This window comes from Naasia lichenicola, from assembly GCF_004801885.1.
GTDB classification, from domain to species: Bacteria; Actinomycetota; Actinomycetes; order Actinomycetales; family Microbacteriaceae; genus Naasia; species Naasia lichenicola.
Genome location: NZ_SSSM01000004.1, coordinates 514,089 through 568,385 on the forward strand (window position 1 = coordinate 514,089; position 54,297 = coordinate 568,385).

The 54,297-nt window shown below is 68.3% G+C and carries 60 protein-coding genes and 3 tRNA genes (2 of these 63 running past the window's edge); 25 read left to right on the forward strand and 38 right to left on the reverse strand.

All coding sequences use genetic code 11. The features are described 5' to 3' along the window. From E6C64_RS10565 to E6C64_RS19095, 5 genes are all read right to left on the reverse strand, one after another. Positions 1-95, reverse strand: the start of a protein-coding gene (locus tag E6C64_RS10565) for a TlpA family protein disulfide reductase (protein WP_136427439.1). The gene continues 538 nt to the left of window position 1, outside the view; 95 of the gene's 633 nt are visible here — the first part of the coding sequence; the start codon lies at positions 93-95; its stop codon lies beyond the left edge, outside the window. Continuing rightward, on the reverse strand, positions 92-2,155 hold the full coding sequence (locus E6C64_RS10570) for a bifunctional copper resistance protein CopD/cytochrome c oxidase assembly protein (RefSeq protein ID WP_136427440.1): 2,064 nt from the start codon (positions 2,153-2,155) through the stop codon (positions 92-94). The genes E6C64_RS10565 and E6C64_RS10570 overlap by 4 nt, the downstream gene beginning before the upstream one ends. Continuing rightward, positions 2,152-2,850 carry a DsbA family protein gene (locus E6C64_RS10575; protein ID WP_136427441.1) on the reverse strand — a complete coding sequence of 233 codons (699 nt, stop codon included), beginning with the start codon at positions 2,848-2,850 and terminating at the stop codon, positions 2,152-2,154. Before E6C64_RS10575 ends, E6C64_RS10570 begins: the two co-directional genes overlap by 4 nt. After that, the gene (locus E6C64_RS19090) at positions 2,847-3,434 is read right to left on the reverse strand and encodes a M23 family metallopeptidase (protein ID WP_158437830.1); all 588 of its coding nucleotides are present in this window, start codon (positions 3,432-3,434) and stop codon (positions 2,847-2,849) included. Before E6C64_RS19090 ends, E6C64_RS10575 begins: the two co-directional genes overlap by 4 nt. 301 nt (positions 3,435-3,735) lie before the next feature. Then, a complete protein-coding gene (locus E6C64_RS19095; protein WP_158437831.1) occupies positions 3,736-4,161 on the reverse strand; it encodes a hypothetical protein in 426 nt (141 codons plus the stop codon). Positions 4,162-4,316: 155 nt separating this feature from the next. Here E6C64_RS19095 and E6C64_RS10585 point away from each other — a divergent pair, with 155 nt between their 5' ends. The 3 genes from E6C64_RS10585 (at position 4,317) to E6C64_RS10595 (ending at position 6,034) form a co-directional block, all read left to right on the forward strand. Then, positions 4,317-4,679, forward strand: a complete 363-nt coding sequence (locus E6C64_RS10585) for a DUF6804 family protein (RefSeq protein ID WP_332908226.1) — start codon at positions 4,317-4,319, stop codon at positions 4,677-4,679. A gap of 108 nt (positions 4,680-4,787) precedes the next feature. Beyond that, on the forward strand, positions 4,788-5,663 hold the full coding sequence (locus tag E6C64_RS10590) for a cation diffusion facilitator family transporter (RefSeq protein WP_269846379.1): 876 nt from the start codon (positions 4,788-4,790) through the stop codon (positions 5,661-5,663). A 65-nt stretch (positions 5,664-5,728) separates the two neighbouring features. Beyond that, positions 5,729-6,034, forward strand: coding sequence for an ArsR/SmtB family transcription factor (locus tag E6C64_RS10595; RefSeq protein ID WP_233255564.1), 306 nt, complete (start codon positions 5,729-5,731; stop codon positions 6,032-6,034). Positions 6,035-6,103: 69 nt separating this feature from the next. Here E6C64_RS10595 and E6C64_RS10600 read toward each other — a convergent pair whose 3' ends face one another. Beyond that, positions 6,104-6,562: a signal peptidase II gene (locus tag E6C64_RS10600; protein WP_233255565.1), complete on the reverse strand. Its 459-nt coding sequence runs from the start codon at positions 6,560-6,562 to the stop codon at positions 6,104-6,106. 151 nt (positions 6,563-6,713) lie between these two features. Continuing rightward, positions 6,714-7,007, reverse strand: a complete 294-nt coding sequence (locus E6C64_RS10605) for a TFIIB-type zinc ribbon-containing protein (protein ID WP_136427563.1) — start codon at positions 7,005-7,007, stop codon at positions 6,714-6,716. A gap of 169 nt (positions 7,008-7,176) precedes the next feature. Between E6C64_RS10605 and E6C64_RS10610 the strand changes: the two genes are divergently transcribed. The 3 genes from E6C64_RS10610 (at position 7,177) to E6C64_RS10620 (ending at position 9,261) form a co-directional block, all read left to right on the forward strand. Then, positions 7,177-7,542, forward strand: coding sequence for an ArsR/SmtB family transcription factor (locus E6C64_RS10610; protein WP_136427447.1), 366 nt, complete (start codon positions 7,177-7,179; stop codon positions 7,540-7,542). Continuing rightward, positions 7,542-8,321 (forward strand): cation diffusion facilitator family transporter, encoded by a 780-nt coding sequence (locus tag E6C64_RS10615; protein WP_136427448.1) that lies wholly within the window; start codon positions 7,542-7,544, stop codon positions 8,319-8,321. The genes E6C64_RS10610 and E6C64_RS10615 overlap by 1 nt, the downstream gene beginning before the upstream one ends. A 121-nt stretch (positions 8,322-8,442) precedes the next feature. Beyond that, a complete protein-coding gene (locus E6C64_RS10620; RefSeq protein WP_199241013.1) occupies positions 8,443-9,261 on the forward strand; it encodes an ankyrin repeat domain-containing protein in 819 nt (272 codons plus the stop codon). Positions 9,262-9,413: 152 nt separating this feature from the next. Here the strand turns inward: E6C64_RS10620 and E6C64_RS10625 are convergent, their stop codons facing one another. Further along, the gene (locus E6C64_RS10625; protein ID WP_136427449.1) at positions 9,414-10,346 is read right to left on the reverse strand and encodes a hypothetical protein; all 933 of its coding nucleotides are present in this window, start codon (positions 10,344-10,346) and stop codon (positions 9,414-9,416) included. 115 nt (positions 10,347-10,461) lie between these two features. On the opposite strand from E6C64_RS10625, the gene E6C64_RS10630 reads away from it, so the two are divergent. Continuing rightward, the gene (locus E6C64_RS10630) at positions 10,462-11,664 is read left to right on the forward strand and encodes a site-specific integrase (RefSeq protein ID WP_332908227.1); all 1,203 of its coding nucleotides are present in this window, start codon (positions 10,462-10,464) and stop codon (positions 11,662-11,664) included. A 39-nt stretch (positions 11,665-11,703) separates the two neighbouring features. On the opposite strand, the gene E6C64_RS10635 is transcribed toward E6C64_RS10630, so the two are convergent. Together E6C64_RS10635 and E6C64_RS10640 are read right to left on the reverse strand one after the other, a co-directional pair. Then, positions 11,704-11,777 (reverse strand) — tRNA-Met (locus E6C64_RS10635). A gap of 44 nt (positions 11,778-11,821) precedes the next feature. Further along, positions 11,822-11,893 (reverse strand) — tRNA-Thr (locus E6C64_RS10640). A gap of 188 nt (positions 11,894-12,081) precedes the next feature. Here E6C64_RS10640 and E6C64_RS10645 point away from each other — a divergent pair. Continuing rightward, positions 12,082-13,815 (forward strand): glycoside hydrolase family 13 protein, encoded by a 1,734-nt coding sequence (locus E6C64_RS10645; protein WP_136427565.1) that lies wholly within the window; start codon positions 12,082-12,084, stop codon positions 13,813-13,815. Positions 13,816-14,005: 190 nt separating this feature from the next. Here E6C64_RS10645 and E6C64_RS19530 read toward each other — a convergent pair whose 3' ends face one another. The 5 genes from E6C64_RS19530 to E6C64_RS10670 all read right to left on the reverse strand — a co-directional run bounded on the left by E6C64_RS19530 (position 14,006) and on the right by E6C64_RS10670 (position 18,430). Then, positions 14,006-15,010: a M23 family metallopeptidase gene (locus tag E6C64_RS19530; RefSeq protein ID WP_136427451.1), complete on the reverse strand. Its 1,005-nt coding sequence runs from the start codon at positions 15,008-15,010 to the stop codon at positions 14,006-14,008. Between the two features lie 308 nt (positions 15,011-15,318). Beyond that, a complete protein-coding gene (locus tag E6C64_RS10655) occupies positions 15,319-15,903 on the reverse strand; it encodes a M23 family metallopeptidase (RefSeq protein ID WP_233255585.1) in 585 nt (194 codons plus the stop codon). A 497-nt stretch (positions 15,904-16,400) separates the two neighbouring features. Then, positions 16,401-17,231 carry an inositol monophosphatase family protein gene (locus E6C64_RS10660; RefSeq protein WP_136427453.1) on the reverse strand — a complete coding sequence of 277 codons (831 nt, stop codon included), beginning with the start codon at positions 17,229-17,231 and terminating at the stop codon, positions 16,401-16,403. Between the two features lie 67 nt (positions 17,232-17,298). Further along, a complete protein-coding gene (locus E6C64_RS10665) occupies positions 17,299-17,814 on the reverse strand; it encodes a hypothetical protein (protein ID WP_136427454.1) in 516 nt (171 codons plus the stop codon). Positions 17,815-17,878: 64 nt separating this feature from the next. After that, a complete protein-coding gene (locus E6C64_RS10670; protein WP_136427455.1) occupies positions 17,879-18,430 on the reverse strand; it encodes a CGNR zinc finger domain-containing protein in 552 nt (183 codons plus the stop codon). A gap of 128 nt (positions 18,431-18,558) precedes the next feature. Between E6C64_RS10670 and E6C64_RS10675 the strand changes: the two genes are divergently transcribed. After that, positions 18,559-19,530 carry an EamA family transporter gene (locus tag E6C64_RS10675; RefSeq protein ID WP_136427456.1) on the forward strand — a complete coding sequence of 324 codons (972 nt, stop codon included), beginning with the start codon at positions 18,559-18,561 and terminating at the stop codon, positions 19,528-19,530. Positions 19,531-19,620: 90 nt separating this feature from the next. Here E6C64_RS10675 and E6C64_RS10680 read toward each other — a convergent pair. Further along, positions 19,621-19,702: transfer RNA gene (locus E6C64_RS10680), tRNA-Tyr, on the reverse strand. Positions 19,703-19,819: 117 nt separating this feature from the next. Between E6C64_RS10680 and E6C64_RS10685 the strand changes: the two genes are divergently transcribed. Together E6C64_RS10685 and E6C64_RS10690 are read left to right on the forward strand one after the other, a co-directional pair. Continuing rightward, positions 19,820-20,308, forward strand: a complete 489-nt coding sequence (locus tag E6C64_RS10685) for a YajQ family cyclic di-GMP-binding protein (protein ID WP_136427457.1) — start codon at positions 19,820-19,822, stop codon at positions 20,306-20,308. A gap of 83 nt (positions 20,309-20,391) precedes the next feature. Continuing rightward, entirely contained in the window at positions 20,392-20,832 is a 441-nt protein-coding gene (locus E6C64_RS10690; RefSeq protein ID WP_438941853.1) for a GNAT family N-acetyltransferase, read from the forward strand. Positions 20,833-20,897: 65 nt separating this feature from the next. Here E6C64_RS10690 and E6C64_RS10695 read toward each other — a convergent pair whose 3' ends face one another. From E6C64_RS10695 to ubiE, 3 genes are all read right to left on the reverse strand, one after another. Beyond that, entirely contained in the window at positions 20,898-22,244 is a 1,347-nt protein-coding gene (locus tag E6C64_RS10695) for a ferredoxin--NADP reductase domain-containing protein (RefSeq protein WP_136427458.1), read from the reverse strand. Positions 22,245-22,326: 82 nt separating this feature from the next. After that, positions 22,327-23,385, reverse strand: coding sequence for a polyprenyl synthetase family protein (locus E6C64_RS10700; RefSeq protein WP_136427460.1), 1,059 nt, complete (start codon positions 23,383-23,385; stop codon positions 22,327-22,329). Next, positions 23,382-24,134, reverse strand: a complete 753-nt coding sequence (ubiE, locus tag E6C64_RS10705; RefSeq protein ID WP_136427462.1) for a bifunctional demethylmenaquinone methyltransferase/2-methoxy-6-polyprenyl-1,4-benzoquinol methylase UbiE — start codon at positions 24,132-24,134, stop codon at positions 23,382-23,384. Before ubiE ends, E6C64_RS10700 begins: the two co-directional genes overlap by 4 nt. A 103-nt stretch (positions 24,135-24,237) precedes the next feature. Between ubiE and E6C64_RS10710 the strand changes: the two genes are divergently transcribed. Next, positions 24,238-25,491, forward strand: a complete 1,254-nt coding sequence (locus E6C64_RS10710; RefSeq protein ID WP_233255566.1) for an isochorismate synthase — start codon at positions 24,238-24,240, stop codon at positions 25,489-25,491. Positions 25,492-25,818: 327 nt separating this feature from the next. Here E6C64_RS10710 and E6C64_RS19535 read toward each other — a convergent pair whose 3' ends face one another. From E6C64_RS19535 to E6C64_RS10720, 3 genes are all read right to left on the reverse strand, one after another. Beyond that, positions 25,819-25,953 carry a hypothetical protein gene (locus E6C64_RS19535; protein WP_269846380.1) on the reverse strand — a complete coding sequence of 45 codons (135 nt, stop codon included), beginning with the start codon at positions 25,951-25,953 and terminating at the stop codon, positions 25,819-25,821. Between the two features lie 207 nt (positions 25,954-26,160). After that, the gene (gene menD / locus E6C64_RS10715; RefSeq protein WP_332908228.1) at positions 26,161-27,849 is read right to left on the reverse strand and encodes a 2-succinyl-5-enolpyruvyl-6-hydroxy-3-cyclohexene-1-carboxylic-acid synthase; all 1,689 of its coding nucleotides are present in this window, start codon (positions 27,847-27,849) and stop codon (positions 26,161-26,163) included. Between the two features lie 43 nt (positions 27,850-27,892). Then, complete coding sequence (locus E6C64_RS10720) at positions 27,893-28,258, reverse strand: PLDc N-terminal domain-containing protein (RefSeq protein ID WP_136427466.1); 366 nt, start codon at positions 28,256-28,258, stop codon at positions 27,893-27,895. Positions 28,259-28,326: 68 nt separating this feature from the next. Here E6C64_RS10720 and E6C64_RS10725 point away from each other — a divergent pair, with 68 nt between their 5' ends. Beyond that, complete coding sequence (locus E6C64_RS10725; protein ID WP_136427468.1) at positions 28,327-28,644, forward strand: DUF4229 domain-containing protein; 318 nt, start codon at positions 28,327-28,329, stop codon at positions 28,642-28,644. Between the two features lie 138 nt (positions 28,645-28,782). Here the strand turns inward: E6C64_RS10725 and E6C64_RS10730 are convergent, their stop codons facing one another. The 4 genes from E6C64_RS10730 to E6C64_RS10745 form a co-directional block, all read right to left on the reverse strand. Then, complete coding sequence (locus E6C64_RS10730) at positions 28,783-29,778, reverse strand: 1,4-dihydroxy-2-naphthoate polyprenyltransferase (RefSeq protein ID WP_438941854.1); 996 nt, start codon at positions 29,776-29,778, stop codon at positions 28,783-28,785. A 94-nt stretch (positions 29,779-29,872) separates the two neighbouring features. After that, positions 29,873-31,045, reverse strand: coding sequence for an AMP-binding protein (locus tag E6C64_RS10735; protein ID WP_136427469.1), 1,173 nt, complete (start codon positions 31,043-31,045; stop codon positions 29,873-29,875). Between the two features lie 5 nt (positions 31,046-31,050). Then, positions 31,051-31,950, reverse strand: coding sequence for a 1,4-dihydroxy-2-naphthoyl-CoA synthase (locus E6C64_RS10740; RefSeq protein ID WP_136427470.1), 900 nt, complete (start codon positions 31,948-31,950; stop codon positions 31,051-31,053). Between the two features lie 9 nt (positions 31,951-31,959). Beyond that, complete coding sequence (locus tag E6C64_RS10745; RefSeq protein WP_158437833.1) at positions 31,960-32,391, reverse strand: nuclear transport factor 2 family protein; 432 nt, start codon at positions 32,389-32,391, stop codon at positions 31,960-31,962. A 132-nt stretch (positions 32,392-32,523) separates the two neighbouring features. Between E6C64_RS10745 and E6C64_RS10750 the strand changes: the two genes are divergently transcribed. After that, positions 32,524-33,504 carry an o-succinylbenzoate synthase gene (locus E6C64_RS10750; RefSeq protein WP_136427473.1) on the forward strand — a complete coding sequence of 327 codons (981 nt, stop codon included), beginning with the start codon at positions 32,524-32,526 and terminating at the stop codon, positions 33,502-33,504. Positions 33,505-33,596: 92 nt separating this feature from the next. Here the strand turns inward: E6C64_RS10750 and ccsB are convergent, their stop codons facing one another. From ccsB to E6C64_RS10775, 5 genes are all read right to left on the reverse strand, one after another. Further along, positions 33,597-34,655, reverse strand: coding sequence for a c-type cytochrome biogenesis protein CcsB (gene ccsB / locus E6C64_RS10755; RefSeq protein WP_136427569.1), 1,059 nt, complete (start codon positions 34,653-34,655; stop codon positions 33,597-33,599). Between the two features lie 121 nt (positions 34,656-34,776). After that, positions 34,777-36,441 (reverse strand): cytochrome c biogenesis protein ResB, encoded by a 1,665-nt coding sequence (gene resB / locus E6C64_RS10760; RefSeq protein WP_438941855.1) that lies wholly within the window; start codon positions 36,439-36,441, stop codon positions 34,777-34,779. A 127-nt stretch (positions 36,442-36,568) separates the two neighbouring features. Further along, complete coding sequence (locus tag E6C64_RS10765) at positions 36,569-37,318, reverse strand: cytochrome c biogenesis CcdA family protein (RefSeq protein ID WP_233255567.1); 750 nt, start codon at positions 37,316-37,318, stop codon at positions 36,569-36,571. Between the two features lie 37 nt (positions 37,319-37,355). After that, on the reverse strand, positions 37,356-38,024 hold the full coding sequence (locus E6C64_RS10770) for a TlpA family protein disulfide reductase (protein WP_233255568.1): 669 nt from the start codon (positions 38,022-38,024) through the stop codon (positions 37,356-37,358). Then, positions 38,021-38,659 (reverse strand): histidine phosphatase family protein, encoded by a 639-nt coding sequence (locus E6C64_RS10775; protein ID WP_136427478.1) that lies wholly within the window; start codon positions 38,657-38,659, stop codon positions 38,021-38,023. Before E6C64_RS10775 ends, E6C64_RS10770 begins: the two co-directional genes overlap by 4 nt. A 133-nt stretch (positions 38,660-38,792) precedes the next feature. On the opposite strand from E6C64_RS10775, the gene aspS reads away from it, so the two are divergent. Beyond that, entirely contained in the window at positions 38,793-40,121 is a 1,329-nt protein-coding gene (aspS, locus tag E6C64_RS10780; protein ID WP_136427480.1) for an aspartate--tRNA(Asn) ligase, read from the forward strand. Positions 40,122-40,132: 11 nt separating this feature from the next. Here the strand turns inward: aspS and E6C64_RS10785 are convergent, their stop codons facing one another. Next, on the reverse strand, positions 40,133-40,381 hold the full coding sequence (locus E6C64_RS10785) for a glutaredoxin family protein (protein ID WP_199241015.1): 249 nt from the start codon (positions 40,379-40,381) through the stop codon (positions 40,133-40,135). A 49-nt stretch (positions 40,382-40,430) separates the two neighbouring features. On the opposite strand from E6C64_RS10785, the gene E6C64_RS10790 reads away from it, so the two are divergent. After that, positions 40,431-41,174, forward strand: a complete 744-nt coding sequence (locus E6C64_RS10790; protein WP_136427484.1) for an HAD family hydrolase — start codon at positions 40,431-40,433, stop codon at positions 41,172-41,174. 81 nt (positions 41,175-41,255) lie between these two features. Here the strand turns inward: E6C64_RS10790 and E6C64_RS10795 are convergent, their stop codons facing one another. The 3 genes from E6C64_RS10795 to E6C64_RS10805 all read right to left on the reverse strand — a co-directional run bounded on the left by E6C64_RS10795 (position 41,256) and on the right by E6C64_RS10805 (position 42,411). Further along, positions 41,256-41,354, reverse strand: coding sequence for a 30S ribosomal protein bS22 (locus tag E6C64_RS10795; protein ID WP_003792170.1), 99 nt, complete (start codon positions 41,352-41,354; stop codon positions 41,256-41,258). Positions 41,355-41,505: 151 nt separating this feature from the next. Further along, positions 41,506-41,703, reverse strand: coding sequence for a helix-turn-helix domain-containing protein (locus E6C64_RS10800; RefSeq protein ID WP_136427486.1), 198 nt, complete (start codon positions 41,701-41,703; stop codon positions 41,506-41,508). Positions 41,704-41,883: 180 nt separating this feature from the next. Next, on the reverse strand, positions 41,884-42,411 hold the full coding sequence (locus tag E6C64_RS10805) for an ArsR/SmtB family transcription factor (RefSeq protein WP_136427487.1): 528 nt from the start codon (positions 42,409-42,411) through the stop codon (positions 41,884-41,886). Between the two features lie 211 nt (positions 42,412-42,622). On the opposite strand from E6C64_RS10805, the gene E6C64_RS10810 reads away from it, so the two are divergent. Together E6C64_RS10810 and E6C64_RS10815 are read left to right on the forward strand one after the other, a co-directional pair. Beyond that, on the forward strand, positions 42,623-44,083 hold the full coding sequence (locus E6C64_RS10810) for a TrkH family potassium uptake protein (RefSeq protein WP_136427488.1): 1,461 nt from the start codon (positions 42,623-42,625) through the stop codon (positions 44,081-44,083). Beyond that, positions 44,076-44,744, forward strand: coding sequence for a potassium channel family protein (locus E6C64_RS10815; protein ID WP_136427489.1), 669 nt, complete (start codon positions 44,076-44,078; stop codon positions 44,742-44,744). Before E6C64_RS10810 ends, E6C64_RS10815 begins: the two co-directional genes overlap by 8 nt. A 124-nt stretch (positions 44,745-44,868) precedes the next feature. Here E6C64_RS10815 and proC read toward each other — a convergent pair whose 3' ends face one another. Next, positions 44,869-45,723: a pyrroline-5-carboxylate reductase gene (proC, locus tag E6C64_RS10820; protein WP_136427490.1), complete on the reverse strand. Its 855-nt coding sequence runs from the start codon at positions 45,721-45,723 to the stop codon at positions 44,869-44,871. A 72-nt stretch (positions 45,724-45,795) separates the two neighbouring features. Here proC and E6C64_RS19100 point away from each other — a divergent pair, with 72 nt between their 5' ends. Continuing rightward, the gene (locus tag E6C64_RS19100) at positions 45,796-46,092 is read left to right on the forward strand and encodes a hypothetical protein (protein WP_158437834.1); all 297 of its coding nucleotides are present in this window, start codon (positions 45,796-45,798) and stop codon (positions 46,090-46,092) included. An 83-nt stretch (positions 46,093-46,175) separates the two neighbouring features. Beyond that, positions 46,176-46,805, forward strand: a complete 630-nt coding sequence (locus tag E6C64_RS19105) for a glutamine amidotransferase-related protein (protein ID WP_158437835.1) — start codon at positions 46,176-46,178, stop codon at positions 46,803-46,805. A 42-nt stretch (positions 46,806-46,847) separates the two neighbouring features. Here E6C64_RS19105 and tadA read toward each other — a convergent pair whose 3' ends face one another. After that, complete coding sequence (tadA, locus tag E6C64_RS10830) at positions 46,848-47,324, reverse strand: tRNA adenosine(34) deaminase TadA (RefSeq protein WP_233255569.1); 477 nt, start codon at positions 47,322-47,324, stop codon at positions 46,848-46,850. A gap of 31 nt (positions 47,325-47,355) precedes the next feature. Between tadA and upp the strand changes: the two genes are divergently transcribed. From upp to E6C64_RS10850, 4 genes are all read left to right on the forward strand, one after another. Continuing rightward, complete coding sequence (gene upp, locus E6C64_RS10835) at positions 47,356-47,991, forward strand: uracil phosphoribosyltransferase (RefSeq protein ID WP_136427492.1); 636 nt, start codon at positions 47,356-47,358, stop codon at positions 47,989-47,991. Positions 47,992-48,417: 426 nt separating this feature from the next. Continuing rightward, positions 48,418-49,164 carry a winged helix-turn-helix domain-containing protein gene (locus E6C64_RS10840; RefSeq protein ID WP_136427493.1) on the forward strand — a complete coding sequence of 249 codons (747 nt, stop codon included), beginning with the start codon at positions 48,418-48,420 and terminating at the stop codon, positions 49,162-49,164. Between the two features lie 429 nt (positions 49,165-49,593). Further along, positions 49,594-50,028 carry a MarR family winged helix-turn-helix transcriptional regulator gene (locus tag E6C64_RS10845; protein WP_136427494.1) on the forward strand — a complete coding sequence of 145 codons (435 nt, stop codon included), beginning with the start codon at positions 49,594-49,596 and terminating at the stop codon, positions 50,026-50,028. A 741-nt stretch (positions 50,029-50,769) separates the two neighbouring features. Next, the gene (locus E6C64_RS10850) at positions 50,770-52,290 is read left to right on the forward strand and encodes a cryptochrome/photolyase family protein (RefSeq protein WP_136427495.1); all 1,521 of its coding nucleotides are present in this window, start codon (positions 50,770-50,772) and stop codon (positions 52,288-52,290) included. Between the two features lie 108 nt (positions 52,291-52,398). On the opposite strand, the gene E6C64_RS10855 is transcribed toward E6C64_RS10850, so the two are convergent. Continuing rightward, complete coding sequence (locus E6C64_RS10855) at positions 52,399-53,586, reverse strand: alcohol dehydrogenase catalytic domain-containing protein (RefSeq protein WP_136427496.1); 1,188 nt, start codon at positions 53,584-53,586, stop codon at positions 52,399-52,401. Positions 53,587-53,722: 136 nt separating this feature from the next. On the opposite strand from E6C64_RS10855, the gene E6C64_RS10860 reads away from it, so the two are divergent. After that, a protein-coding gene (locus E6C64_RS10860) for a hypothetical protein (RefSeq protein WP_136427497.1) crosses the window boundary here: on the forward strand, positions 53,723-54,297 show its 5' portion. Its footprint extends 88 nt past the window's final position; only the first 575 of its 663 coding nucleotides appear in the window; it begins with the start codon at positions 53,723-53,725; the stop codon falls past the right edge of the window.

A 54,297-nucleotide genomic window follows, 5' to 3' on the forward strand; every position in this document is an offset into this window, starting at 1 on the left:
GCGGCGGCGCAGCCACTGAGCGTCAGAGCAATGAACATCCCCGCCACCGCGATCGCGCCACCGCGTCGTCTGCGCGTCGTCGTCGGCCCGCTCATGGGCGTCCCTTGAGTCGGTTGAGCATCTGGTTGTAGGAGCGCAGCTCCGCGTCGTCGGTTCGATCGGCGCTTCGATCCACGCGGCGCGATTCGCGCTCGTCGCTACGGTTCCACTGAAGGGCCACGATCAGTGCCAGGGCGAGTGTGGGGACTTCACCGAGCCCCCAGGCGATTCCGCCCGCGAGGAACTGGTCCTGGAGGGCATCGATACCCCAGTCCGCGGCCACGACCCCGTACCAGTCCGGCAGCAGGACTTGTGTGGCGCCCATCAGCGAAGTGCCGAAGAAGCCATGGAATCCCATGGTCGCCATCAAGATCAGCAGACGAACCGGGTACGGGAACCGGAAGGAGATCGGGTCCCCGTCGACCATGCTGAGGGCGAAGAGGTAGCCCACGATCAGGAAGTGTGCGGTCATCCATTGGTGTCCGATGGGATCGCTGAGGGCCCAACGGAAAAGCGGCGTGTAGTAGAAGACGACAAGGGATCCCGCGAAGGCGACAGCGGTGACGAGGGGGTTGGTGGCGAACCGGGTGACGCGAGAGTGCAAGAGGTAGAGCAACCACTCGCGCGGGCCGTTGCTGTCGTCCTGGCGCTTCTGGAGGGTCCTGAGCGCGAGGGTGATCGGCGAGCCCAACACCAGTAGGACCGGAATGGCCATGCTGAGGGTCATGTGCGAGAGCATGTGGACGCTGAAGAGGAAGGCGCCGTAGGCGTTCGCGACGCCGTTGGTGACGTAGGCGAGCACCAGTAGCCCGAGCAGGAAGCTGATGGTGCGTCCGATCGGCCATCGGTCTCCTCGGCGGCGGAGTCGGCGCACACCTGCGAGGTAGAGGCCGCCGGCGAATGCCGCGATGAGGGCCCATACGGGGTCGATGCTCCAGGCGTTGAACACGCTGTCGAAGGTGAATGGCTCCGGCAGCCGTTCGCCCGTGACGCGTTCGGTGGCGGTTCGTGCCGGGCTCTCGTCTCCTTCCGGCGGTGAGGTGCCGGCCAGTGCTGCGGCGAGTCCGGAGGCGATGCCCATGAGGACGAGCTCGAAGAGGATGAGGGCTGCCAGGAGGCGAGCGGAGCGTCCTGGCGGTGCCGAGCGGATCAGTCGGGTGAGCCGTCGCCGCTGCGCCCAGCCGAGTGCGCCGAGCAGGATCAGGCAGACGGCCTTGATGATGACGATCGCCCCGTAGACGGATGCGAAGTCCTCTGGCCGAGCCAGCCGGTAGGTCGCGCTGACCAATCCGGAGAATGCGACAAACACGAAGGCCGCCCCGGCGATCGCGGAGAAGCGCTGGAGGATCTGGTCGAACTGTTCAGGGGTGGCGGCTCGGCGGACGGCGACGAGAGCGATCAGTCCCCCTACCCAAACTGAGGCGCCGGCCATGTGCAGCCACATCGAGCTCGAGGCGGCGGAGTGGCCGCTCGATCCCGCAGCGTGCCCCTCGAGAGCGAGCGGGGCGAGCGCGGCGAGGGAGATCACGGTGAGGATTGCGACGAGGCCCTGACGGCGGGTGACGAAGCAGACGACCGCGAGGATCGAGGCGACGACCACTGTGATCAGCCAGGCACGCCCGAGGGAAATGGTGAGCAGGAACTGGACGAGCGCCGGGATGAAGACGTCGGCGCGAAAATCGCCGGCTATGGAGAGGAAGGTGAGGACGGCGGCGAGAGCGCCGGTGCCTGCCCAGGAGGCTGCGGAGAGGGCGGCGACGTCGAGCAGGCGCTGGAACGCCGGGGATCGGCGCGGCACGGCGATCGCGGCCATCAGGAGCGCGCCGATGGTGCTGGCACTGGCCAGATTGGTGAGTGCCTTGATGATCGGCAGTCCGAGCTGCACGTAGAGCGGCGGGAGGAAGGGCAGTCCACTGTTCTCTGCGCTTGAGGCTGCGGCCGCGAGCAGGGCCGCAATGATCGCGATCACGAGGGCGAGCAGGATCGTTCCGAAGACGAACAGGCGGTCCCGCCTTTTCAGCCGCGAAAGCGACCAGCCGCGGGGCGGATCCGTAAGCGGTGATCCCAGGGTTGGCGACCGTTCACTCGACGAGGTCGGCGCCCGTCTGATGCTCATTGCCGCACCGCTACATCAATGGCTGCGATGAACTCATCGGTCGTGGAGACCTCGAGCTTTTTCCCATCGAGGAAGAAGGTGGGCGTTCCGGTCACGTCGAGGGCGAGACCGTCCTGCTGGTCGACCGCCACCCGTTCTTGCAGCTCGGAGTCGACGATGTCGGCGTCATACTGCGCCATATCCAGTTCGAGCTCCACGGCGAGGTTACGGAACACCTCGGGGGTGGACTCCTGCTTCTCGCCCCAGCCGCTCTGCGTCTCGAAGAGTCGGGCGTACATCTCCTCGAATTTGCCCTGGCGCGCGGCTGCTTCCGCCGCGTAGGCGGCGTTGTAGGAGTTGCGGTGGCTCTGGATCGGGAAGTACCGGACGATGAAGGTCACCTGATCGGCGTACTCCTCGCGGAGCTGCTCCACGAACGGGTACGCGGCCCCGCAGGATTCGCACTCGAAGTCGAGGAACTCCACCAGGGTCGCCGAACTCAACTCAGGATCCGAGAGCCGGTGGCTGGTGTCTCGGATGAGCGCCGGACCACCGTCCAGCTCAGCCGGCACGTTCTGAGCGTTGTTGACCGTGACGACGACGCCGGTCAGCACGATCAGCGCCGCGGCAATGGCGATGCTAATAAGAACCTGCGCACGTCGCGACAGAGGCCTGCCTCGCTTCGCTGCCCGCTTGACTGCCGGCTTCGTGCTCATCGGGGAGCCTTTTCGTTGAGCCACCGATACGGGTCGATCGGGGTCACGCCCTCGTCCCACAGTTCGAAGTGCAGGTGCGGTCCTGTGGAGAGGCCGGTGTCGCCGACCCGGCCGAGCATCTGTCCGGCGGTGACGGTGTCGCCTTCAGAGACCTGGAGGGAGCCGAATTGCATGTGGGCGTAGAGGCTGCTGATCCGCTGGCCGTCGACGACGTGATCGATCACGGCGTAGACCCCGAACCCGGAGTCCGACGATCCCGTCTCGCGTACCGTGCCGAGCGCGACGGCCTGGATCGGGGTTCCGGCGCCGGGGACCATGTCGAGGCCTCGGTGGTAAGTCGAGCATCCGGAGCATGGAGCGGGACGTGGGCCGAAATCGTCGGACAGCGCGACATACTGCGGGAAGGGCCAGTTGACAATCGAGCCCGGCTCGGTGGCCGAGAAGGTATCGCGTTGGAATGCGGCGACCGCTCCGTCCGTCACGACGAGGCCCTGACTGTCGCCGTTCGCGTGGGTGATCTCGTTGACGGACGGGGACGCGATCGTTCGGATGTCAACCGCCGCAGCCGGGACGGTCGTGGTCATCGTCAGGCACGCGGTGAAGGCGAGCGCGAGGAGCAGGTGCAGCCGCCTGGCGGGCGTGCGTGTTCGGCTGGAGTGGTAGCGGCGGCCGAAACGGTCGGACCGGCGATCACTAACCCGACGCGCGGACCGCCGCCCGCGCAGCTGCGAGGGCTCGGGGACGATGCGAATCGGCCGGGTGGGAATGTGGTTGGTTGACGTTCGCGAATACACCACGGAACTCTCGTGAGTCCGGAGGATCTCAAGGATCTCCGAAGGTCGGCAAAGCGGGCACATGCTCGAGCGGTGCTCGAGAGTGTGCGGCTCAGATCCGGCTGACTCCGAGGGCGGGAAGGTCGACGACTGCGGCGCGGAGATGCGCTCGCGAGACGGGTAGTACGGGGTGGCCCACCGTGGCATCAAGCGTGTCGTGCTCGGCCGCTGCGCGACGTGCGGAGCGGGCCAAGAGCAGGATCACCGCGATGCAGATACATCCGAGCAGCGCACATTCGAGCAGGCCCTGTTCACCGAGCGACTGTCCTCCGGACATCAGCTCGAAGCCGTCCGAGAACGATTGTTCGTCGCCTGCGTTGATCGCTTCGGTGTCGGCCACAAGCGCTGTCGTGACGGCCGGCAAACCGGCCGAATGAGCTGCGGCCCGTTCCGAAACCTCGTGCCCGACGAAGAGCGCGAGACAGATTGCGATGCCCGCGGTGAGTGCGACGAGGAGGCGTGCCCAGGGGGTCTGCATGGCTTGCATGAATCCTCCCTCACCGCTTGTCGGCCGTCGTTTACGCACTCAGGATAGCCTGACGCCTCCATGCGACCGCGGAGGACACCGCCGTCGATACGTCCCGAGTGCGGTCTGATCGGCCGTTTGGGCGTCGGATGTGACGAGGAGATCGAATGACGACCACCCGCCGAGCGACAGCCCAGGAGTACTTCCGTCCTGCCTTCCTCCCTGCACTCCTGCTAGCGGTGACGCTGGTCGTCGGCCTTTTGACGCAGCATCTGGGCACCGCGACCGTGATCCGCTTCATCGCGTGCGCGCTGGCTCTGATCGTGGTCGTCTTCGCCTGGCAGGCTCGCTCCCATGTGTGGATCGTCGCCATCGCGGCGGTCGCGGTCCTCTGGAATCCCGCGTTTCCGTTGCCCTTCTCCGGGGTCGGCTGGGACGCAGCGCACGTCCTGGCCGCCACCATCGCCATGGCCGCAGCATTATTTGTGCGGCAGCGGATGGAAGGCACGAGTGTTCGCGCGAGCCGCTGATCTTCCATGCATGACTTGACGAGGGCACCGGCGCAACTATCATGTGAATATGTGTTCATATAACAAAGTCGGCGGACTTTGATGGGCGAGGGTCACTCGCACGCGTCGATGGAATCGGCAGGTGGGCGCCACCGGCGGCCCCTCGCAATAGCGTTCGCGCTGACGGCCAGTTACATGGTCGTCGAGTTCATCGTCGGCTTCTCGGTCAACTCGCTGGCGCTCATCTCGGACGCAGCCCACATGGGCACCGATGTCATCGGCCTCGGCCTGGCACTCGCGGCGGTCACCCTCGCGGCGAGGAAAACCTCGACTCAGCGCACGTACGGCCTCTACCGCCTCGAGGTGCTCGCGGCGCTGGCTAACGGGGTTCTGCTCTTCGGAGTCGCAGGCTTCGTTCTGTTCGAGGCGATCCGTCGATTCGGCGACCCACCGACGGTTCCCGGCATGCCTCTGCTGATCACCGCGGTCATCGGCCTGGCGATCAACCTCGTGAGCTTCCGACTGCTGATGAGCGGATCCAAGGAGAGCCTGAATGTTCGAGGCGCCTATCTAGAGGTGCTCGGCGACCTGATCGGCTCGGTCGGCGTGATCGTTGCGGCGATCATCCTCGCAACGACGGGGTGGCCCTACGCGGACCCGATCATCGGGGTCGGCATCGGACTCTTCATCCTCCCGCGGACGTGGAAGCTGACCCGGCAGGCCTTGCGGATCCTGCTGGAGGCAGCCCCCGAGGGCGTCGATGTCGAGCGGATCACGGCCGACGTCGCCGCGATTCCCGGCGTCGAGGCCGTTCACGACCTGCATATATGGACCATCACATCAGGGATGGACAGTGCCAGCGGACACGTCGTTGTCGCAAAGGGCGCCGACTACGAGAGCGTGCTCACCGAGGTCCAAGCCGTGCTGCGCGATCGCCATAACATTGCTCATGCCACCATCCAGTGCGAGCCCGTCGCATTCGGCGAGACTCGAGGGCCGATCTGAGCAGAGGGGTGCCGATGATTGAGAGAGCTCGATCCGACGACTGGTCACAATCGTCGCCTGCGGTGATGCAGCTTGCGGACGTCTTCGATCTACTGGGAGACCCGAGCCGTCTAGCCATCCTCATCACCCTGTTAGGTGGAGCGCGCAGCGTGGGGGATCTGGCAAATTCAGCCGGCCTTAGTGATTCCGCCACCTCTCACGCGCTGCGGTTGCTACGAGCCCATCGTGTTGTCTCGGCGAGAAAAGAAGGGCGGATGGCCTTCTACGCAATCGCGGACGATCACGTGCGCGAGTTGCTGGAACTTGGGTTGGAGCATGTTCACCACACCGAGCTGCTCCATTCCACGCCGGATGGCGAGCTGCATCGCTGAGTCCCGTCGCACCTCTTCGTGAGCCACGAGTTCGTTATGTTCCGCGTACCACGGGCTGTTTCGGGTCCCTCAAGTGTCCCCCGTCTTTTCAGTGCGATGCGGTCGAGCGTTTGGCGAACTCCGTAGTAATCCGAGAAGCCCTAGCCCGACGCCGATGGCGAGGGCCACGTCAGCGATATTGCCGATGAATAGAGAACCGTATGCAATGAAATCGGTGACCTCACCGCGCCCAAACGCTGGTGCATGGAACAGTCGGTCGAGAAGGTTGCCGACCGCACCCCCTCCGATGATCCCGATGACAGTTGCCCACCCCAGAGACCTTGTCCTGAGTGCGGCGACGACCAACGCGACCGTGGCCAGAAGCCCCAAGACGGTGAGTGCCCACGTGCTCTCCGATCCGAGGGAGAGAACTGCCCCCGGATTGTATGCAAGCTGCAGCCCCAGGAGATCCCCGATGAGCGGGACGCGCTCGGTTTGACTCAACTGACTCTCTGCCAACCGCTTGGTCGCTTGGTCGATCAATGCCACGCTGAACGCCAGGGCTGACGCGACCGCAGCAATTCGACCTCGCCCCGCTGGATGCGCCGCAGGGGAGAGTCGCGGCCGAGAACCTGCACCGAACACCAGACTCCGATCATCTAGGTTCCGACGCGCAAACGCCGGGGGCGACGGGAAATGGTCAGCCGAAGATGTCCCCCAGCCAACCCTCCTTGCGGCGGCCGGAACGACCTGTCGAGTGCTCACCTTGCCTATTGCCGGAATGACCGCCGTCATGCCCGCTGCGATATCCGTCGTCATTACGAGATCGACCCAAGTTGTCGCGACCCGGACCCTGCTCGGCGGCGGCGCGCTCCACTATCTTGTCGAGCTCGCCACGGTCCAGCCATACGCCTCGACACTGAGGGCAGTAGTCGATCTCTACGCCGGAGCGTTCAGACATGACCAGCATCGATGAGTCGTTCGGGCACTGCATGAGGTCTCCTTTGTCGCGACGGGAACATTCGTTCATCTGCACATACGAACATATATTGCAGATCTGAGTTCCGACTGGGACTATCAGGTCTGCAAAGCGGACGGGTCAGCGGGCGCGCCGCCCACGATGGGTGCTCTCGTCATACAGTGTTCGCTGAATTCATGGCCTGATGTATTGTTTTTGCGTGCCCCCAACTCCCCTACTGCCGATCGCTGCATCGTTGACTCACACCGCTGCGGTCGCCCGCCTCGGCTATGCGCTCTCCGACTCGACCCGCGCCGGCGTCTTGCTCGCCCTGCGCGAGGCCCCGGCATACCCGTCCGATCTCGCTGACGCTCTCGGCGTCTCGCGCCAGGTCATGTCCAACCAGCTCGCCTGCCTGCGCGGCTGCGGACTCGTCGAGGCGGTGCCTGACGGTCGGCGGACCTGGTACCGGCTCGCAGATCCGCACATCGCGCCCGCGCTGGAGGAGATGCTGCGCGTGGTTCTCTACGTCGATCCGGACTGCTGCTCAGGATCGGAGTGCACCTGCTGATGACCACCACCGACACCGCCCGCATTCAACGCCGCAGCCAGCTGCAACGGCGTATCCGCCTCATCGTCGGCATCACCATCGCCTATAACCTGATCGAGGCGATCATCGCGATCAGCGCAGGGGCCGCCGCGTCTTCCGTCGCACTGATCGGCTTCGGCCTCGATTCCACGATCGAGGTCCTTTCCGCCGCCGCCGTTGCGTGGCAGTTCACCCGGCGCGATCCCGAGCGATGGGAGAAGCCGACCCTGCGCGTCATCGCGGTCGCCTTCTTCGCCCTGGCGGCCTACGTGAGTGTGACCTCGCTGATGGCGCTCTTCGGAGCGGTCGAGGTCGAGCACAGCACCCTGGGCATCGTCATAACTGCCCTGAGCGTGGTCATCATGCCCTTCCTCTCCCTCGCCGAACGACGTGCCGGTAGGGAGCTCGGATCCGCCACCGCGATCGCGGACTCGAAGCAGACGCTCATCTGCACTTACCTTTCGGCGGCCGTCCTCATCGGCCTGATCCTCAACAGCCTCTTCGGCCTGTGGTGGGCAGACTCGGTCGCAGCGCTCGTCATCGTTGTCTTTGCGATCCGCGAAGGCGTCGAAGCGTGGAAGGGCGATGCCTGCGCCACCTCGGTCGGCATGCTGCTTGATGACGACACGGACGAGGATCACCACCACGAGCACGAGCACGAGCACGAGCACGAGCACATTGATCGCTCACCCAGGTCCACAGTCGCGAGACGACTGAGCAGACCGCCCGCGCGACAACGGACGGAGAGGAGGCGATCATGACGGAATGCTGTGACACCAGCTGCTGCACCACGGCTTGCGCCGACGGCTGCATCTGCTGCTGACAACTCCACAGGATCCCGGCCGCCATCGGTCGGGATCCCGCTTTGCCCTCTGCGATCCTGTGCCCTTTGCGTTCAGCGACTGGCACTGGACACTGGTCCTTTACGGATACCGGTGTTTCGACGGGAGGCAGCAGGTGGTCACGATCGATACACGAGATCGACGGGCCGTCGATGCCGTCGCGGCGATTCACGCGGGCCGGACCGAGGAGCTGCGCCAGCTGCTCCGTACGCACCCCGAACTCGCAACCTCTCGCATCGGCGATGACGATCCGGACGGCATGAGCCGAACCCTGCTGCATGTCGCGACGGATTGGCCCGGCCACTTTCCCGACGTCGCCGACAGCATCACGACACTGATCGATGCTGGCGCGGAGGTCGACGCACGGTTCCGCGGCCCTCATCTAGAAACCGCGTTGCACTGGGCCGCAAGTTCTGACGACGTCGACGCGATCACCGCGCTGCTGGACGGGGGCGCTGACATCGATGCTCGCGGCGGCGTGATCGCAGGCGGCACACCTCTGGGAGATGCAACGGCGTTCGCACAATGGGCCGCGGCCAGAGCACTGATTGCACGGGGAGCGACCGCCGGACTTTTCGACCTCGCCGCGCTCGGCATGATCGCCGAGATCGTCGCGAACCTCGAGGCCGAACCAGAGACATCGATCGATGAGATCAATCACGCTTTCTGGTCTGCGTGCCATGGAGGACAGCTCGAGACGGCACGATTACTCAGCGATCGCGGCGCCGACATCGACTGGGTTCCCGGATGGGAACGAATGACCCCACTCGATACGGCAGCACGAGAAGGCGCGCATGACGTCGTTCGCTGGCTTCACGGCCTCAGCGCGCACACCTGTGCCGAGCTCGACAACTGCTGACGACCCGAACGCACTGCTCTGTGGAGCTGGCAAGACCTACTGGCGAGGACTGGTGGACACCGCGTCTCTGGCGTCCTCTTAGGCTGGCCGGCCCAGTAGCCGCGAGCGTCTGGCAGTAGACCTCATAACTCTCGAAGGAGCGCGGCACAGCTTCAGGAATTGGCGCCGCGACGTCGAAAGACGAGCACTCTGTTTCTTCCCGGCGGAAACACGAGGGTGTCGAGCGCGGTGCTGTCGTCGAGCTCGAAGTCGGTCTGCTCGCGATAGGTGGCCCAGTTGCTGGCTTCACGCTCGTCTGTGCTGGTGATGACGATGTAGGTCTCGACGGACGGGGCTACGAAGACGGACTTCTCGAAGGGATTCCCGGCGGGTGGCCAGGAGCAGATAGCGACGCGCGGCGCGAGCTTCTGCAGCGCTGCGCGGGCGTCGAACTTTTGGACGCTTTCGGGGTAGGAGACACTTCCCGACCAACTGAAATCGTCGGTGGCGATGACGGACGCGCCCTCCTCGTTGAGGAAGCCGGTTAGGGTGCCGTCCCCTGCGGCGATCTCAACGGCGTCGCGGCCGTCGATGATGCGGACGATGTTCTTGATGAGTGTGCGGGAGTAGAAGCAGTAGATGCCCTGCGGGCGCACGAGCGGCATGAGTCGATTGCGCTGCTTCGAAAGGCGCCAGACCAGCCCGAATCGCCCAAGATGGACAGGCTTGCGTTCAAGGTCCTTCTTGAACAGCGTGCGTTGAAGGAGGAAGCCGTAGATCAGTCCGAAGCGGATAGCCCCTTCCTGCACGCCGCTCTCGCGACGATCGCTGACCGAGCGGAGGCTGATGAGCACCATTCGCCGCTGGACGAGTTGACTCATGCGTGCAGCCTGCGGAAGCTGGCGGTCGCGACTCTGCCGTGCGGGTGTGGAGTATTGGCCGATGACCTCGTGCAGGCCTTGGGTCCCCTTGCCCTTCACGGCGTCGAGCTTGTCGGCGACTACGTTCCAGTCGCTGGGGAATCGTTCACACAGCTCGTCCAGGCTGGGCGAGGATTCCAGCCATCGCAGGGTCTGCTCGTAGGTTTCCTTAGTCTGCGCTGCCACGACGCCGAGCATAGGCACGAGGTGCTCGGCGAACCGGGCTGAAACTCCGATGGGGTGCACCTCGACCCCTCTTCGGCTACCGGTTCACGTAGCACGCGAGATCGCACAGGAGCGATTGTCTGCGGATCGCGCGATACTCGCGCACAGCGTCGCACGAGGCCCAACACATCTGGAGCATCCTTTGGCCACTATCGAGTCTTACGATTCATCGGCCGGCAAGCGTTATCGCGTCCGGTACAGGAAGCCCGATCACACTCAGACAACGAAACGCGGCTTCCGCACCAAACGCGAGGCCGAAGTATTCCTTGCCTCTGTCGAGTCGCGAAAGGCTGACGGCACCTACATTGACCCGTCGTCCGCGCGCGTGACGGTCAGGCAGCTCGGCTCTGCGTGGCTCTCGGGACAGACGCACCTCAAGCCGTCGTCGACCGCCGTCGTCGAGTCTGCCTGGCGTCTACACGTGGAGCCGGAGTGGGGTGCAAAGCTCATCGGCGAGATCCGCTACAGCGAGGTGCAGACCTGGGTTGCCGACCTCGCCCGTGGATCCGCGACCGACAAGCCGAAGTCGCCGGCTCTCGTTCTCCGCGCCCACGGCATCCTCGCCTCGGTCTTGGACGCGGCGGTCCGTGATCATCGCATCGCGGCGAATCCTGCGCGCGGCGTCGCGTTGCCCCGGAAGGTCGGCCGGGAGCATCGCTATCTCACGCACGAAGAGCTTCACCACCTGGCTCAAGCGAGTGGCCAGCATGCGACTCTGATCCGCGTGCTCGGCTACACGGGCCTCCGATGGGGCGAGGCGACCGGGCTGCGGCCTCGGGACATCGACCTCGTCCGCCGCCGGCTGGCCGTGGTGCAGAACGCCGTCCTCGTGAAGGGCGAGGTCATCATCGGCACCCCCAAGACCCACAAGCGGAGGTCGGTGCCGTTTCCCGCTTTCCTGCTGCCATCCCTCGAGGCGGCAATCGCCGGTCGCGAGAAGGATGACTTCGTCTTCGCTGATCTGCTCGGCAAGCCCCTCATCACCCCGACAACCCGCTTCAACTCATGGTTCGACAAGGCGCTCGAGAGCGCCGGGTTGCCGACCATGACGATCCATGACCTCCGCCACACAGCCGCGTCTCTCGCAATAGCCGCGGGCGCCAACGTGAAGGCCGTCCAGAAGATGCTCGGGCATGCCTCGGCAGCTATGACCCTCGACGTCTACGCGGACCTCTTCGATGACGATCTCGACTCAGTGGCGCACCGCCTGGATCAAGCCGCGACTTCCACAAGTGTGGTCAAAATGTGGTCAAACGAGAATCGGCCCGGGCCCAAATAGGGTCCGAGCCGAATCAAAAGCCCCGGAATTCCGGGCCTGTAGCGGGAGCGGGACTTGAACCCGCGACACCACGATTATGAGCCGTGTGCTCTAACCACCTGAGCTACCCCGCCGCATGCGACCGCGCCGTTCAGCCGAGCTGCCGACGGGAGCGCAGAGCCCCCTGTGGGAATCGGACCCACTACCTCTTCCTTACCAAGGAAGTGCTCTACCAATGAGCTAAGGGGGCGCACATTTGGGCTGCGCCGGAGCGCATGCCCTTTTGGCACCACAAGAGACTAGCATCCGAGCGACGTCCTCCTCGTAGTGTGACTGCCCCCTCTCCAGGGCCCGTCCGCACCCTCTCTATAGGGTTGACGAGTGACCCTCACTCCCCCTCCGCTCGACCGCGAGTCCACGTCGCTCGACACCCCCGAGATCGACGCCGAAGACTTCCCCACCGCCACCCGTCCCGCCGACGAGTGGTGGCGATCAGCGGTGATCTACCAGATCTACCCCCGGTCGTTCGCGGACGGGGACGGCGACGGCATCGGCGACTTGCCCGGCATCGACATCCGCCTTCCCGCGCTGCGCGAGTTGGGCGTCGACGCGGTATGGCTGTCGCCGTTCTACACCTCCCCGCAGCACGACGCCGGCTACGACGTCGCCGACTACCGCGATGTCGATCCGCGCTTCGGCACCCTCGCCGACTTCGACGAGCTGCTCGCACACGCCCACTCGCTCGACCTCAAGGTCATCGTCGACCTGGTGCCGAACCACAGCTCCTCGGATCACGTCTGGTTTCAGGAGGCCCTCGCGGCGGCCCCGGGCAGCCCCGAACGAGCCCGCTACCTCTTCCGGGATGGCACGGGACCGAACGGCGACGAGGCGCCCAACAACTGGGAGTCCGTGTTCGGCGGCCCCGCCTGGACCCGAATCACCGAGGCTGACGGAACGCCTGGCCAGTGGTACCTGCACCTGTTCGACACCACGCAGCCCGATTTCGATTGGACCAATCGATGGGTCCACGAGCAGTTCCTCGACATCCTCCGCTTCTGGCTGGACCGTGGGGCGGACGGCTTCCGCGTCGACGTGGCGCACGGGCTGGTCAAAGAGGCCGGCCTGCCCGACTGGACCGCTGCCGAAGGCGCCGCGACGACGATGAGCCTGGGCGGCAGCTTGGAGGACGAGCTGACCGGCCACGCCGAGCAGGATCCGCCGACGCCGCCGTACTGGGCGCAGGACGGCGTGCACGAGATATACCGGGAATGGCATCAGGTCCTCGCCGAGTACGAGGGCGACAGGGTGCTGGTGGCCGAGGCCTGGGTGGAGCCGCTCTCCCGCGTCGCCCGTTGGGTGCGCGACGACGAGATGCACCAGACCTTCAACTTCGGCTACCTCGAGACGCCGTGGTCGGCGACATCGCTCCGCACCGTGATCGCCGGATCGCTCAAGGCCTTCGGCGATGTCGGCGCCCCTTCCACCTGGGTGCTCTCCAACCACGACGTCATGCGGCACGCATCACGCCTGGCGCTGACCCGCCCCAGCACCACCGACTCTGCGGTGATCGACCCTTGGGAGGCCGCGAAGGCGGCAGTTCCCGATGCTGCCGTCGGACTGCGCCGCGCGCGGGCCGCCAGCACGCTGATGCTCGCCCTTCCGGGAAGTGCCTACATCTATCAGGGCGAGGAGCTCGGCCTGCCCGAGGTCTTCGACATCCCCGATGCCGACCGCGAGGACCCCGTGTTCTCCCGGACCAACGGCGAGCGGGTCGGCCGCGACGGCTGTCGAGTGCCGATCCCCTGGGAGGCAGACGCTCCCGCATACGGCTTCAATGCGACCGGGGAGAGCTGGCTGCCGCAGCCCCGCGAGTGGCGCGATCTGGCCAGGGACACCCAGCAGGGCGTTCCCGGGTCGACCCTCGAGCTCTACCGCGCGACGCTCGCCGAGCGCTCCCGCCGCGAACTCGGCACGGGATCGATCGAGTGGCTCTCCGACTACGGAGATGACGTAGTGGCCTTCGTCAACAACGGCGTCACGGTGATCGCGAACCTCGGCGAGGTGGCGGTCGAGCTGCCCGTCGGTGACGTCCTGCTCTCGAGCGAGGCGCTGCACGAGGCCGCGCTCCCGATCGACACCACGGTCTGGGTCCTGGTCACTCCCGACGAGTGACTCCTACGTTCCGGCCGGATGTGCACGTAATTTCGTGCACATCCGCCGGTTTCGTGCACATGGATGCGGACATGAGCTCGGCCGTCACGGCATCAGGTACCAGCAGCACTCAGCGTCCCGCTCGCCCATGTGCACGAAAGATGCATCACGTGTGCGAAATTCCGGGCACACCGGGCCGGAACGTACACACTCAGTTGGCGTGGGAGCGGAGCCAGGCCACCGGGTCGACGTTGTCCGTGCCGCCCAAGCGGATCTCGAAGTGCAGATGCGGGCCGAACGCGAAGCCGGTGTCGCCGACCGTTCCGACGAGTTCGCCCACCCGCACCTGATCGCCGACGCTCAGCGGGACCGAGCCGAACTCCATGTGGCAGTAGACCGATGAGACGAGCTCGCCATCGATCTGGTGGTCGATGATCACGTGCACGCCGAGTCCGTCGTCGGACTCCTCGACGTAGCGCACCCTGCCGTCGGCGATGGCCTGGATGGGCGCGCCCCGTCCGGGCAGGAAGTCGGCGCCGTTGTGCATGGTGACGCCGCAGGTGTCGCAGAGCACGCGCGGCCCGAACTGATCCGACATCGGCACGCCATAGACGAACGGCCACTGGATCGTGCCGCTCGGATCGTTGGTGAACGCGGCGCTGCGCCCTGCCGCCACGACCGCGAGCTTCTTGCGGATCGACTCCACCGAGTAGGTGTCGCGGCTGACGGCGGTGTCGGCCCCACCGGTGAGGACCTGCAGCTCCTGAGGCGGAAGGGACTGCATCAGGATGAGCGGACCCTTGCCGGCCGCGAGCTGCGCCGGATCGACCAGCGACTGGGCGGGGATGGTCGTGACGATGGTGACCGCCATCACGAATGCGACCGTCAGGACAGCGAGCCCCGAGCGCTTGGCAGCCCGCACACGCTCCCTGTTGCGAGCGATCCGAGCCGAGTCAGCCCGGCGGGCGGCGATGGCAGAGCCGGCCCTCTCAGTGGCTCGGACGATCGGGACGGGCATCGTGGGGCGCGTGGTGACCGCGGTGCGGATGCGGTCGGGCAGACTCGCGTTCCTGCGGCGTTCGAGGTCCGCGGCGATGGCCGCCTCACTGAGGATGGCGACCGGAGTGGTGGGGGTGTCCGCCACGAGGGCGCGCTCGCGCTGCTGCTCTGCAACGATGAGCTCTCGCCGGACAGCCGGTGCGAATCGTTCGGTCACATGTGGCCTTTTCGAGGGTCACCCTAAGGCTGAGAGTTGACTCCCGCCCGCCGACACACTGATGCGATTGTCAAGTAGCCGCCGAGAACCGCCCCCGCTCTGGGGCGAACCGGTCCCACCGAGCAGCTGCGGTCGCGGCGTCATGTCGTCCCGAACCCTCCTCTGCGCGGAGGCCGTCCCCGCCGGAGCATTTTCACGGTTCAGGCTTTCGCACAGGGTTCAGGCGAAAATCGCCTGAACGGCGCTCAAGATCGCAGAATCGCCTGATCGGTGAAGATCGCCTGATCGGTGAAAGGCGTCGACGCGGCTCAGCTGACGTTGGCGGTGAGCCACTTGAAGGCGTCGACCGCGGCGCCGCCACCCGGGTGCAGCTCGAAGTGCAGGTGAGGACCGGTGGAGTCGCCCGTGTTGCCGAGCAGTCCGACGAAGTCGCCCGCCTTGACCGTCTGGCCCTCGACGACTCCGACCGAGCCGAACTGCATGTGGCCGTAGATGCTCGTGTACATCTCGCCATCGATCTGGTGCTCGATGATCACGTGCACGCCGAGGCCGCCGCTCTGCTCGATGACGGTCTTGACGGTCCCGTCGGCGATCGCCACGATGTCGGCGCCGTAGCCGCCGGTGAAGTCCGTGCCCTGGTGCATGGTCGAGCAGCCCGAGCACGGGGAGACGCGGTACCCGAAGCCATCGCTGACCGTGTGCTTGGCGACCGGCCAGACGACCGAGGGCGGGGCGGCGTCGCTGCCGTAGCCGTCGCGGCTGACCACCTCCGACTGGCCACCCGAGGCGGCGAGGACCTGATCGGCGGTCGGCGAGAGAGTGCCGAGACGGTTCGAGCTGAGATCTGCGGAACTGAGCAACGCGTTCGCGGGCACCGAGGTGACGAGTGCCATCAGCGCCACGGCGATCATCGTGAAGGCAGTGAATACGACCTGGGAGATGGTGCGGCGAGCAGCGTGGGGCTGTCTGCGACGGTCCGACGAAGCCGAGCCCTGGCCGGCGAGCGATCCCGCTGAGCGCGGTGCGCGGGCAGACGAAGAAGAGCTGCGGACCACGGATCCGCGGCTGTCCCGGCGACGCGATCCCCCGGATTCGAGCGACTCCCGGCGCTCCCTCAACTCGCGTCGAGAGGTCGCCTGTTCCGCCGCCTGATGCGCGGCTGGCGTGGAGAAGGTCGAACGGGAGCGGTGCAAGACGCGGGTGGTCCTCGGTGGAAACGGGCCCGTCGGGAGCGAGCGAATTGAGCCCACAGAGCGAATTGCGAGCGATTACCTGGTTTACACGCTACGTGCCGTTCACCGATCTGTCGACCCGAGTCCATGAATCGGGGGCGCGGCCGGGGGCGCCTCGCACGCAGCTTCGTCGAAGTGGACCGCCGGGAATCGAGCGGTCAGGGCAGCTCGCGGAGCACATCCACGAGAGGGTGGAGGGCGTCGGCGAGGCCCGATCCCGCCGCGAAGGTGAGCAGCCGATCAGGTCTGGTCTCCCCCGCTCCTCGCACGATCGCACCCGCCTCGGCCGCGATGAGCGCGCCCGCCGCGAGGTCCCACGCGTTGAGGTAGCGCTCGTAGTAGCCGTCGTACCGACCGCTCGCCACATTGCAGAGATCGAGCGCGGCGGAGCCGATCCGGCGGATGTCGCGCACCTCCCTGCCGAGTCGGGTGAGAGTGGCGAGCTGCTCGTCGCGGGCGGCGAGGCTGTAGGAGAAGCCGGTGGCGATGAGCGCCCGGTCGAGAGGGATGCCGGTGTTGACGGCGAGTCGGCGATCGCCCAGCCAAGCGCCTCCACCGGCCGTCGCGGAGAAGAGCTCACCGTTCACCGGATTGAAGACGACCCCGGCCAGGGCGGTCCAGGTCTGCGGATCGGCGGCCGCGTCGGCGTTCGGACTCTGCACCGCCGCGATGCTCACCGACCAGGCGGGGATGCCGTAGAGGTAGTTGACGGTGCCGTCGATGGGGTCGACGACCCAGGTGATCCCCGTGCTGCCCGCGGCGCCGCCCGACTCCTCGCCGAGGAAGCCGTCGTTGGGACGCAGCGCCGACAGCCTCGCGCGGATGAGCGCCTCGGTGTCGCGATCCGCCTCCGTGACGACGTCGATGGGCGACGATTTCGTCGCCGCGACCTCGATCCCCTCCTGTCGGGACAGCGCGAGCGCGCCCGCCTCACGGGCGACGTCGATGGCGATGGCGAGCAGCTCGTCGGGCGAGGGGAGACCGGTCATGGCCCCAGTCAAGCGCACGGCCGACGGCCCCCGCTTCCCATCGCCGGCAACTGAGCCCGCGTGACGACTACCGCTGCGGTTCGAGCTCTGCCGTCGGGAAGGTGGCGCGCTCGGCGAAGGCGTCCTGCAGGGCGCGGATCAGGGGCAGGATACCCGCCGCGACAGCGAGCACGATCGGCACCGCTGCCAGGTCGTAACCGGTTCCCGACACGGCGAGCAGGAGCGAGTTGAGGTCGAGAGGCTGCTGTTCCGGCGCCAGGCCGGCGAGCGCGCCGCCGAGCGCGTACAGGCCCGCTGCGATGCCGGCGGTGACGCCTGCCGCGAGCAGGAGCGCCATGCTGCGAGATGTCACGGCTCGAGCGGTCAGCTCCGTGCGCACTCCGCCGACCAGCACTCCGAGCGATGCTCCGAACGCCACGAGGATGGCGGTCCGATTGGCCACGAGCAGCAGCCCGTAGCCGGGTGCGGTCGGACCGTCGGCCAGAGCGGCGAACGCGAGCCCGTAGAGCAGGACGTCCAGAAGCGCGACGACGGCCGCGACGATCAGCAGGATCGTGGACGGTGCAGGACGCGATTTCGGCATGACTGCACGGTACGAGGCGCGCCGATCTGCCGAGTAGACCCTCTTCGGGGCGGTGACGATCGCGTCAGGACCGGCCCGCGTCGTCTCCGCGATCCTGCTGCCGCTCGCGGAAGGCGATCATGTTGACGCGATTCGAGCAGCGCACGGAGCAGAACCGCTTGGATCCGTTGCGGGAGAGATCCATGAGCAGGCCGTCGCAGTCATCGGCCGCGCAGACGCGCATTCGTGCCACTGCGTCCATCCGGACGACCTCCGAGAGGGCGAGGGCCGCCTCGACACTCATCCGCTCGGCGAGGGGAGCGTCCGGCGAAGTGGCATGCAGGTGCCAGTCGAGTCCGTCATGCCGGACGAGGAAGGGCAGCGCATTGGCCTCCCGGAGCATCTCGTTGATCCGCTCGACAAGGGGCTCACCGTCCAGCGACCAGACCGCGCGGATGCGCTGGCGGAAGCGGAGCACATCGTCGAGCTCCCGCTGGTCTCCGTCGATGCGTCCGGAGTACAGGGCGCGGGTCACGAGCTCGACCAGGGCCTCGGGGGTCGGGAGCTCGTCCGTGCCAGTGCGAGACGCCGATGGGGTGGTGTTGGCGAGGTCGGTGAAGAAGTCGAGCGCCGTCATCGTGTCAGGGGCTAAAAGCAATTTGACTCCTTATCGCGAAGCTCATACCGTGAGGAGCAACACGGCAATTAGACCATGACGCGGATGTACCCCGCTCGGCCGCCTGCCCACGAGCGAAGGAGCATCGGATGAAGCGATCGGGAGCACTCGGGCTGGTCATCGCGATCACCAGCACGCTCGGCTTCAGCACCTCGGGCACGCTGGCGAAGCCGCTGCTCGAGACCGGCTGGTCGCCGGCCGCCGTCGTCGTGCTCCGCGCGCTGCTTGGCGGCCTCATCCTGCTCCCCTTCGCGATTCGCGCACTCAAGGGGAACTGGCGGACAGCATGGACCGGTCGCTGGCGCATCCTCGGCATGGGCGCGGCCGGCGTCGCAGGAACCCAGCTGCTCTACTTCACCGCGCTCCAGACCGTGGCGGTCTCCACGACCCTGCTCATCGAGTTCCTCTCCCCCGTCCTCCTCGTGCTCGTGGCATGGGTCCTCAGCCGTCGGGTGCCCGCGCGCCCCGTGCTGCTCGGATCGCTGCTGGCCATCGGCGGCCTCGTCCTCGTGATCGGACCGGGCGCGCTCGTCGCGCCCGACCTGCGCGGCGTGGTCTGCGCCTTCGGAGCGATGGTCGGCTGCGCCGTCTACTTCGTCGTGGCGGCGCGCGATGCACGGGGACTGCCCTCGATCGCGCTCGCCTCGTTCGGTCTGCTCCTCGGCGCCATCGTGCTCGCGCCCTTCGCGATGCTCGGCGTGTTCCCGGTCGCGATCAGCTCGGCGGACGTCGTGGTCTGGGGGATGGCGGCTCCCTGGTGGGCGCCGGTGATCCTCGTCGCGATCATCCCGACCGCTTTCGCCTACGTCGCCGGCATCACCGGGACGCAGCTCCTCGGCTCGCGGATCGGCTCCTTCGTCGGACTGCTCGAGGTGGTGTTCGCCTCCGCCCTCGCCTGGCTGTTCCTCGGGCAGGCCCTCACCGCGGTGCAGCTGCTCGGCGGGGCGGTGCTCGTCGCCGGCATCATCGCCGTGCGTGCGGGCGCGGATCGGCGGCTCGTCGCCGAGATAGCGACGGTCGACGAGCTCGCTCGGCGCGAGCTGCCCATTTCTGCCGCCTGAAACGCACGTCGAGCAGCAGAACTGGGCACCTCAGCTGCGACCGGCCGCAAACGACAGAACGCCGCCCTGATGGGCGGCGTTCTGTCGTTGTGGCGAGTGAGGGATTCGAACCCCCGAAGGCTACGCCGGCTGATTTACAGTCAGATCCCTTTGGCCACTTGGGTAACTCGCCTGGCTGCTCCGGCCAGATCGTACGATCGGACCGGAGGCGCGGATCAAGGATACGGGAGCACGCGGGCGCGACGAAATCGCGCGAATCACGGTTTGGTTGCGCTCCTAGACTCGAGCCATGGCAGATTCATCGTTCGACATCGTCAGCAAGGTCGACAAGATGGAGGCGGACAACGCCCTCAACCAGGCCCACAAAGAGGTCGAGCAGCGCTACGACTTCAAGAACATCGGCGCATCCATCGAGTGGAGCGGCGAGAAGATCCTCATGAAGGCGAACTCGGAGGAGCGCGTCAAGGCGATCCTCGACGTCTTCGAGTCGAAGCTCATCAAGCGCGGCATCTCACTCAAGAGCCTCGACGCGGGTGAGCCATACGCGAGCGGCAAGGAGTACCGCCTCGAGGCGACGCTCAAGAACGGCATCGAGCAGGACCAGGCCAAGAAGATCGGCAAGATCATCCGCGACGAGGCGCCGAAGTCGGTCAAGAGCCAGATCCAGGGCGACGAGCTGCGCGTGCAGTCGAAGAGTCGCGACGACCTCCAGGAGACGATCGCGCTGCTCAAGCGCTCCGACCTGGACATCGACATCCAGTTCCTCAACTTCCGCTGATCACGAAGCGTCGAATTGCCACCTTTGGCTCTGTGAACCGCGGTTTGAGAGCCAATAGTGGCAATTCGGCCTCGGACGTGGTGTTGCGTGCGGCCACGGCGGGTGATGCCGACGCGATGCGGGCGCTCGCGCATGCGGCATATGAGATGTACGTCGAGCGGATCGGACGTGCGCCCGCCCCGATGGGCGCGGACTACGACGAGGTCGCAGCGTCGGGAACGGCCACCCTGGCGTGGAACGGGCCGACACTGGCGGGGATGCTCGTCGCCGAGCTCGCGGAAGACGCCCTCCTCATCGAGAACCTTGCCGTCGAACCCCGCTATCAGGGGACCGGATTGGGGAGCCGATTGCTCGAGCAGGCCGAGCACCTCGCCCATGAGCAGGGGCGATCCCGGGTCCGCCTCTACACGAATGAGGCGATGACGGAGAACCTTACGTTCTACCCGCGCCGGGGCTACGTCGAATATGACCGCCGCGAGGAGCACGGCTTCCGCCGCGTCTACTTCGAGAAGCGCCTCACATGAATCGAGATGCCACTTTCCGTCCCTATGACGACTGAATAGGAACGGAAAGTGGCATCTCGATTCGGCTAGGCGCGGGAGATGGCGGTCATCTCCTCGCGCGGAACGACCTTGATCCGGGTGCGGCCGACCGCCTCGCCCAGGGCGAGCTCGTGCGCATCGAGCGCGTGCCAGCCATCGACGGTCGTGAACTGCACGCCGCGGCTCGCGAGCAGGGCGGGCACGGACGCCTCGTCGGGATGCTCGGGCGTCCACCAGTCGGCCTGGCTGCGCAGCACGTGCCCGACCGTCTCCATCGCGTCGCTCTTGGTGTGGCCGATCAGCCCGACCGGGCCGCGCTTGATCCATCCCGTCGTGAAGACGCCGGGCATGATCTCGTCGCCGTCCAGGACCTGACCCTCACGGTTGGGCACGACGCCGCGCGCCGAATCGAACGGCAGGCCCTCGAGTGGTGAGCCGTAGTAGCCCACGGCCCGATAGAGCGCCTGGACCGGTACCTCGCGGAACTCGCCGGTCCCCCGTACGCCGCCCTCGCCGTCGGGCTCGGTGCGCTCCCAGCGGAAGCCGACGACCCTGCCGTCCTCGCCGAGCACCTCGTGCGGCCTCGCGTAGAAGTGCAGGTGGAGGCGACGACTGGCCTTCCCGGTCTCGCGCTGGCGCCACTGGTTCAGCACCTTGTCGATGACCATGACCTGCTTGTTCGTCGCGATCGCGGTCTTCGACGCCTCGTCGTACTCGAAGTCCTCGTCGTGCAGGATCATGTCCACGTCGCGCAGCTCGCCGAGCTCGCGCAGCTCGAGCGGGGTGAACTTCACCTGCATCGGACCTCGACGTCCGAAGACGTGCACATCCGTGACGGGCGACGACTTCAGGCCCTCTTCGACGTTGGCGGGGATCTCGGTGGGCATCAGGTCCTCGGGATGCTTCACGAGCATGCGCGCCACGTCGAGCGCGACGTTGCCGTTGCCGATGACGGCAATCCCCTGGGCCTCCAGCGGCCAGGTGCGCGGCACGTCGGGGTGCCCGTCGAACCAGCTGACGAACTCCGCCGCCCCGTAGGAGCCTTCGAGGTCGATGCCGGGGATGACCAGCGGGGCGTCGAGGATCGATCCCGTCGAGAAGATGACCGCGTTGTAGTGCTTCTTGAGGTCCTCGAGGGTGATGTCGGTGCCGTAGTCGACGTTGCCGAAGAGGCGGATGTCGCCGCGGTCGAGCACGTCGCGCAGCGCGGAGATGATGCCCTTGATGCGCGGGTGATCGGGGGCGACCCCGTAGCGGACGAGCCCGTATGGCGCGGGCAGGCGCTCGAACAGGTCGATGGAGAGGTCGAAGGCCTTCTCCGCCTTGATGGCGAGATCCGCGGCGTAGATGCCTGCGGGTCCCGCACCGACGATGGCCAGCCGGAGCTTGGTCATGGATGTGCTCATTTCGAAGGGTGGACGGTGTCCGGAGAGGACCTGTCGGACGGAAGGACGGGTGCCGGCGGCGAGCCGACGATCAGCTGGAGCGTTCGACCATCACGTCGGCGAACCGGGTCAGCGCGCTCTTCACACTGCCGTCGGGCAGCGGAGCGAGAGCGGCCACCGCGTTCTCGGCATGCCGATGCGCTTCGGAGATGGTGATGGCGGTGACCTCGTGCTCCCGCAGCTCCTCGATCGCGAGCGACAGCTCGGGCGAGTCGTCGACGCCGAGGTTGCGGTCGATGCGATCGAGCAGCCGGGCCGCGGACGGGTCGGTCAGAGCGTGCTGGCGCAGATACAGCAGCGGCAGCGTGGGCACGCCGGCGCGCAGGTCGGTGCCGGCCTGCTTGCCGGTCTCCTCGATGTGCGGGGAGAGGTCGATGACGTCGTCGACGAGCTGGAACGCGACGCCGATGGAGAGGCCGAACTCGACCACGGCGGTGTCGGCGCCGGCCGGAGCGTTGCCGAAGATGGCGCCGAACTCGGCGGCGGCCGCGATCAGCGAGCCGGTCTTGTCGCGGAGCACGTCGATGTAGTGCTCGACCGGGTCGTCCTCGGGCTGGGGGCCGACGGTCTCGTGCAGCTGGCCGAGGACGAGTCGCTCGAAGGTGTCGGCCTGCAGGCGGATGGCGCGCTCACCGAGCGAGGCGATCAGCTTGCTGGCGCGGGCGAACAGCAGGTCGCCGGTGAGGATGGCGACCGAGTTGCCCCAGACCGCCTGCGCGGTCGGGACGCCGCGACGGCGCTCCGCCTCGTCCATGACGTCGTCGTGGTACAGCGAGGCCAGGTGGGTGATCTCGACGGCCTCGGCCGCGGTCAGCACCCTCTCGTTGATGCCATCGCCGAGCTGCGCCGTGAGCAGGGTGAGCAGCGGACGCACCCGCTTGCCGCCCGCCGACAATAGGTAGCGCGAGGTCGTGTCCGCGACGCCGTCGCTGAACGAGATCTCGCGCAGCAGGCCCGCCTCGACCTGCTCGAGCCCACGCTCGACTGCGGCGACGGTCCGCCGATCGGCCGAGGAGGCGAAGATCCGCTCGGTGAGGCCGAACTGCGACGAGAGGGCCTTGCTCCTCCGCGCGACGGGGGCGGGGCTCATGCTCCGGATCCGGTCGAGGCGGCGCCGCCGGGAAGGGAGTCGAGCGGTCGGACTCCGCGATGCAGCGCGACGGTGCCGAAGGTGAGGTTGCGGTGCGCCACCTGGGCGAATCCCGCGTCCCGGAGCCAGGACGACAGCGTCGCCTGGTCGGGCCAGCCCTGGATGGACTCGTTGAGGTAGTCGTAGGCGGGCGCGTTGGAGCTCGTGAACTTGGACACCAGCGGCAGCACCGTCTCGAGGTAGATCCGATAGCCGAGCTTGATCAGCGGCACGGGCGGAGTGGAGAACTCGCAGATCACGATGCGACCGCCCGGTCGAGTCACCCGGAACAGCTCGGCGAGCGCCGTCTTGGGATCCTCGACGTTGCGCAGGCCGAACGAGATGGTGACCGCATCGAAGCTGGCGTCGGGGAAGGGCAGCGCCATGGCGTCGGCGAAGACGAAGCGGATGCGCGGATTGTCGATGTGCCGTCGGCGGCCCACCTCGAGCATGCCCTGAGAGAAGTCGGCGGCGGTGACGTGCGCGCCGGATCGGGCGAGGGACTCGCTCGAGGTTCCGGTGCCGGCGGCGAGATCGAGGATGTGCTCGCCGATGCGAGGAGACACCGCCCGGGTCGTCGCGGCGCGCCACAGTGCGTCGTTGCCGACCGAGAGGACCGCGTTCGTGCGGTCGTATCGCGTAGACACCGCGTCGAACATCGCGGCGACGTCGGCGGGCTTCTTGCTGAGGTCGGCCCTGCTCACGCGCATGATTCTAGCTTCACAGACGCTGCCTGACGGTTGACCGTCAGCGTCTCGGCGCTGGCATGGGGGCGTCGGGCGGGGGCCCGGAGCGGGGGCGTAGGCTGGTGGCGTGATTCCGGCCGCAACGTCGACGCTGGCGGTCACGACAACAGCCCTCCCCATAGAGGCTCATGAGCTCGAGTCGTTGCTCGCTCTGGCCGACCCGCAGAACCCCCTCATCTGGCTGCGCCACGGCGAAGGCATGATCGGGCTGGGCGAGGCGCTGCGCCTCAGCTTCGAGGGCCCTGAGCGGTTCGCTGACGCTGCGTCCGCCTGGCGCGCTGTCGTCGGCCAGGCGGAGATCGATGACCGGGTGGGAGTCCCGGGCACCGGTCTGGTGGCCTTCGGCTCGTTCGCCTTCGCGGCAGGATCCGCGGCCGCGAGCACCCTGCTCGTCCCCCGCACCATCGTCGGCCACCGTGACGGCGTCTCTTGGCTGACTCGGATCGCGCTGCGCGACGAGCTCGGATCGGACCCCGCCGAGACGCCGACCCCGCACGAGGACGGTCCTGCGTATCCGCTCGAGTTCATCCGGGGCACCCTCGATGCCGCCGGCTACGCGCGTGCCGTGCGGGCCGCGGTCGGGCGGATCGAGGCGGGGGACGTCGGCAAGGTGGTGCTCGCGCGCGACATCTTCGCGCCGATCCCGGCGGATGCCGATCTGCGCCACCCCCTGCGCCGGCTCGCCACCAGTTATCCGGACACCTGGACGTTCGCGCTCGACGGCCTCATCGGCTCCAGCCCCGAGACCCTCGTGCGAGTCGACCACAAGGCCGTCAGCGCACGCGTGCTGGCGGGCAGCACCGGTCGTCGCACCGACGCCGCCGCCGACCGACGCGCGGCCGAGGAGCTCGCGGACTCGGAGAAGAACCAGCAGGAGCACGGATTCGCGGTGCGCAGCATCCTCGAGTCGCTCGGTCGGCACACCTCCGCGCTGACGGTGAGCGATCCGTTCACCCTCCGCCTGCCGAACATCTGGCACCTGGCCAGTGACCTCGACGGCATCCTCGCCGACGGCTCGTCCTCCCTCGACCTGCTGGGCGCGCTGCATCCGACCGCAGCCGTCGCGGGCACGCCGACCCCGGCCGCGCTCGACCTGATCGATGAGCTCGAGCCGTTCGACCGGGGCGTCTACGCCGGTCCGGTCGGCTGGGTCGATGCGCGCGGCGACGGCGAATGGGCCATCGCGCTGCGCTGCGGCGTCGTCGCGGACGGGCGGGTGACCGCCTACGCGGGCTGCGGCATCGTCGCGGGCTCGGAGCCGCAGCGGGAACTCGCGGAGACCCGCCTGAAGTTCCGTCCCATCGTCGACGCCTTCGCCTGAGTTCCTACGTTCCGGCCGAGTGTGCACGATATTTCATGCACATAGGCGGTCTTCGTAGGTGATCTCTCCAGCCCTGCGCCGCAACGCTCCGCGGATGACCAGCGGCGCCTCGGAGCGTCCGGCCCATCAGTACCTGCGATCCCCGCGAATGGCGACGAGATTACGTGCACATTGAGCCGGAACGTAGGAAATGGAACGGCCACCGCCTGGCACCGACGACTCGCGCAGAACGTGAGCCATGAGTGCCAGGGGTGGCCGAGCGGTGTCGTCAGCGGATCGGTCGGGTCGGCTGCCTCAGCGGGCCGGATCGATCGCTGCCGAAGCGGTTCAGTTGTCGAGTGCTGCCTCGCCACCGCGCCTGCGGCGGGTGAAGGTGGGAGCGAACTGGCGGACCAGTCCGACCACGAGTGCACTGCCTGAGACAACGAGGATCGAGAAGCCGAGGATGTCGTTCGCCTGCATGATGTCGCCCCTTTCGTGTGTGAAAAGACGATAAGCGCATGCTTCATGAGCGATTCGGATCGACACGCGTCACCTGATCAGGTGACGTTTTGGCCCTGCCCCCAGTCCGGGGGACAGCATGGGGGCGACGAGTGGGCGACGCGGTGAACGGTCCGGGGGCCAGGGCGCACCGGCCGCGGGGATGGCCGACAGCGCGCAAATCGGCCGTCAGCGATCGAGCGGGACCTCGACGATGCTCAGCCCGGCGGGCGGCGCGGTGAGCGCCCTGTCGAGCGTGCCGCGGTCCGTCGCGAGCGTGTAGTGCCAGCCGTAGGCGGCCGCCAGGCTGGCGATGTCGACGGCGTGCGGAGTGATCATGACGCGCTCGAAATCGGTCCGATCGGCGGTGCCCGCCACCTCGAGGCCGTCGAAGATGGTGCCGCCGTGATCGTTGCCGACGATCAGCTGCACGCGGGGCGCCCGCTCCCCCGGCGCCTGCAGGAGGCCGCCGACGTCGTGCAGGAAGGCGAGGTCGCCGAGGAGGGCCCGGGTGGCCCCCGCCGCAGCCGTACCTGGGACCTCAGCCAGCTGCGATGCGATCGCGATGCCGATCGCGCTGGAGATGCTGCCGTCAATTCCCGCCAGGCCTCGGTTCGCGCGGACCGTGATCTTCTTGCCGGGCACGACCAGGTCCGCTTCGCGCACGAGCCGCGATGCGGCGAGGAACAGCCGGTCGTGGGGCCAGCTCGCCCGCCAGATCGCCTCGACCAGCGATCGACGGGTATTCGGGGCGCGAACTGCAGCGAGCTCCTCTCGGGCGAGCGCGCCCCGGACGGCGGCCTGATCCGATCCGGAGCCCCCGGTGTAGGGAAGGTCGTCGGGGTCCTCGGCGAGCGCGCGACCCGCCTGCAGCCATTCGCCGAACCAGGCGCGCTCCTGCTCCGTCACCGGATCGGCCGCGTCCACGGCGACGTCGGGCACGACGGTTCCGCGGCCGCCGGGACGGAACTGCTCGGCGCCCGCCGATTCGACGACGATCACCTCGACGTCGTCGCGCTGCAGCAGTGCGGGGACCTCGCGGCTGAGGTTCGGCCTGCCGAACACGATCGCACGTTCGATCCGATGGCCCAGCCGAGCGAGCGCCGCGCGGTAGGCGGGGATCGCGGAACGACCGAACCGCGATCCACTCGTCACTTCGGCGAGCAGCGGCCAGCCGGACGCGTGCGCGAACTCCTCCGCCTGGGGGCCCGCACCGGTTCCGGCGATGATGACCGTTCTCGGTCCCCGGCTGAGCGGCGGTGCGGCCGGGTCGTCCACCGCCAGAACCCCGCTGCCGCCGCGACCGATCTCGGGAACCGGGCCGGAGAGCGGCTCCCGGAAGGAGACGTTGAGGTGCACCGGAGCGCCGTTGATCGCCGTCGCCCACGCACCTCCGAGCGATCGGTGCAACCGGGCGATACCGGCCCCGGCACGCACGTCCGCCTCGAAGACGGCGGCCGGACCGAAGATGCCCGGCTGGGTGGTGGTCTGATTGGCGCCCGTCCCGCGGACCTCGGCTGGCCGGTCGGCGGTGATCGCGATCAGCGGCACTCCGGAATGCCACGCCTCGAGCATGGCCGGGTGCAGGTTGGCGACCGCGGTGCCCGAGGTGGTGACCACGGCGACCGGGATGCCCGATTCGAGCGCGAGGCCGAGTGCGAGGAAGCCGGCCGACCGCTCATCGATCCGCACGTGCACGGCGAGCTCGCCCATCCGTTCGAGGCGCGCGGCCTCGAGCGCCAGGGCTTGGGATCGCGATCCCGGCGACAGCACGAGGTGACGCATGCCGGCGTCCACCAGCCCCCGAAGAACGACCGCGGCCGCGTGGCTCGCGCTCGTCGTCTCCGGAAGCCCCGATTCCGGCAGGCTCGCGCTCACCGGCTCAGTGCTGCGCGAAGGATCCGGGGTGCCGTGTGCCCGGTCAGGCATCGCGGCGGCCGGGGGCGTCGCCGCCTTCGCCCTCCGCGTCGCCGTCGAGATCCGCGAGCTCCTGCTCGAGTCGTTGGAGGCGGGCCTCCTCATCCGCGTTCAGCGCGATGGTGCGCAGGAATGCGGGGTCGTCATCGGGAGCGATGGTGCGCGGCCTCCCGGTCGCGGTGGCTCGACGGCCACGGCCGATGAGGAACCAGAGCACGCCGCCGAGGACGGGCAGCAGCAGGATGATCAGGAACCAGATGGGCTTGCGCGGGCCCCGGATCCGCGTTCGATCGGCCATCGCGCAGTCCACGAGCGAGTAGACGGTGAACGCGACCGCCACCACGATGAAGATCAGCCAGAAACGCGGCATGCAGTAACGATAGACGCAGAATACTGAGCGTCGGCCGCCCGTTCGCAGACTGCTCGTACACTGTCAAGGTGGCAGAGGAACGTCGAGCGAGCAGGGCCTGGATCGGCTTCAGCCTCATCCGGGTCGGCATGTTCGCGGCAGTGCTTGCGATCCTCGCGCTCCTGCTGCCGGGCATCCCGTTCTGGATCTCGGCCATCGTCGCCGCGATCATCTCGTTCTGCCTGTCGTTCATCTTCCTGAGCCGCCCGCGCACCGAGATCGCGGTGTCGCTGGATCGTATGCGTCGCGGCGAGGCGGCTCCCCGCAGCGGGCCCGACGACGACGAGATCGAGGACGCTGCGATCGAGGATGCAGCGATCAGCCGCTCCGAGACCGACCGGCCGTAGCTGCCCCGCTCCGCCGCGCGTCAGTTGACCCGGATGGCGGGTGTCGGCCGCCGCAACCCGCCATTCGGGTCAGGTCGACTCGCGACAGCCCGCCACTCGGGTCAGCTCGGCATGGCGAGCCAGCCGTAGACCGCGCCGCTACAGGACGAACGCGGCGAGGAAGCCGAGCGACAGCACGAGCGCCAGGATGCTCGTGAGGCTGAGCGCCAGGATGAGCTCGCGCGCGGTCTTGGCCGTCGCCACGATCAGCACGGCGGGCAGGGCGATGAGCAGCGCGAAGAAGCTGAGCAGCGCGGCCGGGAACAGCAGTGCGAAGAGCCCGACCGCAACGAAGGGCAGCAGGACGAAGACGCCGTAGAGCACCTTCGAGGCCCGCGCGCCGATCCGCACGCTGAGCGTCTTCTTTCCGGCGATCCTGTCCTGCTCGATGTCCCGGAGGTTGTTGACCGTCAGCACGGCACAGGCGAGCAGGCCGATGGCCACCCCGGCGATCACCGACTCCTGCGTGATCACCTCGGTCTGCACGTAGGTGGATCCGACGGTCGCGACGAGGCCGAAGAAGACGAAGACGAACAGTTCGCCGAGTCCTGCGTAGCCGTATGGCCGCTTGCCTCCGGTGTAGAACCAGGCGGCCGCGATGCTGGCCGCGCCGACGGCGAGCAGCCACCAGAGCTGCGAGATGATCACCAGCGCGAGGCCGGCGAGCGCGGCGAGGCCGAAGAAGGCGAGCGCAACGGTGAGCACGGTGCGGGGCTTGGCGCCACCGGACGCGGTCAGCCGGGCGGGACCGACCCGGAACCGGTCGGTGCCGCGGATGCCGTCGGAGTAGTCGTTGGCGTAGTTGACGGCGATCTGCAGCAGGATCGCGACCGCGAAGCAGAGCGCGATCCGGTACTCGTGCCAGACGTAGCCACCGGCGACGTAGGCGGCCGCGGTTCCCGCGATGACCGGGGCGATCGACAGCGGAAGCGTGCGTGGCCGAGCGGCGGCTATCCAGTCGCGCGCCCGTGCGGGCTTGACCTGGTGGGGCTTGTGCTGGCCGGGGCGGAGATTGCGTCCGCCGGGCAGGGGCGCGTGGTGGTGATGTGACGGGCCAGACTTGCGGCTCGCCTGTCGCTTCTTCGGCTTGGGCACCGCAGAATACTAGGCCCCCGCTCGATGAGAGCAGCGCAGGCGGGCCCGCGGGACGGATGCCGGATAGTGCGCGCCGACTTCAGTCGAGCCCGCGTCAGTCGAGACCGGCGAGCCCTCGGAGGGCCCGGCGATCCGGCTTGCCGCTCGCGAGCATCGGGATGGCGTCCACCCGGACGATCCGATCCGGTGCAGCGGCCCGGCCGAGCGCCGCGGTCAGCCGTCCTCTGAGATCGCTGAGCGAGACGTCGGGAGCGGTCGCGGGGAGGACGACGATCGGCACCTCGCCCCATCGTTCGCTGGCCGCGGCGAGCACGAGGGCGCTCGAGCAGCCGGGCATCGCTCGCACCTCCGCCTCGACGAGTCCGAGGGACACCTTCTCGCCGCCCGAGATGATCACGTCGTCGCGCCGTCCCTCGACGCTCAGGAGCCCTCCGGGCACCGACTCGTCGAAGCGTCCGACATCCCCCGTGCGATACCAGCGCCGGCCGTCTTCGACCACGAAGGCGCCCTCCGTGCGCGCGGGGTCGGCCAGATAGCCGTCCGCGAGCATCGGGCCGGCGAGCAGGATCTCGCCGGATGCACCCGGCATGCCGTCAGCGCGCTCGATCCGCACCCTGACCGTGCCGAGCGGCACCCCGTCGTACACGCAGCCGCCGCCGGTCTCCGAGGAGCCGTAGGTGCGGATCACTCGGAGCCCCAGGCGCTGGGCGCGTTCCCGGATGGCGGCGTCGAGCCGCTGGCCGCCGACGAGGATGGCGTGCAGGGAGCGCAGCCGGTCGGCCGCCTGCGGATCGGACTCCGCGGCGTCGATGAGCACGCTCAGCTGCGCCGGCACGAGTGAGGTGTATCGCCGCTCAGCATCGAACAGCTCGATGCCCGCGAGGAAGGCGGACGCGTCGAAGTGCCCGGCCGCCAGCACGATGGGATCCGTGCCGGCGACGATCGAGCGGGTGAGCACCTGCAGGCCGGCGACGTAATGCACGGGCAGCGCCAGCAGCCACCGACCCGGTCCGCCGAGCGCCGCGTCGGTCGCGGCGACGCTCGCGAGCAGCGCGTCGGTGCTGAGCGCCACACGCTTCGGCGCCCCCGACGACCCGGAGGTCTCGATCACCGCGGCGATCGGCTTGGCCACCTGGGCGGGGGCGTCACCGGGCAGCGCCGAGCCGAGCGGGACGGGCAGGATCGCGGGGCCGTCGCCGCTGAGGGCGGCGCGGAGCGCGATCGCAACCTCGGTCGGATCAGCCTCGAGGGGCTGGAGAGCGCGCATCCGACTCAGTAGTGCCAGGGGAAGGGCGACCAGTCGGGCTCGCGCTTCTCGAGGAATGCGTCGCGACCCTCGACCGCCTCGTCCGTGCCGTAGGCGAGCCGGGTGGCCTCCCCTGCGAAGACCTGCTGGCCGACCATGCCGTCGTCGACCGCGTTGAAGGCGAACTTGAGCATCCGGATGGCGGTCGGGCTCTTGCCGAGGATCTCGGTGGCCCACTCGATCGCGACCTCCTCGAGCCGCTCGTGCGGCACCGCGGCGTTGATCGCTCCGGTGTCGAGGGCGCGCTGGGCGTCGTACTCGCGGGCGAGGAAGAACACCTCGCGGGCGAACTTCTGTCCGACCTGCCGGGCGAAGTAGGCGCTGCCGTATCCCGCGTCGAACGATCCGACATCCGCGTCGGTCTGCTTGAAACGCGCGTGCTCGGCGCTCGCGATGGTGAGGTCGCAGACCACATGCAGGGAGTGACCGCCGCCGGCAGCCCAGCCGGGCACGACCGCGATGACCACCTTGGGCATGAAGCGGATCAGGCGCTGGACCTCGAGGATGTGCAGCCGTCCGGTGGCCGCCGGTCCGGGCGCAGGGCCGGTTCCCTCGTATTGGTAGCCGTCCCGGCCCCGGATACGCTGATCGCCGCCGCTGCTGAACGCCCAGCCGCCGTCCTTCGGGCTCGGCCCGTTGCCGGTGAGCAGCACGACGCCGATCCGGGGGTTCTGCCGGGCGTCGTCGAGCGCGCGGTAGAGCTCGTCCACCGTGCGGGGTCGGAAGGCGTTGCGCACCTCGGGGCGATCGAACGCGACACGGGCGATGCGGCCGGTGGTGTCCTGGTGGTACGTGACGTCGGTGAGGTCGTCGAATCCGGGGACATCGAGCCAGGTGCTCTCGTCGAAGAGCGCGGAGACGGGCATGTGCCGAGCCTACGGCGTGACGGTTGCGGGCTCCCCGTCCCCGTCCTCCGCCGGTTCCTCCGCAAACGACTCGGGGATCACGGTGCCCTGATGGAAGAGCACGGACCAGCCGCCGCCCGACCAGGTCCAGATCGAGCTGCGGCGGGTGCGACGACCGCTGCGCTCGGCGATGTAGGTGACCAGGATCGCCGCCGGCGCGATGGCCCGTGCTTCGAGCTCCTCGATCTCCACGGGCGGGGCGATCTCGCTGTCGTCGTCGCCCGCCTCCTCGCTGAGCGCGGCGATGATCCCTGCCCGGTCCCAGCGCCTGCCCGACGCGCCGAACTCGACGAAGTCAGCGTGCAGCAGGGTGGTCAGACGGTGAGGATCGGCCCGCACCTCCGGCTCGATCAGCAGCAGCTCCAGCCGCGTCGCCTCGGCCAGGTCTTCGTAGTCCGGCATCTCCATGCTCCGACATTCGCACGGATCCGGAAAAGTTTCACCGATCCGGAGATCTGCATCGGAACGGGGGCACTCGGATGCCCCGAGCGGGCAGAACGGGGGCGATCTCCGGATCCGTGCAAATCTGGACGCATGGATGCCTTCCTCTCCGATGTGCTGAGCGGTCTCCGGGTGGTGTCGCTGCCGCTCGCGACTCGATTCCGCGGCCTGACGGTCCGGGAGACCGCCGTCTTCGAGGGTCCGATGGGCTGGACCGAGTTCTCGCCGTTCGTCGAGTACGACGACGATGAGGCATCCCGCTGGCTGGCCGCCGCCTACGACTTCGGCTGGACGGCGGCACCTCCCGGCGTGCGCGAGCGGATCATGGTCAACGCGACCATGCCCGCGGTCGCGGCGGCGCAGGTGCCTGAGATCCTCGCCCGCTTCTCCGGCTGCCGCACCGTGAAGGTCAAGGTCGCCGAACCGGGCACGACGCTCGCCGACGATGTCGCGCGAGTCGCGGAAGTGCGCCGGATGCTCGGCGCGGAGGGGCGGATCCGGATCGACGCGAACGGCGCCTGGAACGTCGATGAGGCCGAGCACGCCATCCGAGAGCTGTCCGTCTTCGACCTCGAATACGTCGAGCAGCCGTGTGCACACACAGCCGAGCTTCAGGAGCTCGAGGGCCGGATCGACTACCTCGATGTGCCGATCGCGGTCGACGAGGGGCTCCGCAAAGCGCTCGATCCGCTGGGCGCAGCGCGGGAGCTGCCAGGTCGGGTGGTGATCGTCAAGGCCGCGCCGCTCGGCGGGATCCGGTCCGCGCTGGCGATCGCCACCGCCAGCGGACGTCCGGCCGTCGTCTCGAGCGCCCTCGAGTCATCCATCGGATTGTCGATGGGCCTGCACCTGGCTGCCGCGCTGCCCGAGCTCGACTACGACTGCGGCCTGGGCACGGCGGCCCTGCTGGCCGCCGATGTCACCGACGATCCGCTGCTCCCCGAGAACGGCGCGATCGAGGTCCGCCGGGTGGCACCCCGCCCAGCACTGCTCGACGCCTTCGCCGCGGACGCAGAACGCACGTCCTGGTGGCGCGAGCGCATCACCCGCTGCCACGCCCTCCTGCAGCGCTGACCCGACGTCGAATTGCCAGTTATGGCTCTCACATCGCCGATTTGAGAGCCGAAAGTGGCAATTTGGCGGGATTGGGGCGGGGCTAGCGCGGGCTAGAGGCCCGAGTAGGCGTGCAGGCCCTTGAAGAAGACGTTGACGACGCCGAAGTTGAACAGCACGGCGGAGTAGCCGATGATCGCGAGCCAGGCGGAGTGCGATCCACGCCAGCCACGGGTCGCGCGAGCGTGGATGTAGGCGGCGTAGATGACCCAGATGACGAAGGTCCACACCTCCTTGGTGTCCCAGCCCCAGTAGCGGCCCCACGCGTGCTCGGCCCAGATCGCACCGGCCATGAGGGTGAATGTCCAGAGGATGAAACCGACGATCGCGACGCGGTAGGCGCTCCGCTCGAGGCTCTCGGAGGCGGGCACCGAGGCCAGCAGGCGCAGCTTGACAGCACGGGCCGACGAGCCGAGGCCCTCCCGACGGGCCTGCAGGAGCTGGACGACGGACAGCGCGAAGCTCAGCGTGAAGAAGCCGGTGGCCAGGATCGCGACCATCACGTGGATGACGAGCCAGTAGGACTGCAGCGCCGGCGGGAGCGGGACGACGTCGACCCGGAAGCCGACCGTGGAGATGCCGAGCAGGATCAGCACGAGCCCCGTGATGACGGCGCCGAGGAACCGCAGGTCCTTACGGATGACCGCGACGAGGAAGATGCCCATGATGATGAGCGTCCCGGTCATCGAGAACTCGTACATGTTCGCCCATGGCACCCGGGCGGCGGCGATGCCGCGGAGCACGTCGGCGGCCAGGTGCAGCACGAAGCCGAGGATGCTGAGCGCGACACCGACGCGGAGACTCACGCCCTCCTTGCCCGGACGAAGGGGAGTCGACGCCCCCGCGGAGTCGGGCGCGATGGGGTCAGAGGAAGACGGGCCGTAGGACTCGGGGCGCTCGAGGGTGGTCGTGCCTGCTGAGCCGGCAGCGGCCGATCGGGTCACTCGCGTGCCGCGAGCAGCCGCGATGCGCTCGGCGCCGCTCTGCACGGTGGCGGCGCGCGCGGTCACGCCGGCCGAGCGGCGGGAGAGGTCGAGCGTGAAGGCGATGAAGGCGATCGCATAGACGCCCATCGCGGAGTACAGGAACAGCGTCGAGTACTGGTCAAGCATCTGCGTCACGCCGACAGCCTACGGCGTCGTTCCGGGGGAAGCGCCGGGGAAGCCGAGGGGATGCCACCCAGGAGCATCGGGATGCGAAGGTCGAACCGATCGGCAGCTGCGCGACCCGCGCTCAGCGGATCGGCTTCGTCTCGCCGTCGCCGGCCCTCCCGGTCTGCGCCGCGCCGCCGAGCTGTTCGCTGTGCCGATCGGCGAACTCCTGCACCGCCTCGTCGAGCCGCGGATCGTCGCCGCGGGCGAGGCCCGCGTACTCCACGGACAGCTCGCCGTCCGATCCCCGACGCACCTTGAGCCAGAGCCGGCGTCGCGGCACGAAGAGCGAGGCGGCGAGGCCCGCGAGCACGAGGATGGCGAACGCCAGCACCCAGGCCTGCGTCGGGTCGTCGTGGATCTCGAGCGATGCGAACCGGTCGATGCTGTCGAGCGTGACCGTGCCGAGGCCGTTCGGCAGATCGACGGTGGCGCCCGGCGTCAGCTCGGGCGCCGGCTCCGGGGCGTTGCGGCCGGCCTGCAGGGTGAGATCGGTCGTGTCCAATTGGTAGACCGACTTCGGGATCCCCTGATCGAGGCCCAGGTCGCCCGTATAGACGGACAGGGTGAGCAGCGGGTCGTCCAGGTCGGGGAACGACGACGCCAACGCGCCCGAGTCGAGCGTGGTCTTGGTCGGATAGAGCAGTCCGATGATGCCGACCTGCTCGCTGAGCCCGTCCGGGACCTTGATGATGCCGGTCGAGAACAGCTGCGCGTTCTGCGGCAGGAACGGCACGGATCCGGAGAAGACGACGGTGCCGTCGGGATCGCGGATCGTCAGGTGCGGCGCGTAGCCGTTGCCCAGCAGGTACACATTGGTGCCGTTCACCCGAAGCGGCTCGTTGACCTTGATCTGCTTCTTCGAGGTCTGCGTCGAGTTCGGCTCCTGGACGGTCACCGACGCGGTGTAGTCGAGCGGTGCGCCGATCGCGTTGGCGTTGTCCTGCTCGTAGGTGACCTGCAGGTCGTCGAGGCGGAGCCGATAGGGCGAGAGGGTGTCATCGGTGACGAGCCTCCCCCGCGTGAACGAGTCGTAGCCGCCGATGTAGTTGACGAAGGACTCCCCCGTCACCACCACCCGATTGCCGTTGTAGCCGAAGCTGCCGCCGATCGCGACGGCGACGAGGATCCCGACGAGGGAGCCGTGGAAGATGAGGTTGCCGGTCTCGCGCAGATACCCGCGCTCGGCGGAGAGCGAGTCGCCGTAGCGGACGACCCGGTAGCGCTTGGACTTCAGCACCCGCTCGCCGGCAGCGAGTGCCTGCTCGACATCGTCGCCGGCGAGCGTCCTCCGACGCAGGCCCTGCATCCGTTCGAGGCGCGCCGGGGTCCGAGGGGGCTTCGCCCGCATCGCCTGCCAGTGGTGCTTCGTCCGCGGGAGCACGCAGCCGATCAGCGAGATGAATAGGAGCAGATAGATGGCGGTGAACCAGACCGACGAGTAGACGTCGAAGCCCTGCACCGCGTCGATGATCGGAAAGAGATCGGGGTGCTCGTCGAGGTACTGGCTGACGCCGTTCGGGTCCGAGCTGCGCTGCGGAACGAGCGATCCGGGCACCGCGGCTATCGCGAGGAAGAGCAGCAGGAACAGCGCGGTGCGCATGCTCGTCAGCTGCCGCCAGGCGAAGCGCAGCCAGCCGATCGGGCCGAGCTTCGGGGCCGAGATCCCGTCCGTCCCGCCGGCGTCGGCTCCGTCGGCTCCAGAGTCGTCGACGGCCGAGTCGACATGGTCGGACGGACGGTGCAGCTCGGCGGCGGCATCCCGCTTGGACTGCGCGTCGTCGCTCGTCTCGCCGTCGGGGCCAGCGGGGCCGTCGATCGGGGCCCGACCCGACTCAGGGCGGTCAGATCCCGGGCGGTCAGATCCCGGGCGGTCAGATCGCGGGGACATAGCCGACGATCACCGCCCCGAGGTCGAGCATCCAGCGGTTCCAGAGTCCCGAGACCATGAGGACGCCGATGAGGATGAGGAGCGCTCCGCCAACGAGGTTGATGGTGCGAATATGCCGGCGCAGGAATGCGACTGATCTGGTCGCCCAGCCGAAGCCGACCGCGATGAGCAGGAAGGGCACGCCGAGGCCAAGCGCGTAGGCGAAGCCGAGGATCGCACCCTGCCAGGGCGAGCCGCCCTGGAAGCCGATGGAGTAGATGGCCGTGAGGGTAGGGCCGAGGCAGGGGGTCCATCCGACGGCGAAGATCGCGCCGAGCAGCGGCGCGCCGATGAGCCCCACGGTCGGGCTGATGTCGAGTCGGATGGTGCGCTGCAGGAAGCCGATCCGGCCGATGAAGGCCAGCCCGAGCAGGATCACGACCACGCCGGCGATCCGCGTGATCAGGTCGCGCCACTGGATCAGCCAGAAGCCGGCGGCGCCGAACAGGAAGCCGGAGACCACGAAGATGGCGGCGAAGCCGAGCACGAACAGCAGCACGCCCAGGATGAGGCGTCCGCGTCCTGGTTCGCCGCGCTTCACCGTCGATCGCCCGTCGGTGAAGCCGCCGAGGTAGGCCAGGTAGCCGGGCACGAGCGGCAGCACGCAGGGCGATGCGAAGGAGATGAGTCCCGCCAACAGGGCGATCGGCAGGGCGAGGATGAGCGGCCCGCCCATCAGCTGGCCGGTGTTCACGCTGCGGCGCGCTTCGGCGAGGCGATCACGACGGCGCTCATGAGGTCTCCGCGACGGTCTCGCGGATGATCGTCTCCAGCGTCGTGGGCTCCGTCACCTGGCCGAGGATGCGTGCAGCGACTCGGCCGTCGGCATCGAGCACGAGGGTCGTCGGAACGGCGTTCGGTTGGATCGACGCGCTGAAGGCCAGCTGCACGTCCGAGGTCGCGCTGTCGAGGATCGACGGATAGGTCACGCCGAACTTCTCGGCGAACGCCTGCGCCTGCCCGGCCTCGTCGCGCACATTGACGCCGATGAACTGCACGCCGTCGGCGCTGAACTCCTGGGACAGGCTCTCGAGATCGGGCGCCTCCACCCGGCACGGCGGACATGAGGCGTACCAGAAGTTGACGACGACGACTCCGCCCAGCGCGTCCGTCGAGTCGAAGTCGGTGCCCTGGTCGGTCGTGCCGCCGAAGGTGACCGGATCCCGACGTTCGGACGTCAGGAAGGTCTCGACGGCGCCGTCCCCGGAGATGTAGCCCTTGTCGCTGCCGTCCCGCTGCGAGTCGGCGAGGGAGTCGGCTGTGCAGCCGGCGAGCAGCAGTGCCGACGCGGCGGCGAGCGCGATCGCGGTGATCAGCCGTCGGCGGGCGACGGGGTGCGCGACCGCGTGTTCGACGGGGCGGCCTGCTGCCGAGCCGTCTGATGGGAGGGAGCGGCTCACACGGCTCCCGTGTCGATGGCGCCGACCCCGATCGCGGCCGCCGGATCGGCGTAGGCCGTCTCCACGAACCGGCCACCACGGCGCTCGAGGGTCGTGATGCTCGACAGGGCGCATCGACGCTTGCGCGGGTCGTGGTAGAGCGGGCGGCCGGTGACCTGACGGTGCACGGTCCAGATCGGCAGCTGGTGGGACACGATCACGACCTCGCCGCCGTCGACCGAGTCGTAGGCGTCGGCGATCGCGGCGAGCATGCGGGCGGAGATCTGGATGTAGGGCTCGCCCCAGCTCGGCTGCAGCGGGTTGCGCAGCAGCGGCCAGGCGGATCGATCGCGCACGATCGTCGGGCCGAAGCGCACGACCTTGCCCTCGAAGAGGTTCCACGGCTCGATCACCCGGGGCTCGCGGTCGATCGGCAGCTCGAAGCGCTCCGCCCACGGGGCGGCGGACTCCTGCGTGCGCTGAAGGGGGGAGGCGACCAATCGAGTGATGGGCCGTCCGAGCAGCGACTCGGCCGCTGCGGCCGCCATCCGGTGCCCGCGCTCGGAGAGTCCGAAGCCGTCGAGCCGGCCGTAGAGCACACCGCCGGGGTTGAACACCTCGCCGTGGCGCACGAGGTGGATCGCTGCGGCAGGCACGCGACAAGTGTACGGATCTCGCCATGGGTGATTCCCTGAGGCGTAACCATGACGAGTTGCCCAGTTCTGCCGCTCAGAACGCGATCCAGGCGGCAGAACTGGGCAGTTCGCCGGATCGGTAGGCTGGACCCTCGTGACAGAGCGCACCCTCATCAAGAATCTGGCCGCCCGCGAGGACGGCGCCGTGACCGTCTCCGGCTGGGTCGAGACCATCCGGGACCAGAAGAAGGTGCAGTTCGTCATCCTCCGCGACGAGTCCGGATCGCTCCAGCTCGTGCGGCCCCGTCCCGAGCCGGACGCAGAGACCGGCAAGAGCGACGACATCGCCGAGTCCATCTCCGCCCTGACCCTCGGAAGCTTCATCTCCGTCAGCGGCGAGCTCAAGCACGACGAGCGAGTCAAGCTCGGCGGCATCGAGGTCAAGATCGGCACGCTCGACGTCGTCGGCAAGGCCCTGCCCGAGAACCCGATCGCCGAGGACAGCAGCATCGACAAGCGCCTCGACTGGCGCTTCCTCGACCTGCGCCGCCCCGAGCAGGCGCTCGTCTTCCGCATCCAGACCACCTTCGAGCACGCCCTCCGCACCTACTGGGTCGAGCACGACTTCATCGAGCTGCACACGCCCAAGCTGATGGCGAGCGCGAGCGAGTCGAAGGCTGAGCTGTTCGAGATCGAGTACTTCGAGGGCAAGGCGTACCTGTCGCAGAGCCCCCAGTTCTTCAAGCAGATGGCGCAGCCGGCGGGCTTCGGCAAGATCTTCGAGATCGGCCCCGCCTTCCGCGCCGATCCCTCATTCACCTCACGGCACGCGACCGAGTTCACGAGCGTCGACGCCGAGATCAGCTGGATCGACAGCCATGAGGACGTCATGAAGCTGCACGAGGAGCTCCTCGTCGCCGGCTTCGCGGCCGTCAAGGCGAAGCACGGCGCCGAGATCGAGGCGCTCTTCGGCATCGAGCTCACGGTGCCGTCGACCCCGTTCCCGCGGATCCCGCTCGCCGAGGCCAAGCAGATCGTGGCCGACCGCGGCTACGTCGTGCCCCGCGCCGACGCCGACATGGACCCCGAGGGCGAGCGTCAGATCTCGGCCTACGCGAAGGAGACGTACGGGCACGAGTTCGTCTTCCTGACCGACTACGCCTCGAGCATCCGGCCGTTCTACCACATGCGCCACGAGGGCGACGAGGGCCTGACGAACAGCTACGACCTCATCTTCAACGGCACCGAGATCTCCACGGGCGCTCAGCGCGAGCACCGCGTCGACGTGCTGATCGAGAACGCGAAGGACAAGGGCCTCGACCCGGAGGAGCTCGACTTCTACATCGACTTCTTCCGCTACGGGGTGCCCTCGCACGGCGGATTCGGCATGGGCCTCAGCCGAGTGCTCATGCTGATGCTGCACCTGCCGAGCATCCGCGAGACCACGTACCTGTTCCGCGGACCGAACCGCCTGCTGCCGTAGCGTTCCGGCTGTCAGGACAGGGCGGCCTTCAGGCGCTCGTCGTCGAAGCGCCAGTGGCCGTGCTCCTCGCCGTCGATGAGGACGACCGGGATCTCCTCGACGTAGCGGTCGAACAGCTCCGCATCCTGCAGGATGTCCCGCTCCTCGACCACGACGGAGCCGGTCGGCAGGGTGGTCACGACCCGATCCACGACCGTGCGAGCCTCATCGCAGAGGTGGCATCCGGGTTTGCCGATGAGGGTCAGTCGCTTGGGCACCAACCCAGCCTATGGTGGAAGGGCGATGACGATCCCCCTGTCCGTTGGCCCGATGTCCACACCGATCGCGGCGTTCTTCGACGTCGACAACACCCTGCTGCGCGGCGCCAGCCTCTTCCACCTCGGCAAGGGCGCACGCCGACGCGGGATCGTGACGCTGCCGATGCTCGCCCGGTTCGCCGTCAAGGCCGCCAGCTTCATGCTGGTCGGCGAGAACCGGCATCACCTCGAGCAGGTGCGGATCCAGGCGCTTGAAGTGATCAAGGGGCAGACGCGCGCCGATCTGCGCGGCCTGGCCGAGGAGATCTACGAGAAGTACCTGGCCCGGGCGATCTGGCCCGAGACCCTCGGCCTCGCCCATGATCACATCAGCAAGGGCCACCAGGTGTGGCTGGTCACCTCGACGCCCGACTTCCTCGCCAACGTCATCGCCGAGCGTCTGGGGCTGACGGGTGCCATGGGCACACCCCTCGAGACCGAGGACGACGTGTACACCGGCCAGCTGTCGGGGCCGCTCATGCACGGCTCGGGCAAGGCGGATGCCGTGGCGCTCACCGCTTCGCACATCGGAGCGCCCCTCGGCGAGTGCTGGGCCTACAGCGACTCGGCCAACGACATCCCGCTGCTGACGCTGTGCGGCAATCGGATCGCCGTCAATCCCGACAGGACGCTGCGCCGTCATGCCGTCGCGAGCGGCTGGTCGATCATGGATCTCACCGTGGCGAGCATCCGCGAGGCCCGTCGACGGGTGCGACGAGAGGGCCGCCAGGCACGCAGAACGCCGGGCCGCCCGTAGGCGATCCGGCGTCCTGAACGCGACGGCAGCAGGTGCGGTCTCCGCCTCTGCTGACAGCGCTGCTGGCAGAAGGAGCTGAGGCTACTTCTTGTTGCGACGCTGGTGACGCGTCTTGCGCAGCAGCTTGCGGTGCTTCTTCTTTGCCATGCGCTTGCGGCGCTTCTTGATGACAGAACCCATAGGTCGACCTCACTGATAGGGCGGAGAACCGGGCCCAGTCGAACCTCGGAAAACCTTCGCGCGGAAAACGCGACACCATATTCTAGCGGCACGCTCCCCGAGCGTCGTTCCGGATCGGATGCTCATCCGAAGCCGCGCACCCGGTGGGACCTCAGGACGCCCCGACGGGCTCCTCGACCATGCTCGCGAGCAGGGCCGCAACGGCGTCGGCGGGCACCCGGAAGGAGTGCCCGAAGCGGGTGGCGGGCAGCTGCCCCGAATGCACCAGGCGGTACACCCGCATGCGCGGCACCCCCAGCGCGTCGGCCACCTCTGCGACGGTGAGGAACTGCGATTCGGACAGCGTCATGAGCGCCCTTTCCACCCCGGGCGATCGCTTCGGGTGATCGCCCCGAAGGACGACTGTAGATGGCGCGGCGACGGGGGTAAAGCCGGCCGGGTGCGTCTATCGGCGACTCACCGGCGAAAGCTCAGGAAGTCGAGCAATCGGATCCGGATGAGCGGAGGGACGACGGAAACCGTCGGCCGATCAGCCGCGACGCAGCCGCCTCTGCAGACCGCGGACGCCGTGCACGCTCGACGCGACGACGCCGCCGATCGACTCTGCGACCGCACGCTGGCGGGCGGCGAGCACGGGCGGCCTCGTGAGCATGGGCACGCCGAGGGTCGACGCGGACTGCGCTGCCACAGAGGAGGACGCGGGCGTCGGGGCCGACACCTCATCCGCCGGGACGACCGGATCGGCCGCCCCGTCCTCCTCGCCGATCTCGGCGCGGATGAAGGGCACGAGCCAGTCCTCGAGCGCTTCGAGCGGAAGGAACTCGAGCTTGTAGTAGCGGTGCTGGCCCTTCTCCCGGACGGTCACCAGTCCTGCGTCGCGGAGCACCTTGAGGTGCTTCGAGACCGTCGGCTGGCTGAGACCCGTCCCGGCCACGAGCTGGCCGACGCTCAGATCGCCTCCGCCGGGCTCGTCCGTCCTGGCGGTGTGCCGCTCGAGCAGCAGCTGCAGCAGGTCGCGCCGCGTGGGATCGGCCACGACGTCGAAGATGTCCGCCATGGAGCTAGGTTATGGCTCCGCGGCGTGTCGCGGGGGTGCCGCACGCCGAACGGCCGAATCGGGATCGCAGTTCCTCTCGCCTGCCCCGATCGCCGACCCCACCCCGACCCCATCCCCGTGCGGATCCTGATCGGCGCGCACTCGGCCCGCGGCCGAGCACCGCCTAGCATGGCTCTCCGTGAAGGATCCCGGTTCGTGAAAAGGGCGTGAAATGGGCGTGATCCAGAGACGCGAGGAGCGATTCGCGCACCTGCCCGTCGGGGTTCGGCTGCGCGACGGCCTCAGCTACTTCGCGTCCGCGACTCCGGCCCGGTTCGCCGTGCTCATCTTCGTCGGCCTGATCGTGGTGTTCACGGTCCTCCTGCTGCTGCCCGGCATGACCGCAGACGGTGAGACGACCGACTTCGCGGACGCGCTCTTCACCGCGACCTCCGCCATCTGCGTGACCGGCCTCTCGACCGTGAACATGGCCACCCACTGGTCGGAACTCGGCCACGTGATCATCGTCATCGCGACCCAGCTCGGCGCGGTCGGCGTGCTCACCCTCGCGTCCCTGATGGGACTGGTCGTCTCCCGCCGGCTCGGCCTGCGTCAGCGGCTGCTCGCTGCCGGCGATGTCAATCCGATGGCACTCAACAAGGGAGGGTCCTCCGACTCCCCCGCCTCCCGGCTCGGCGAGGTCGGCGGGCTGCTCGCCACCGTCGCGCTCAGCGCCCTGGTCATCGAGGTCGGGGTGGCTCTGCTGCTGCTGCCCCGCATCCTGCTCGAAGGCGTCCCCATCCTCGACGCGCTCATCGAGGCCTTCTACTTCTCGGCGATGGCCTTCACCAACACCGGCTTCGTGTTCTCCGAGTCGGGCCTCACCCCGTACCTCGACGACGTCTGGTTCCTCGGCCTGCTGATGATCGGCGTGGTCCTCGGCAGCATCGGCTTCCCGGTCATCTATGCCCTGAGCCGCAACCTCAAGCTGCGCAAGATCAAGTCGAACCGGCAGGCCCGCTGGTCGCTGCACGTCAAGCTCACCGTCGTCACGACCGTGATCCTGCTCGTGCTCGGCGCCGCCGCCTTCTCCATCCTCGAAGCCGACAACGGCTCCACGATCGGCGGCCGCGGCCCGTTCCACCTGGGCTTCCAGGCCCTCTTCATGTCGGTCATGACCCGCTCCGGCGGCTTCTCGACCTTCGACATCGGCGACCTCAACAATGCGAGCCTGCTCGTCACCGACATGCTGATGTTCATCGGCGGCGGATCGGCGTCGACGGCCGGCGGCATCAAGGTGACCACCATCGCGATCCTCTTCATCGCGGCCTTCGCCGAGGCCCGAGGCAACGCGTCGATGGAGGCGTTCGAGCGCAAGATCCCGGGCGACGTGCTGCGGCTCGCGGTCAGCGTCGTGCTGTGGGGAGCCACGACGGTGGCGCTCTCGTCGATCATCCTGCTCCAGCTCACGGGCGACTCCCTCGACCGGGTGCTATTCGATGTGATCTCGGCCTTCGGCACCGCGGGACTGAGCACGGGCTTCACGGCATCGCTCGAGGACCCCGGCAAGTACGTGCTCACGGCCACGATGTTCATGGGCCGGATTGGTACAGTCACACTCGCCGCCGCGCTGGCGGCGAGTCAGCGACGGCAGCTGTTCACTCGAGCCGAGGAGAGGCCGATCGTTGGTTGAGCGGATCCCCCACAACGCCCCCGTGCTCGTGATCGGGCTCGGCCGCTTCGGCGCCGCGACCGCCGGGCAGCTGGATCGGCTCGACCGAGAGGTGCTCGCCGTCGACGAGAGCCTCGTCCTCGTGCAGAAATGGTCCGAGCGGATCACCCACGCCGTGCAGGCCGACGCCCGCAGCATCGACGCCCTGCGTCAGCTCGGCGCGCAGGAGTTCAAGATCGCGGTCGTCGCGGTCGGCTCCTCGATCGAGGCGAGCGTGCTGATCACCGCGAACCTGGTGGACCTCGAGATCCCGCAGATCTGGGCGAAGGCCATCTCCAAGTCGCACGGCAAGATCCTCGAGCGGATCGGCGCCAACCATGTCATCTATCCCGAGGCGGAAGCGGGCGAGCGCACGGCTCACCTCGTCACCGGACGCATGCTCGACTACATCCAGTTCGACGACGACTTCGCGCTGGTCAAGATGTATCCGCCAAAGCCCATCCGCGGCATCCCGCTGGACAAGTCGGAGGTGCGGCGGAAGTACCACATCACCGTCGTCGGCGTGAAGTCGCCGGGCAAGCCATTCACATATGCGACAGGCCAGACGGTGGTCTCGGATCACGATCTGATCATCGCGTCGGGCACCAACGCCGACATCGAGCGCTTCGCCGGCCTCGCCTGACCCTCGCCCTCGGTCGCGGCTCTTTCGCGGATCAGGCGATCGCACGCGGTTCAGGTGAAAATCGCCTGAACGACGTGCGAAACAGCAGAATCACCTGAACGGTGAAGACGGCGGGTGCTGAGGCTCAGGAGAGCTGGGCGCCGAGCTCCTGGGCGCGGGCGAGAGCCGCCGCGGTCGCCGCGTCGAACGCATCCGGCAGTCCGCGCTCGTCGAAGACGGCGATGGCGCGCTCGGTCGTGCCGTTCGGGCTGGTCACCCGGCGCCGCAGCTCGGACGGCGGCACATCCGACTGCGCGAGGAGCGCCATCGCCCCGGCGAAGGTGCCGCGGGTGAGGGCCGCCGCATCGGCGGGATCGAGACCGCGAGCCACGGCAGCCGCTTCGAGCTGCTCGACCAGATAGAAGACGTAGGCAGGTCCCGAGCCCGAGATGGTTGAGAGGGCGTCGATCTGCGATTCCGGAACCACCACCACGGTCCCGACCTGCTCGAAGAGGTGTCGGACGAGGTCCAGCTGCTCATCCGAGACCGACGAGCCGGCGCTGAGTCCCGTGACACCGAGGCCGATCGCGGCGGGCGTGTTGGGCATGGCCCGCACGACGGCCGTGCCCGCCGGCAGTCGGCGCTCGATGGCGGCGGTCGAGACGCCCGCCGCCACGCTGACCACGATCGCGCCGGGCGCGAGCGAGCCGGCGATCTCCTCGGCGAGCTCGCCGATGCCCACGGGCTTCACTCCGAGCAGGACGATGCCGGCACCCACGGCGGCGGTCCGATTGGCGTCCGGGTCATCCGTCAGGGCGAGAGCGGTGACCCCCACGATGCCGTGCCATTCGGCCGAACGCGCGGAGCTGCGCGTGGTCAAGCGCAGCTCGCCGCCGCCCGCGCTCACACCACGGGCGATCGCACCGCCCATCGATCCAGCGCCGAGGATCGCGATGACGGGAAGGTCGACCGGTCGGCCGTCTGTCGGGCTCGCACTCATCCGCCCATCCTAGGATTGACGCCGAATCGAGCCCGTTCGCGGGCACGCAGCTCAACGGGATGGAGGTGGCGCATGTCAGGTCATTCGCCGAATCTGCACGTCATCGAGGCGGCCATCAAGCAGTCCGAGCAGGTCAGGAGCGTCTCCGCGCTGATCGCCTTCGGTCGGTCCGACGGCGGAGTGTCGATCGTCACCCGGGTCGGGCTCTCGCCCCGACTCCGGCTGCCCGAGATCGTGGTGCTGATCGGCGAGATCGAGGCGCTCGTCGTCGCGGCCGATCCCGAGATCCGCAGCGTCTACGTCGAGCCGGACATCGCCGCCGATGCCGCCACCCCGACCGAGAACATCGTCATCCGGGCCCTCGATTGAACGGGAGTGCCGCCGGATCGAAGACGGCGGTCGTCTTCCGGCACTCCCCCTCTGTGCACCTGGGCTCTCTGGAGGCTCCGCTGGTGGAGCGGGGCTACGGCATCCGGCATGTCGAGGTCGCGACAGAGGTCATCGATCCCCGGCTGGTCGCCGACGCCGATGTGCTGATCGTGCTCGGCGGCTCCATCGGCGCGTACCAGCAGGAGCTCTTCCCGTTCATCGGCACCGAGCTCACCGCGATCCGCGCCCGGCTGGACGCGGGCACGCCCGTGCTCGGGGTGTGCCTCGGCGCCCAGCTGATGGCCGCCTCGCTGGGAGCGAAGGTGTATCCCGGACCGGTCCTGGAGATCGGCTTCGTCGACATCGACGCGGGAGACGACCCCGTGCTCGCGGTGTTCGACAAGCCCGTGCTGCAGTGGCACGGCGACACCTTCGATCTGCCGGACGGAGCGGTCCCGGTCGCGACCGGCCGAACCTACGCCAATCAGGCATTCCGCTACGGCGAGCACGGCCTGGCGGTCCAGTTCCATCCCGAGGTGGACGGCGGGATGCTCCGCCAGTGGATCGTCGACGGGGTCGGCGAGCTGGCCGCGCAGGGCATCGACCCGCGGGTCTTCCGGGCCGACGGCGCTCGCCATGCCGACTCGCAGGCGGCCCGCGGCGCGCGGATGATGGAACGCTGGCTCGAATCCGTCGAGGCGCTCCCCCGCTGATCCACAGAGCCGATTGCACGGACCCGCGCAGGCGACTGAGGGTCAGCGCCGGCGTCGGAAGAAGTCCTCCAAGAGGGCGGCGCTCTCGTCCGCCAGGACGCCGGTGGCGACCTCGACGCGGTGCGGCAGGCGGCGATCGCGGACCACGTCGTAGACGGAGCCGACCGCCCCGGCCTTGTCGTCCCATGCGCCGTAGACCAGCTGCGAGATCCGCGCCTGCAGCAGCGCTCCCGCGCACATCACACACGGCTCGAGGGTGACGACGAGCGTGCAGCCTTCGAGATTCCACGACCCGCGCGCCGCAGCCGCGCGCCGGATGGCGACGATCTCGGCATGCCCCGTCGGATCGGACTCCGCCTCCCGAGTGTTCAGTCCCTCGGAAAGCACCGCACCCGACTCGTCGAGCACGAGCGCGCCGACCGGGACGTCGTCGCGGTCGCGGGCGAGGACCGCCAGCTCGAGGGCGCGCCGCATCGCATCTCGCCATGCCGCAGGGGTGCCCCCGATCGCCTCGCCCATCTCACCCTTCCGGACCCTCTAGCCTGAGCCTATGCGCGTGCACGTAGCCGACCACCCGCTCATCACCCACAAGCTCACGGTCCTCCGCGACCGCTCGACGCCGTCGCCGACGTTCCGCGCGCTGGCCGAAGAGCTCGTGACGCTGCTCGCCTATGAGGCGACTCGGGGCGTGCGCGTCGAGGAGGTGACGGTCGAGACTCCGGTGGCAACGGCCCGCGGCCTCGCGATCGCTAACCCGAAGCCGCTCATCGTGCCCATCCTGCGCGCCGGGCTCGGAATGCTCGAAGGCATGACCAAGCTCATCCCGTCGGCGGAGGTCGGATTCCTCGGCATGGTCCGCGACGAGAAGACGCTCGAGCCGACCACCTACGCCGAGCGGCTGCCGGACGATCTGTCGAACCGCCAGTGCTTCGTGCTCGATCCGATGCTGGCGACCGGCGGATCCCTGCTCGCCGCTATCGAGTTCCTGTTCGCCCGGGGCGCTCAGGACGTCACCGCCGTCTGCCTGCTGGCCGCCCCCGAGGGTCTGGCATTCATCGAGGAGGCGACGGCCGGCCGAGAGGTGACCATCGTGCTGGGCGCGCTCGACGAGAAGCTCAACGAGCTCGGCTACATCGTGCCGGGCCTGGGCGACGCGGGCGACCGCCTCTACGGCGTCGTCGACTGAGCCGACGTCCCCAGCATCCGTGATGCGGGGGACTTGACACCGCTCCCGTCGTCGAGGACCATTGCCTGCATGTCTGACTATTCGCGCACCCTGACCTCCCTCGAGGCCCTGGGATCTGCCGGCATGATGGCTGCCGGCCGCGCGATGTCGTGTCGAATGTGCCGCTGACGCTGGCTTCTCCCGCCCGTCACGGAGCAATCCGCCTCTGATCTCCCGGTCCACAGGGCCTGAGATCGCCGATCCGCACCGAATCGTTGTCCTGCTTGCGCAGGCGCCGGTCCATCAGGAAGAGGCCGCTCCCGTCCGCCGCTCGCTCTGAGCCGGCAGGCACCGCCGAAGGCTGCGCAGCAGCTCCGGCCACTCGCACGACCCCAGCACTGCCGACCGCCATCGACGATGGCCCGGCCGCATCGAAAGCCATCACCGATGTCCATCGCACCGCTCGACCGCCCCCGCACCTTCCGCCCCACCGCTGTCCCGCCCGTTTCCGCGGTCTCCACTCCGGAAGCCGACCAGGCACCCGCACCGCGGCTTCGCGTCGTCGCCGACGGCGTCGAAGCACGCGGATTCGTGCTCTACGTCGGCGTCGACGAGGCCAAGGCCCTCGCGGCCGGCACGAGTCTCGGCAGCCTCGTCGAGGCACTGAAGCGGGTCACCGCGGAGCATGTCGCCGCGGCCGAGACCTATGCGGCCGTGGCCCTGGCCCCGAAGGGCGCCGGTGGCCGCGACGTCGATGTCGTCCGGCTCGCGCTGCAGGATCCCGCGGCGCTCGCCAAGCACCGCGTCGAGGCGGAGGAGCCGGAGGGCGTCGCCGCCCGTGGCATCGTCATCGACATCTCTCGCAAGCGGGTCGTGCTCGACGACGAGGTCGTCCCTCTCACCTACAAGGAGTTCGAGCTCCTGCAGTACCTCGTGCTGCGCGAGGGCCGCACCATCGAGCGCGCGCAGATCATCGAGTCGCTCTGGCAGGCGAGCGAGGCCGCCGACGGGCAGGCCGGCATCGAGATCCCGAACGAGCGCACCATCGACGTGCACGTGCGCCGCCTGCGCGCCAAGCTCGGCACCTACGAGAACATCGTGCGCACGGTGCGCGGAGTCGGCTATCGATTCGACCGCCACGCCGACGTGGTCATCAAGCACCCGCAGGGCGGACCGAGCCCCGACCGCTTCTGAGTCGAGGACGGGCCGACGACGGGCCGACGGCTGACAGAGGCCGAGCCGCGCGGACTGCGAGGTGGCTGAGGGTCAACTCCCAGGAAGAAAATCCCCGGAGGACTGGCGCTCCGTTACCAAACCGTTATATCTTCTAGATGCGTTAGTTGTTTGCTGTGGCAGCTACCGCGGAATGTGATTGCAGGACACTCTTGGTGCAAGGGAGAGGGTCGGTCGCTAGCCTCTGCGACCGGCCCTCAATCACGTTAAGCCCTCCCAGAGTACGGCGCCGATGCCGATCGCACCAGCATTCCTCACCTCAAGCGCCTGCCGCTGACTCTCGGTGATCTGCACACAGATCCGAAAGCGCCGCCACCCCCGATCGCGGAATTCCTCCGATGTTGCGTATTCCCTAAACTGGGAGTCCGATCGGCGCCGAAGGAGGCACGCATGGCTCAGTCCCCTGCCGTCGACGCATGGGAGTCACTGTTCCGCGCTCAGGTGAGCATGGCGCGGTACCTGAACGGGACGTTCCCGAAAGAGGTCTCGTTCAACGAGTACGACGTCCTGTTCAACCTGTCCCGGCAGCCCGACCGCGCCTGCCGGCTGCGTGAGCTGACCGACCGCGTGCTCCTCACCCAGCCGAGCATCAGCCGCCTGGTGGATCGACTCGTCGGACGCGGCTGGCTCGCCAAGCATCCCGACGAGCTCGACGGCCGAGGCACCATCGTGCAGATGACCGACGCGGGCCTCGCGGTCTACCGCGACATCGCCCGCGTGCACGCCCGCGCGATCGAGTCGCGGATCGGCGGCGCGCTCGACACGGACGAGCTCGATGAGCTGCGCGCTCTCTGCGAGCGGGTCCGGCTGTCCGCCGACACCTGAGACCTGCGTCTCACGCACCTGCCCGACGACGCGGCTGCGTGGCCTGGACTGACGAACACGACTGACTCTGCCGGTGGCGGAGCGCTCCGCCACCGGCATCAGTCAACGGGCAACATCCGGGTTCTCGCCTCGGATCTCGTCGGTGTGGGTGGGACCGACCGCCTCATTGCCACGAGGTCGTCCGACTGCCTGCCGTGCGGGGGACACGACATCGGGTAGCTTTCGAATCGACATTTCGCGAGGCCATCACTAGCGCTCCAACCTCGTTTTCGAGGCTATCGCGGGGGCCCGGGGGCGAAACGAGAATGTCCCCCGGATGATCGCGACCCCGATGGAATTGTCCCCCGATGGCTATGCGTGGCATCCCGCCGACGAGGCGACAGGGCAGAAGAATAAAGGCGGGACAGGAGCCCTACCTCCCGTCCCGCCGTCGACCTGTCCCCCATACGAGGGGCATATCGACCCTCCCCTCCGATCCGAACCTCGGAGAGGGAAGCTGAACCTGGCCGCCTCGTCCTGGGGGAAAGACGAGGCGGCCAGCACTGCCTCCCGAGGGGCGCGTAGGGCTTGGGGGAAACCGGACGCAGCACCGCTCGGGTACGCGAGGACTCCAGCTCATCTCGGGGTGGAGACGACTGGGTTCAGGCCTCGGGTAAGGCGTTACTCACGCTACGGGGTCCCCCTAAATGCGGACAGAACCAAATCAGGGGGCACTCGAACGGGGGCATCTACGCTGATGCCATGGCAGCATCCGCCGCACCCGATCCGCAGGCTCACGTCCCGTCGGCAACCGAGAAGCACGCACCCGATCAGACGGCGCGGAGCCGTCCGACCGATACCCACGGCCGGCCGTCGATCGTCTGGCTGCGCGACGATCTGCGCCTCGCCGACAATCCGGCGCTCCGAGCGGCCGTCGACGAGGGCAATCCGATCGTCGTGCTGTTCGTGCTCGACGACTCTCCCCTGGTCGCCCGTCCGCGCGGTGGCGCCAGCCGCTGGTGGCTGCATCACAGTCTCACCGCCCTTGCGGAGCGGATCGAGGAGCGCGGCGCGCGGCTGATCCTCCGTCGGGGCGACGCTGCCGAAGAGGTGCAGCGGCTCGCCGATGAGGTCGATGCGGGCGGGGTGTTCTGGAATCGGCGGTACGCCGAGGGCGAGCGCAGCCAGGACGGCGCCGTCAAGAAGGCCCTCCGAGCGGCAGGCCGGGTGGCCGAGAGCTTCCAGGGCACGCTCATGTACGAGCCATGGACGATCGCGCGCGACGACGGCCAGCCGTACGGGGTCTATTCGGCCTTCTGGCGCGCCTGCGCGAAGGCCGGCACTCCGCGCGAGCCGGTCGCGGAGCCGCAGTCCCTCGACGGACTGGAGAAGCGCCTGCACTCCGACGAGCTCGCTTCGTGGGAGCTGCTTCCTACGAAGCCGGATTGGGCGACCGGCCTGGCAGAGGAGTGGACGCCCGGGGAGCGGGGCGCCCATGAGCGACTCCGCGACTTCGTGGGAGATCGCATCAGCCGCTATTCGGGCCAGCGTGACCGGCCCGGCGCCGAGGCGTCATCCCGTCTCTCACCGCACCTGCGGTTCGGCGAGCTCAGTCCGTTCCAAGTGCGCACGGCGGTGCTCGACTCCCGCGAAGGAGCCGCAGAGAACCGGAGCAAGTTCCAGGCCGAGCTCGGCTGGCGCGAGTTCAACTACAGCCTGCTGTTCCACAACCCGAACCTCGACTCCCAGAACATGCGTCGCAACTTCGACGGCTTCCCGTGGCACCCGGCCAGCTCGGAGGTGCTCGAGCGCTGGCAGCAGGGCCGCACCGGCATCCCGCTCGTCGATGCAGGCATGCGTCAGCTCTGGACGAGCGGCTGGATGCATAACCGCGTGCGGATGGTGGTCGCTTCGTTCCTGATCAAGAACCTGCTCATCGACTGGCGCGAGGGCGAGCAGTGGTTCTGGGACACCCTGGTCGACGCCGACCCCGCCAACAACGCCGCCAACTGGCAGTGGGTCGCCGGATCGGGAGTGGATTCCGCTCCCTTCTTCCGCGTCTTCAACCCGGTGCTGCAGAGCCAGAAGTTCGATCCGCAGGGCGACTACATCCGCGCCTGGGTTCCCGAGCTGGCCGACGTGCCCGCCAAGGAGATCCACGAGCCCCGAGCGTCCGGCGGCCTCGACCTGTCCGAGGTCGGCGACTACCCGGAGCCGATGGTCGACCTCAAGGCCACGCGGGCCGAAGCCCTGGACGCCTTCGCCGAGATCAAGAGCCACTGACGCTAGACGCACTGACGCTAGAGGCACTAACGCGAACTGCCCAGTTCTGCCGCCCGGAACGCATTCCAGGCGGCAGAACTGGGCAACTCACCGAATTCGTCCCCTGGGTCAGCGGTGCTGGCCGGGCTTCAGGACGACCTTGATGCAGCCGTCCTCCTTCTTCTGGAAGATCTCGTACATGTCAGGCGCCTCCTCGAGGGGCACAGTGTGGGTGACGAGGTCCTCGGTGCCCAGCGGGTCGAACGGATCTTCCACGAGCGGGAGGATGTCGTCGATCCAGCGCTTGACGTTGCACTGTCCGGTGCGGATCGAGATCTGCTTGTCGAAGATCGTCTTCAGCGGCATGATGTCCGCCTCGCCCGCGTAGACCCCGCTCAGCGAGACGTAGCCGCCGCGACGCACCAGATCGATCGAGTTGTAGAGCGCAGCGGTGCGGTCGAGGCCGACCTTCTCCATCGCCTTCTGCGCGATCGCGTCGGGCAGCAGCCCCACCGCCGCCTGCGCGAGTCCGATCCCCGAGTTGCCGTGCGCCTCCATGCCCACGGCATCGACCACGGAATCGGGACCACGGCCGTCGGTGAGGTCGCGCAGGTCGGCGACGACCGAATCGGTGAGGTCGAACGCCTCGATGCCGTGCCGCTCGGCGAGAGCGCGACGCTCGGCCACGGGATCGACCGCGAGCACGCGGTAGCCGAAGTGCTTGCCGACTCGGGCGACGAACTGGCCGACGGGACCTAGGCCCATCACGGCGAGCGTTCCGCCCTCTGGCACATGCGCGTACTGCACACCCTGCCAGGCGGTCGGCAGGATGTCGCTCAGGAAGAGATAGCGCTCCTCCGAGAGCTCGGTGCCCACCTTGATCGTGTTGTAGTCGGCGAGCGGAACGCGCAGCCGCTCCGCCTGGCCGCCCGGCACCTGGCCGTAGAGCTTCGTGTAGCCGAACAGGCTGGCACCGCTGCCGTACTCCGTCACCTGGGTCGTCTCGCACTGCGACTGCAGCCCGTGCGTGCACATGAAGCAGTGGCCGCAGGAGATGTTGAACGGGATGACCACGCGATCGCCGACCGCCAGGTTCTCGATCGCCGATCCGACCTCCTCGACGATGCCCATGGTCTCGTGGCCGAGGACGTCTCCTGGATCGATGAACGGGCCGAAGAGCTCGTAGAGATGCAGATCCGAGCCGCAGATGGCCGCGGACGTCACGCGGATGACGGCGTCGGTCGGTTCCTGGATCACCGGATCGGCGACCTCGTTCACGCTCACCTTGCGCTTGCCCTGCCAGGTCAGTGCCTTCATCGTCGGCTTCCTCCTCGTAGCTACGTTCGCGCCGGTGCATCGGCGCTTCCTGAGCAGGCTCTCAGCGCAATCTGCGCGAGAGATGCTCAGCTCAGCGCGTACCGGACCCGATCCGTCCGCGCTCTAGGCTCGACGGGTGCTCACCGTCGTGATCCCCTGGCGACCCGCGCCGACGCGCATGGCCGCGTTCGACGAGGTGACGAGCTGGTATCGCGAGCACCTGCCCGAGGCGCGGATCCGGCCGATCGACTCCGACGATCCGATCTTCAACCTCGCCCGATGCCGCAACCTGGGGGTGCGCGAAGCGGAGACCGGATCGCCCGACGACGTCGTGATCCTCGCCGATGCGGACACCCTTCCCGAAGCTGCGCCGCTGCGCGCGGCCATCGCGGCCGCGATGATCTCGGGTCGGGTGGAGCTGCCGTACACCGAGTACCGCTGGCTCGGTGCGGCGGGCACGGCGCAGTTCTGTGCGGGCACGCCCCTGGTCGATTGCACGTTCGAGCTGGTCCGAGGCGCATGCTCGGGCGTCTACGTCACCACCCCGGCGACCTGGTGGAGCTCAGGCGGACAGGATGAGCGGTTCCGCGGCTGGGGCTACGAGGACGCAGCGTGGTACCTGGCGCACGAGACCGTCCTGGGCGAACCGCCCCGCCGGTCGGAGGGGCGCGTCTACGCCCTGCACCATCAGGCGGAGGTGCGCGCGGGTGT

Bases quoted from the DNA above. Each gene is read 5' to 3' on its own strand.
- E6C64_RS10570 (WP_136427440.1), bottom strand. From the start codon at position 2,155: ATGAGCATCAGACGGGCGCCGACCTCGTCGAGTGAACGGTCGCCAACC.
- E6C64_RS10575 (WP_136427441.1), bottom strand. From the start codon at position 2,850: ATGAGCACGAAGCCGGCAGTCAAGCGGGCAGCGAAGCGAGGCAGGCCT.
- E6C64_RS19090 (WP_158437830.1), bottom strand. From the start codon at position 3,434: ATGACCACGACCGTCCCGGCTGCGGCGGTTGACATCCGAACGATCGCG.
- E6C64_RS19095 (WP_158437831.1), bottom strand. From the start codon at position 4,161: ATGCAGACCCCCTGGGCACGCCTCCTCGTCGCACTCACCGCGGGCATC.
- E6C64_RS10585 (WP_332908226.1), top strand. From the start codon at position 4,317: ATGACGACCACCCGCCGAGCGACAGCCCAGGAGTACTTCCGTCCTGCC.
- E6C64_RS10590 (WP_269846379.1), top strand. From the start codon at position 4,788: ATGGAATCGGCAGGTGGGCGCCACCGGCGGCCCCTCGCAATAGCGTTC.
- E6C64_RS10595 (WP_233255564.1), top strand. From the start codon at position 5,729: ATGCAGCTTGCGGACGTCTTCGATCTACTGGGAGACCCGAGCCGTCTA.
- E6C64_RS10605 (WP_136427563.1), bottom strand. From the start codon at position 7,007: ATGCAGTGCCCGAACGACTCATCGATGCTGGTCATGTCTGAACGCTCC.
- E6C64_RS10610 (WP_136427447.1), top strand. From the start codon at position 7,177: ATGTATTGTTTTTGCGTGCCCCCAACTCCCCTACTGCCGATCGCTGCA.
- E6C64_RS10615 (WP_136427448.1), top strand. From the start codon at position 7,542: ATGACCACCACCGACACCGCCCGCATTCAACGCCGCAGCCAGCTGCAA.
- E6C64_RS10655 (WP_233255585.1), bottom strand. From the start codon at position 15,903: ATGGCACTCGTCACCTCGGTGCCCGCGAACGCGTTGCTCAGTTCCGCA.
- E6C64_RS10660 (WP_136427453.1), bottom strand. From the start codon at position 17,231: ATGACCGGTCTCCCCTCGCCCGACGAGCTGCTCGCCATCGCCATCGAC.
- E6C64_RS10665 (WP_136427454.1), bottom strand. From the start codon at position 17,814: ATGCCGAAATCGCGTCCTGCACCGTCCACGATCCTGCTGATCGTCGCG.
- E6C64_RS10670 (WP_136427455.1), bottom strand. From the start codon at position 18,430: ATGACGGCGCTCGACTTCTTCACCGACCTCGCCAACACCACCCCATCG.
- E6C64_RS10675 (WP_136427456.1), top strand. From the start codon at position 18,559: ATGAAGCGATCGGGAGCACTCGGGCTGGTCATCGCGATCACCAGCACG.
- E6C64_RS10685 (WP_136427457.1), top strand. From the start codon at position 19,820: ATGGCAGATTCATCGTTCGACATCGTCAGCAAGGTCGACAAGATGGAG.
- E6C64_RS10695 (WP_136427458.1), bottom strand. From the start codon at position 22,244: ATGACCAAGCTCCGGCTGGCCATCGTCGGTGCGGGACCCGCAGGCATC.
- E6C64_RS10700 (WP_136427460.1), bottom strand. From the start codon at position 23,385: ATGAGCCCCGCCCCCGTCGCGCGGAGGAGCAAGGCCCTCTCGTCGCAG.
- ubiE (WP_136427462.1), bottom strand. From the start codon at position 24,134: ATGCGCGTGAGCAGGGCCGACCTCAGCAAGAAGCCCGCCGACGTCGCC.
- E6C64_RS19535 (WP_269846380.1), bottom strand. From the start codon at position 25,953: ATGCAGGCGAACGACATCCTCGGCTTCTCGATCCTCGTTGTCTCAGGC.
- E6C64_RS10720 (WP_136427466.1), bottom strand. From the start codon at position 28,258: ATGCCGCGTTTCTGGCTGATCTTCATCGTGGTGGCGGTCGCGTTCACC.
- E6C64_RS10735 (WP_136427469.1), bottom strand. From the start codon at position 31,045: ATGCGCGCTCTCCAGCCCCTCGAGGCTGATCCGACCGAGGTTGCGATC.
- E6C64_RS10740 (WP_136427470.1), bottom strand. From the start codon at position 31,950: ATGCCCGTCTCCGCGCTCTTCGACGAGAGCACCTGGCTCGATGTCCCC.
- E6C64_RS10745 (WP_158437833.1), bottom strand. From the start codon at position 32,391: ATGCCGGACTACGAAGACCTGGCCGAGGCGACGCGGCTGGAGCTGCTG.
- E6C64_RS10750 (WP_136427473.1), top strand. From the start codon at position 32,524: ATGGATGCCTTCCTCTCCGATGTGCTGAGCGGTCTCCGGGTGGTGTCG.
- ccsB (WP_136427569.1), bottom strand. From the start codon at position 34,655: ATGCTTGACCAGTACTCGACGCTGTTCCTGTACTCCGCGATGGGCGTC.
- E6C64_RS10790 (WP_136427484.1), top strand. From the start codon at position 40,431: ATGTCCACACCGATCGCGGCGTTCTTCGACGTCGACAACACCCTGCTG.
- E6C64_RS10795 (WP_003792170.1), bottom strand. From the start codon at position 41,354: ATGGGTTCTGTCATCAAGAAGCGCCGCAAGCGCATGGCAAAGAAGAAG.
- E6C64_RS10800 (WP_136427486.1), bottom strand. From the start codon at position 41,703: ATGACGCTGTCCGAATCGCAGTTCCTCACCGTCGCAGAGGTGGCCGAC.
- E6C64_RS10805 (WP_136427487.1), bottom strand. From the start codon at position 42,411: ATGGCGGACATCTTCGACGTCGTGGCCGATCCCACGCGGCGCGACCTG.
- E6C64_RS10810 (WP_136427488.1), top strand. From the start codon at position 42,623: ATGGGCGTGATCCAGAGACGCGAGGAGCGATTCGCGCACCTGCCCGTC.
- proC (WP_136427490.1), bottom strand. From the start codon at position 45,723: ATGAGTGCGAGCCCGACAGACGGCCGACCGGTCGACCTTCCCGTCATC.
- E6C64_RS19100 (WP_158437834.1), top strand. From the start codon at position 45,796: ATGTCAGGTCATTCGCCGAATCTGCACGTCATCGAGGCGGCCATCAAG.
- tadA (WP_233255569.1), bottom strand. From the start codon at position 47,324: ATGGGCGAGGCGATCGGGGGCACCCCTGCGGCATGGCGAGATGCGATG.
- upp (WP_136427492.1), top strand. From the start codon at position 47,356: ATGCGCGTGCACGTAGCCGACCACCCGCTCATCACCCACAAGCTCACG.
- E6C64_RS10840 (WP_136427493.1), top strand. From the start codon at position 48,418: ATGTCCATCGCACCGCTCGACCGCCCCCGCACCTTCCGCCCCACCGCT.
- E6C64_RS10845 (WP_136427494.1), top strand. From the start codon at position 49,594: ATGGCTCAGTCCCCTGCCGTCGACGCATGGGAGTCACTGTTCCGCGCT.
- E6C64_RS10850 (WP_136427495.1), top strand. From the start codon at position 50,770: ATGGCAGCATCCGCCGCACCCGATCCGCAGGCTCACGTCCCGTCGGCA.
- E6C64_RS10855 (WP_136427496.1), bottom strand. From the start codon at position 53,586: ATGAAGGCACTGACCTGGCAGGGCAAGCGCAAGGTGAGCGTGAACGAG.